The 55,484-nt window shown below is 66.1% G+C and carries 59 protein-coding genes and 1 riboswitch (2 of these 60 running past the window's edge); of the genes, 10 read left to right on the top strand and 49 right to left on the bottom strand.

Annotated features, from left to right (window positions below; translation table 11 throughout):
* Together CXR42_RS17390 and pdeM are read left to right on the top strand one after the other, a co-directional pair.
* Positions 1-1,814, top strand: partial view of a ligase-associated DNA damage response DEXH box helicase gene (locus CXR42_RS17390; protein ID WP_103258856.1) — the 3' portion only. 574 nt of this gene lie to the left of the window's left edge; the window shows 1,814 of its 2,388 coding nt (coding positions 575-2,388); its start codon lies beyond the left edge, outside the window; its stop codon occupies positions 1,812-1,814.
* 180 nt (positions 1,815-1,994) lie between these two features.
* Complete coding sequence (gene pdeM, locus CXR42_RS17385) at positions 1,995-2,642, top strand: ligase-associated DNA damage response endonuclease PdeM (RefSeq protein ID WP_103258855.1); 648 nt, start codon at positions 1,995-1,997, stop codon at positions 2,640-2,642.
* A 30-nt stretch (positions 2,643-2,672) separates the two neighbouring features.
* Here pdeM and folD read toward each other — a convergent pair whose 3' ends face one another.
* The 20 genes from folD to ruvC form a co-directional block, all read right to left on the bottom strand.
* Positions 2,673-3,563 carry a bifunctional methylenetetrahydrofolate dehydrogenase/methenyltetrahydrofolate cyclohydrolase FolD gene (gene folD / locus CXR42_RS17380; RefSeq protein ID WP_103258854.1) on the bottom strand — a complete coding sequence of 297 codons (891 nt, stop codon included), beginning with the start codon at positions 3,561-3,563 and terminating at the stop codon, positions 2,673-2,675.
* A 14-nt stretch (positions 3,564-3,577) separates the two neighbouring features.
* Complete coding sequence (locus tag CXR42_RS17375) at positions 3,578-4,456, bottom strand: bifunctional 5,10-methylenetetrahydrofolate dehydrogenase/5,10-methenyltetrahydrofolate cyclohydrolase (RefSeq protein WP_103258853.1); 879 nt, start codon at positions 4,454-4,456, stop codon at positions 3,578-3,580.
* Between the two features lie 13 nt (positions 4,457-4,469).
* Positions 4,470-4,781: a chorismate mutase gene (locus CXR42_RS17370; RefSeq protein WP_103258925.1), complete on the bottom strand. Its 312-nt coding sequence runs from the start codon at positions 4,779-4,781 to the stop codon at positions 4,470-4,472.
* A gap of 65 nt (positions 4,782-4,846) precedes the next feature.
* Positions 4,847-6,523 (bottom strand): formate--tetrahydrofolate ligase, encoded by a 1,677-nt coding sequence (locus tag CXR42_RS17365; protein ID WP_103258852.1) that lies wholly within the window; start codon positions 6,521-6,523, stop codon positions 4,847-4,849.
* A 171-nt stretch (positions 6,524-6,694) separates the two neighbouring features.
* The gene (locus CXR42_RS17360) at positions 6,695-7,300 is read right to left on the bottom strand and encodes an MOSC domain-containing protein (RefSeq protein ID WP_103258851.1); all 606 of its coding nucleotides are present in this window, start codon (positions 7,298-7,300) and stop codon (positions 6,695-6,697) included.
* Complete coding sequence (locus CXR42_RS17355) at positions 7,300-8,079, bottom strand: methyltransferase domain-containing protein (protein ID WP_103258850.1); 780 nt, start codon at positions 8,077-8,079, stop codon at positions 7,300-7,302. Before CXR42_RS17355 ends, CXR42_RS17360 begins: the two co-directional genes overlap by 1 nt.
* Entirely contained in the window at positions 8,070-9,047 is a 978-nt protein-coding gene (locus CXR42_RS17350; protein WP_103258849.1) for a magnesium transporter CorA family protein, read from the bottom strand. The genes CXR42_RS17355 and CXR42_RS17350 overlap by 10 nt, the downstream gene beginning before the upstream one ends.
* Positions 9,048-9,230: 183 nt before the next feature.
* A complete protein-coding gene (gene ftsH / locus CXR42_RS17345) occupies positions 9,231-11,153 on the bottom strand; it encodes an ATP-dependent zinc metalloprotease FtsH (protein WP_103258848.1) in 1,923 nt (640 codons plus the stop codon).
* Between the two features lie 80 nt (positions 11,154-11,233).
* Positions 11,234-12,412: a tRNA lysidine(34) synthetase TilS gene (gene tilS, locus CXR42_RS19930; RefSeq protein WP_103258847.1), complete on the bottom strand. Its 1,179-nt coding sequence runs from the start codon at positions 12,410-12,412 to the stop codon at positions 11,234-11,236.
* Entirely contained in the window at positions 12,403-13,233 is an 831-nt protein-coding gene (ybgF, locus tag CXR42_RS17335; RefSeq protein ID WP_103258846.1) for a tol-pal system protein YbgF, read from the bottom strand. The genes tilS and ybgF overlap by 10 nt, the downstream gene beginning before the upstream one ends.
* Before the next feature lie 3 nt (positions 13,234-13,236).
* Positions 13,237-13,770 (bottom strand): peptidoglycan-associated lipoprotein Pal, encoded by a 534-nt coding sequence (pal, locus tag CXR42_RS17330; protein WP_103258845.1) that lies wholly within the window; start codon positions 13,768-13,770, stop codon positions 13,237-13,239.
* 84 nt (positions 13,771-13,854) lie between these two features.
* Positions 13,855-15,189, bottom strand: a complete 1,335-nt coding sequence (gene tolB / locus CXR42_RS17325) for a Tol-Pal system beta propeller repeat protein TolB (protein ID WP_425444870.1) — start codon at positions 15,187-15,189, stop codon at positions 13,855-13,857.
* An 85-nt stretch (positions 15,190-15,274) separates the two neighbouring features.
* A complete protein-coding gene (locus CXR42_RS19625) occupies positions 15,275-16,468 on the bottom strand; it encodes a cell envelope biogenesis protein TolA (RefSeq protein ID WP_180996100.1) in 1,194 nt (397 codons plus the stop codon).
* Positions 16,469-16,473: 5 nt separating this feature from the next.
* The gene (gene tolR / locus CXR42_RS17310; protein ID WP_103258843.1) at positions 16,474-16,968 is read right to left on the bottom strand and encodes a protein TolR; all 495 of its coding nucleotides are present in this window, start codon (positions 16,966-16,968) and stop codon (positions 16,474-16,476) included.
* Between the two features lie 2 nt (positions 16,969-16,970).
* Complete coding sequence (gene tolQ, locus CXR42_RS17305; RefSeq protein ID WP_103258842.1) at positions 16,971-17,666, bottom strand: protein TolQ; 696 nt, start codon at positions 17,664-17,666, stop codon at positions 16,971-16,973.
* 243 nt (positions 17,667-17,909) lie between these two features.
* Positions 17,910-18,314 carry a tol-pal system-associated acyl-CoA thioesterase gene (ybgC, locus tag CXR42_RS17300; protein WP_103258841.1) on the bottom strand — a complete coding sequence of 135 codons (405 nt, stop codon included), beginning with the start codon at positions 18,312-18,314 and terminating at the stop codon, positions 17,910-17,912.
* A gap of 134 nt (positions 18,315-18,448) precedes the next feature.
* Positions 18,449-19,069: a hypothetical protein gene (locus tag CXR42_RS17295; RefSeq protein WP_103258924.1), complete on the bottom strand. Its 621-nt coding sequence runs from the start codon at positions 19,067-19,069 to the stop codon at positions 18,449-18,451.
* Between the two features lie 172 nt (positions 19,070-19,241).
* The gene (gene ruvB, locus CXR42_RS17290) at positions 19,242-20,267 is read right to left on the bottom strand and encodes a Holliday junction branch migration DNA helicase RuvB (protein WP_103258840.1); all 1,026 of its coding nucleotides are present in this window, start codon (positions 20,265-20,267) and stop codon (positions 19,242-19,244) included.
* Between the two features lie 10 nt (positions 20,268-20,277).
* On the bottom strand, positions 20,278-20,952 hold the full coding sequence (gene ruvA / locus CXR42_RS17285; RefSeq protein ID WP_103258839.1) for a Holliday junction branch migration protein RuvA: 675 nt from the start codon (positions 20,950-20,952) through the stop codon (positions 20,278-20,280).
* Positions 20,949-21,458, bottom strand: coding sequence for a crossover junction endodeoxyribonuclease RuvC (gene ruvC, locus CXR42_RS17280; protein ID WP_103258838.1), 510 nt, complete (start codon positions 21,456-21,458; stop codon positions 20,949-20,951). Before ruvC ends, ruvA begins: the two co-directional genes overlap by 4 nt.
* Positions 21,459-21,778: 320 nt before the next feature.
* On the opposite strand from ruvC, the gene CXR42_RS17275 reads away from it, so the two are divergent.
* The gene (locus tag CXR42_RS17275; RefSeq protein WP_103258923.1) at positions 21,779-21,982 is read left to right on the top strand and encodes a DUF1127 domain-containing protein; all 204 of its coding nucleotides are present in this window, start codon (positions 21,779-21,781) and stop codon (positions 21,980-21,982) included.
* A gap of 79 nt (positions 21,983-22,061) precedes the next feature.
* Here CXR42_RS17275 and CXR42_RS17270 read toward each other — a convergent pair whose 3' ends face one another.
* The 6 genes from CXR42_RS17270 to CXR42_RS17245 form a co-directional block, all read right to left on the bottom strand.
* A complete protein-coding gene (locus tag CXR42_RS17270; RefSeq protein ID WP_103258837.1) occupies positions 22,062-22,409 on the bottom strand; it encodes a hypothetical protein in 348 nt (115 codons plus the stop codon).
* A 121-nt stretch (positions 22,410-22,530) separates the two neighbouring features.
* Positions 22,531-23,403, bottom strand: coding sequence for a 50S ribosomal protein L11 methyltransferase (locus CXR42_RS17265; RefSeq protein ID WP_103258836.1), 873 nt, complete (start codon positions 23,401-23,403; stop codon positions 22,531-22,533).
* Between the two features lie 101 nt (positions 23,404-23,504).
* Positions 23,505-24,158: a peptide-methionine (S)-S-oxide reductase MsrA gene (msrA, locus tag CXR42_RS17260; RefSeq protein WP_103258835.1), complete on the bottom strand. Its 654-nt coding sequence runs from the start codon at positions 24,156-24,158 to the stop codon at positions 23,505-23,507.
* Between the two features lie 54 nt (positions 24,159-24,212).
* The gene (locus CXR42_RS17255) at positions 24,213-25,445 is read right to left on the bottom strand and encodes an MFS transporter (RefSeq protein WP_103258834.1); all 1,233 of its coding nucleotides are present in this window, start codon (positions 25,443-25,445) and stop codon (positions 24,213-24,215) included.
* Positions 25,446-25,743: 298 nt separating this feature from the next.
* On the bottom strand, positions 25,744-26,481 hold the full coding sequence (locus tag CXR42_RS17250; RefSeq protein WP_103258833.1) for an imm11 family protein: 738 nt from the start codon (positions 26,479-26,481) through the stop codon (positions 25,744-25,746).
* Between the two features lie 97 nt (positions 26,482-26,578).
* A complete protein-coding gene (locus tag CXR42_RS17245) occupies positions 26,579-28,789 on the bottom strand; it encodes a primosomal protein N' (RefSeq protein WP_103258832.1) in 2,211 nt (736 codons plus the stop codon).
* A 79-nt stretch (positions 28,790-28,868) separates the two neighbouring features.
* Here CXR42_RS17245 and fsa point away from each other — a divergent pair, with 79 nt between their 5' ends.
* Together fsa and CXR42_RS19405 are read left to right on the top strand one after the other, a co-directional pair.
* On the top strand, positions 28,869-29,522 hold the full coding sequence (gene fsa / locus CXR42_RS17240; RefSeq protein WP_103258831.1) for a fructose-6-phosphate aldolase: 654 nt from the start codon (positions 28,869-28,871) through the stop codon (positions 29,520-29,522).
* Positions 29,523-29,919: 397 nt separating this feature from the next.
* Entirely contained in the window at positions 29,920-30,993 is a 1,074-nt protein-coding gene (locus CXR42_RS19405; protein WP_146038099.1) for a hypothetical protein, read from the top strand.
* A 6-nt stretch (positions 30,994-30,999) separates the two neighbouring features.
* Here the strand turns inward: CXR42_RS19405 and CXR42_RS17230 are convergent, their stop codons facing one another.
* On the bottom strand, positions 31,000-31,506 hold the full coding sequence (locus CXR42_RS17230) for a BrnA antitoxin family protein (protein WP_103258829.1): 507 nt from the start codon (positions 31,504-31,506) through the stop codon (positions 31,000-31,002).
* Positions 31,507-31,721: 215 nt separating this feature from the next.
* Between CXR42_RS17230 and CXR42_RS17225 the strand changes: the two genes are divergently transcribed.
* The 3 genes from CXR42_RS17225 to CXR42_RS17215 are packed head-to-tail and all read left to right on the top strand — an operon-like array spanning position 31,722 to position 34,114.
* A complete protein-coding gene (locus CXR42_RS17225) occupies positions 31,722-32,420 on the top strand; it encodes a DUF484 family protein (protein WP_103258828.1) in 699 nt (232 codons plus the stop codon).
* Positions 32,421-32,431: 11 nt separating this feature from the next.
* Positions 32,432-33,355 carry a tyrosine recombinase XerC gene (locus CXR42_RS17220; protein WP_425444869.1) on the top strand — a complete coding sequence of 308 codons (924 nt, stop codon included), beginning with the start codon at positions 32,432-32,434 and terminating at the stop codon, positions 33,353-33,355.
* 54 nt (positions 33,356-33,409) lie between these two features.
* Entirely contained in the window at positions 33,410-34,114 is a 705-nt protein-coding gene (locus CXR42_RS17215; RefSeq protein ID WP_103258826.1) for a CDP-alcohol phosphatidyltransferase family protein, read from the top strand.
* Between the two features lie 73 nt (positions 34,115-34,187).
* Here CXR42_RS17215 and CXR42_RS17210 read toward each other — a convergent pair whose 3' ends face one another.
* From CXR42_RS17210 to ileS, 5 genes are all read right to left on the bottom strand, one after another.
* Positions 34,188-35,024, bottom strand: coding sequence for a DMT family transporter (locus CXR42_RS17210; RefSeq protein ID WP_103258825.1), 837 nt, complete (start codon positions 35,022-35,024; stop codon positions 34,188-34,190).
* Between the two features lie 163 nt (positions 35,025-35,187).
* Positions 35,188-35,676: an ABZJ_00895 family protein gene (locus CXR42_RS17205; RefSeq protein WP_103258824.1), complete on the bottom strand. Its 489-nt coding sequence runs from the start codon at positions 35,674-35,676 to the stop codon at positions 35,188-35,190.
* Positions 35,677-35,743: 67 nt separating this feature from the next.
* Positions 35,744-35,971, bottom strand: a complete 228-nt coding sequence (locus tag CXR42_RS17200) for a DUF3253 domain-containing protein (protein ID WP_103258823.1) — start codon at positions 35,969-35,971, stop codon at positions 35,744-35,746.
* Positions 35,968-36,429: a methylated-DNA--[protein]-cysteine S-methyltransferase gene (locus CXR42_RS17195; protein ID WP_245875479.1), complete on the bottom strand. Its 462-nt coding sequence runs from the start codon at positions 36,427-36,429 to the stop codon at positions 35,968-35,970. Before CXR42_RS17195 ends, CXR42_RS17200 begins: the two co-directional genes overlap by 4 nt.
* Positions 36,430-36,497: 68 nt before the next feature.
* A complete protein-coding gene (gene ileS / locus CXR42_RS17190; RefSeq protein ID WP_103258821.1) occupies positions 36,498-39,413 on the bottom strand; it encodes an isoleucine--tRNA ligase in 2,916 nt (971 codons plus the stop codon).
* A 494-nt stretch (positions 39,414-39,907) separates the two neighbouring features.
* Here ileS and CXR42_RS17185 point away from each other — a divergent pair, with 494 nt between their 5' ends.
* Complete coding sequence (locus tag CXR42_RS17185; protein ID WP_103258820.1) at positions 39,908-40,282, top strand: DUF2237 family protein; 375 nt, start codon at positions 39,908-39,910, stop codon at positions 40,280-40,282.
* On the opposite strand, the gene CXR42_RS17180 is transcribed toward CXR42_RS17185, so the two are convergent.
* The 9 genes from CXR42_RS17180 to CXR42_RS17140 all read right to left on the bottom strand — a co-directional run bounded on the left by CXR42_RS17180 (position 40,283) and on the right by CXR42_RS17140 (position 47,660).
* The gene (locus CXR42_RS17180) at positions 40,283-40,807 is read right to left on the bottom strand and encodes a helix-turn-helix transcriptional regulator (RefSeq protein ID WP_103258819.1); all 525 of its coding nucleotides are present in this window, start codon (positions 40,805-40,807) and stop codon (positions 40,283-40,285) included. It abuts the gene before it with no gap.
* Positions 40,808-40,835: 28 nt separating this feature from the next.
* Positions 40,836-41,324, bottom strand: coding sequence for a hypothetical protein (locus CXR42_RS19620; RefSeq protein ID WP_180996099.1), 489 nt, complete (start codon positions 41,322-41,324; stop codon positions 40,836-40,838).
* A 78-nt stretch (positions 41,325-41,402) separates the two neighbouring features.
* On the bottom strand, positions 41,403-41,882 hold the full coding sequence (locus CXR42_RS17170) for a PepSY domain-containing protein (protein WP_146038098.1): 480 nt from the start codon (positions 41,880-41,882) through the stop codon (positions 41,403-41,405).
* 211 nt (positions 41,883-42,093) lie between these two features.
* The gene (gene trpB / locus CXR42_RS17165) at positions 42,094-43,326 is read right to left on the bottom strand and encodes a tryptophan synthase subunit beta (RefSeq protein ID WP_103258816.1); all 1,233 of its coding nucleotides are present in this window, start codon (positions 43,324-43,326) and stop codon (positions 42,094-42,096) included.
* Between the two features lie 121 nt (positions 43,327-43,447).
* Entirely contained in the window at positions 43,448-44,113 is a 666-nt protein-coding gene (locus CXR42_RS17160) for a phosphoribosylanthranilate isomerase (protein WP_103258815.1), read from the bottom strand.
* Positions 44,113-44,466, bottom strand: coding sequence for a lipopolysaccharide assembly protein LapA domain-containing protein (locus CXR42_RS17155; RefSeq protein WP_103258814.1), 354 nt, complete (start codon positions 44,464-44,466; stop codon positions 44,113-44,115). Before CXR42_RS17155 ends, CXR42_RS17160 begins: the two co-directional genes overlap by 1 nt.
* A gap of 63 nt (positions 44,467-44,529) precedes the next feature.
* Positions 44,530-44,811 (bottom strand): integration host factor subunit beta, encoded by a 282-nt coding sequence (gene ihfB / locus CXR42_RS17150; RefSeq protein WP_103258922.1) that lies wholly within the window; start codon positions 44,809-44,811, stop codon positions 44,530-44,532.
* A gap of 177 nt (positions 44,812-44,988) precedes the next feature.
* Positions 44,989-46,668 carry a 30S ribosomal protein S1 gene (rpsA, locus tag CXR42_RS17145; RefSeq protein WP_103258921.1) on the bottom strand — a complete coding sequence of 560 codons (1,680 nt, stop codon included), beginning with the start codon at positions 46,666-46,668 and terminating at the stop codon, positions 44,989-44,991.
* Between the two features lie 158 nt (positions 46,669-46,826).
* Positions 46,827-47,660, bottom strand: coding sequence for a YihY/virulence factor BrkB family protein (locus CXR42_RS17140; RefSeq protein ID WP_103258813.1), 834 nt, complete (start codon positions 47,658-47,660; stop codon positions 46,827-46,829).
* Between the two features lie 120 nt (positions 47,661-47,780).
* Here CXR42_RS17140 and CXR42_RS17135 point away from each other — a divergent pair, with 120 nt between their 5' ends.
* The gene (locus tag CXR42_RS17135; RefSeq protein WP_103258812.1) at positions 47,781-48,116 is read left to right on the top strand and encodes a hypothetical protein; all 336 of its coding nucleotides are present in this window, start codon (positions 47,781-47,783) and stop codon (positions 48,114-48,116) included.
* A gap of 9 nt (positions 48,117-48,125) precedes the next feature.
* Here CXR42_RS17135 and CXR42_RS17130 read toward each other — a convergent pair whose 3' ends face one another.
* From CXR42_RS17130 to CXR42_RS17095, 8 genes are all read right to left on the bottom strand, one after another.
* A complete protein-coding gene (locus tag CXR42_RS17130) occupies positions 48,126-49,091 on the bottom strand; it encodes a hypothetical protein (protein WP_103258811.1) in 966 nt (321 codons plus the stop codon).
* A gap of 2 nt (positions 49,092-49,093) precedes the next feature.
* Positions 49,094-49,693, bottom strand: coding sequence for a (d)CMP kinase (locus CXR42_RS17125; RefSeq protein WP_103258810.1), 600 nt, complete (start codon positions 49,691-49,693; stop codon positions 49,094-49,096).
* Between the two features lie 16 nt (positions 49,694-49,709).
* The gene (locus CXR42_RS17120; protein WP_103258809.1) at positions 49,710-50,327 is read right to left on the bottom strand and encodes a hypothetical protein; all 618 of its coding nucleotides are present in this window, start codon (positions 50,325-50,327) and stop codon (positions 49,710-49,712) included.
* Between the two features lie 34 nt (positions 50,328-50,361).
* On the bottom strand, positions 50,362-51,708 hold the full coding sequence (gene aroA / locus CXR42_RS17115) for a 3-phosphoshikimate 1-carboxyvinyltransferase (protein WP_103258808.1): 1,347 nt from the start codon (positions 51,706-51,708) through the stop codon (positions 50,362-50,364).
* 94 nt (positions 51,709-51,802) lie between these two features.
* Positions 51,803-52,492: a tRNA (guanine(46)-N(7))-methyltransferase TrmB gene (trmB, locus tag CXR42_RS17110; protein WP_180996098.1), complete on the bottom strand. Its 690-nt coding sequence runs from the start codon at positions 52,490-52,492 to the stop codon at positions 51,803-51,805.
* Between the two features lie 133 nt (positions 52,493-52,625).
* Positions 52,626-53,792: a methionine adenosyltransferase gene (gene metK / locus CXR42_RS17105; RefSeq protein WP_103258806.1), complete on the bottom strand. Its 1,167-nt coding sequence runs from the start codon at positions 53,790-53,792 to the stop codon at positions 52,626-52,628.
* A 7-nt stretch (positions 53,793-53,799) separates the two neighbouring features.
* Positions 53,800-53,848: riboswitch (SAM-SAH riboswitch) on the bottom strand.
* Positions 53,849-53,883: 35 nt separating this feature from the next.
* Positions 53,884-55,359, bottom strand: a complete 1,476-nt coding sequence (gene lnt, locus CXR42_RS17100; protein ID WP_103258805.1) for an apolipoprotein N-acyltransferase — start codon at positions 55,357-55,359, stop codon at positions 53,884-53,886.
* 3 nt (positions 55,360-55,362) lie between these two features.
* Positions 55,363-55,484: the final stretch of a transporter associated domain-containing protein gene (locus CXR42_RS17095; RefSeq protein ID WP_103258804.1), read on the bottom strand. It continues 763 nt past the right edge of the window; the window shows 122 of its 885 coding nt (coding positions 764-885); its start codon lies beyond the right edge, outside the window; the stop codon is at positions 55,363-55,365.

Here is a 55,484-nt window from a genome sequence, read left to right as displayed (position 1 = left end):
TCGCCCGCTTCCTCTCCCCGCAAACGACCATCCTCGAAGCCGACCCCGGCCCCGACCCCGACATCCAGATGCTGGAAACCGAGGCCCCGCCACCGTGGAGCGGCGGCGGCGGACGCTACGCCATCCCCGCGATCCTGAACGAAGTGACCCGCCACAAGACCACCCTCATCTTCCACAACACCCGCGCCCAGGCCGAGCTTTTCTTCCACGACCTCTGGCTTGCCAACACCGAAGACCTGCCCATCGGCATCCACCACGGCTCCCTCTCCCGCGAACAGCGCGAGCGTGTCGAACAGGCCATGACCGCAGGCGCCCTTCGGGCCGTCGTCTGCACCGGCTCGCTCGACCTTGGCATCGACTGGGGCGACGTCGACCTCGTGATCCAGGTCGGCGCGCCCAAGAACGTCAAACGCCTCGTCCAGCGCATCGGTCGCGCCAATCACCGCTACAACGCGCCCTCCAAAGCCCTCCTCGTCCCAGCCAACCGCTTCGAGGTGGTCGAATGCCAGGCCGCCCTCGACGCCGTCCACGCCCACACACTCGACGGCGAACCGCGCGGCCCGGGGCCAAGGGACGTCCTCTGCCAGCACATCCTCGCCACCGCCTGCGCCGGGCCCTTCGACGCGGACCAGCTCTACGCCGAGGTCATCACCGCCGGCCCCTACGCCCACCTCACCCGACCCGAATTCGACGCCTGCCTCGATTTCACCGCGACCGGAGGCTACGCGCTGAAAGCCTACGACCGCTGGCAGCGCCTGAAACAGACCTACGGAAAATGGCACCTCCGCGACCCGCGCGCCGCCGCCCTGATCCGTCAGAATCTCGGCACCATCATCGACATCGAAACGTTGAAAGTCCGCCTTCGCGGCCACGGCGCCCCCCTGGGCGAGGTCGAGGAAAGCTTCGCCGCCTCCCTCACCCCCGGCGACACCTTCCTGATCGGCGGCCAGATCGTCCGCTACGAATCCTTGCGCGAAATGACGGTCGAGGTCTCCAAATCCCCCGGTCGCGACCCCAAGGTCGCCGTCTTCAACGGCACAAAATTCGCCACCTCCACCCTCCTCACCGACCGGATTCTGCAGATCTTCCAGCAAGACAGCTGGCCCGACCTGCCCGCCCACACCGCCTGGTGGCTCTCTCTCCAGCGCGAGGTCTCACGCCTCCCCGACCCCCACTCCCTCCTCCTGGAAAGCTTCCCCCACGATGGCCGCGAGCACCTGGTGATCTACGGCTTTGCGGGCCGCAACGCCCAGCAGACGCTCGGCCTCCTCGTCACCAAACAGATGGAATTCCAGGGCCTCGCCCCCCTGGGCTTCGTCGCCACCGACTACGCGACGCTCATCTGGGGCCTCGACCCGGTCACCGACCCCAAACCCCTCTTCGACGCGGGCACCCTGCGCGAGGGCCTTGACCAATGGCTCTCCGGCAACTCGGTCATGAAGCGCACCTTCCGCAACACCGCCATCATCGCGGGCCTGATCGAACGCTCGCATCAAGGCCGCCGCAAGACCGGCCGTCAGGCCACTTTCTCCTCCGACATCCTCTATGACACGCTTCGGAAATACGACCCCGACCACCTCCTCCTGCAGATCACCCGGGAAGAGGCGCTCCGTGGCCTCATCGACTTCTCCCGGATCGAGGCCATGCTGACCCGCGTCGGCCCCAACATCACCCTCATCCGCCGCCCCCGCGTCACCCCCCTTGCAGCACCCCTGTTCTTCGAACCCGGCCGCATCCCCGTCCACGGCGAGGCCCGCGACCGCCTGGCCACCGCCCAGGCCCAAGCCCTGATGGAAGCCGCCGGCCTCGCCTGAAAATCCTTTAACATTTGCCCAAATATCAAGTCCTTTCACATTTGCCCAAATATCCCCGCGCGGCGCGCATCCTGAGGCAAGCGGCGCAGTCCGTGCAGCCGAGGCAAAAACCTTGTGCGAAGCACTCGATTCATCAACCGCCCCTTGCCGCAGACGCACCGCCGGGGCATGCAGCACCCCATGCACCACGCGCTCTTCTTCCATGGCGAAACGCTGCACCTGATGCCCTCCGGCGCGCTTTACTGGCCCGCCCGAAAGACGCTGACCGTCTCCGATCTGCACCTGGGCAAATCCGAACGACTCGCCCGCCGCGGCGGCGCGCTGTTGCCGCCGTATGAAACACAGGCCACGTTGGAAAAACTCGACCGCGACCTTGATCATACCCGGGCCGAGACCGTCATCTGCCTCGGCGACAGCTTCGACGACCTCGCGGCCCCGAACGGGATCGGGGAATCCTCGCGCCTCTGGCTCACCCGCCTCATGGCAGGAAAGTCCTGGACCTGGATCACCGGCAACCACGACCCCGGCCCGATCGACCTCGGCGGCACCCACCGGGCCGAGTTGAGGCTTCTCCCCTTCACCTTCCGCCACATCGCCGAGACGGCAGAAACAGCGGAAATCTCAGGCCACTATCACCCCAAGGCGCGCCTTGCCGGCCAATCGCGGCCCTGCTTTCTGGCCGACGCCCGCCGGCTGATCCTGCCCGCCTATGGCGCCTATACCGGCGGCCTGCGCTGTGAGGATCCCGTCCTGACCGGCCTTATGGCAAAGGACGCGCTGGCCATCCTGACTGGCCCGCGCGTCCTTGCCATTCCGATGCCACGATAGCCAAAGGTAGGGTGCGTGATATCACGCACCCTACGCGGTCAGCCCCTCGGGCTCGGCCAGCCCGTTCGCCCGGCAGCAGGCGGTCATCGTGTTCGCCAGCAGGCAGGCAATCGTCATCGGCCCCACCCCACCCGGAACCGGAGTGATCGCCCCCGCCACCGCCGCAGCACTTTCGTAATGCACGTCGCCGACCAGCTTGGCCTTTCCGTCGCGCTCGATCCGGTTGATGCCGACGTCGATCACCGTCGCCCCCGGCTTCACCATGTCGCCCGTGATCATCTCCGGCCGCCCAACGGCGGCCACCAGGATATCCGCCCGCTTGCAGACCTCGGCCAGGTCCTTGGTCCGGCTGTGCGCGATCGTCACCGTGCAGCTATCCCCCAGCAGCAACTGAGCCATCGGCTTGCCCACGATGTTCGACCGCCCCACCACCACGGCGTTCAGTCCCGCCAGCTTGCCATGATGATCCCGGAGCATCATCAGGCACCCAAGCGGCGTGCAGGGCACCATCGACTTCTGCCCGGTCCCCAGCAGACCAACGTTCGAAATGTGGAATCCGTCCACGTCCTTGGCCGGGGCGATCCGGTTGATCACCAGCTCCGAGTTCAGATGAGACGGCAGCGGCAACTGCACCAGAATTCCATGCACTTTCGGGTCGGCGTTCAGCTGGTCGATCAGGGCCAGCAACTCGGCTTCCCCCGTGTCGGCCGGAAGCCGATGTTCGAAAGAGGACATTCCGACCTCGATGGTCGAGGCATGCTTGTTCTTGACGTAGACCTTCGAGGCCGGGTCCTCGCCCACCAGCACGACCGCCAAACCGGGGGTCAAACCGTTCGCTTCCTTCAGCCGCGCCACATGCTCAGCCACCTCGGCCCGCACCTTCGCCGCGAAAGCCTTGCCGTCGATCACCTTGGCCGTCATCCCGTTCCCTCCGTTCAAACCGCCGCCGCAAAGGCCGTGCGGTAATGTTCCATCTGCAGGCGCGTCGCCAGCACCGCGTTCTTCATCAGGATCGCCACCGTCACCGGCCCGACCCCGCCGGGGACCGGAGTGATCCAGCCCGCCACCTCGGCGCAGCTGGCAAACTCCGCATCGCCCACGGTTTTCCCGTCAACCCGATTGATCCCGATGTCGATCAGCGCAGCGCCCGGCTTCAACATCTCGCCGCGCACCAGCCCCGGCTTGCCCACCGCCACGAACACCGCATCCGCCGCGCGGGAATGCACCGCGACCTGCCGCGTCATGTGGTGACAGACCGTGACCGTCGCCCCCAGACCCATCATCAGGAAGGCGATGGGCTTCCCCACGATCTCGGAATGACCGATCACGCAGACATCCAGCCCCTCCATGGTCAGGGGCAGCGTCTTCAGGATCTCCACCGCCGCGACCGCTGTGCAGGGGCCAAGTGTCAGATCATTATAGACAATATTCCCGATGGACGAAGGGTGCATCCCCTCCACGTCCTTCATCGGATGCACCGCCTTCTGCAGCGCCTTCACCGGGATATGCGCCGGAAGGGGCCGCTGTATGATGATCCCGTTGACCCGCGGGTCCGCATTCAGCCCCGCCAGCACGCCCTGCAACTGCTCCAGGCTGATGCTTTCGGGGTAGTTCCGCGCCTCGAACCCCACGCCCGCGGCTTCCGCGGACTTCTGCTGGTTCCGGACATACAGCTCCGCCGCCGCCACATCCCCGACCGAGATCGACACCAGCCGCGGCGCCCAGCCCAGGGCGGTCAGCCGCTCGGCCTCGGCCCTGGTTTCGTCACGCATCCGGGCCGCGATGGCCTTGCCGTCGATCAAAGTGGCAGTCATCGCGCCCCTGCTTTCATCCTTTTCGCAGACTGTCCGGCCCAAGCCTGCTTTCCTCACGGGCGATGGACCAGTCGATCAGCCGCCGCCACAGCTTTTCCACCAACTCGGGCGGCAGCCCGTAAACCTCGGCATGGCCGCGCACGTTCTGCACCACCTCTTCCACCCGGGAGCCGATCCGCGCCGGCAGGTCCACCGTCGCCTTGATCTCCGCCGCCCGGTCGATATAGCCCGCCCGCTCCGCGAACAGCCGGACGAGGTCTTCGTCCAGCCGGTCGATCTCGGCCCGGATCTCGGCCATCGTGGTGCAGTCGGCAGGCTTCCGCATCGTCATCTCCCTTCGCAAGGCTGCCCCCGAGATAAGGGGACAGCCCGCCAAGGGCAATGCGGCGCTTAGAACAGGCCTTCGACGTTGCCCTGGTCGTTCAGCCGGATCACTTCGGCCGACGGCACCTTGGGCAGGCCCGGCATGGTCATGATCTCACCGCAGATCGCCACGATGAAGCCAGCACCAGCCGACAGCCGCACTTCGCGGACCGGGACGGTGTGGCCCGTCGGGGCACCGCGCACGGTCGGGTCGGTAGTAAAGCTGTACTGGGTCTTGGCCACGCAGATAGGCAAGTGGCCATAGCCCGCCGCTTCCCAGGTTTTCAGCTGGTCGCGGATCGACTTGTCGGCGATCACGTCGTCAGCATGGTAGATGCGCTTGGCGATGGTCTGCAGCTTCTGGAACAGCGGCATTTCGTCGGGATAAAGCGGAGCGAAGTTCGCCGCGCCCGATTCCGCCAGCGACACCACCTTGTTCGCCAGCTCCTCGATCCCCGCGCTGCCGTTGGCCCAGTGCTTGCACAGGATCGCTTCCGCGCCCTGCTCGGCGACATAGGCCTTCACCGCCGCCACTTCGGCATCGGTGTCGCTGTAAAAGTGGTTGATCGCGACGACAACCGGCACGCCGAACGACTTCACGTTGGCAATGTGGCGGCCCAGGTTCGGACAGCCCTTCTGCACGGCCTCGACGTTCTCGGTTCCAAGGTCGGCCTTCGCCACCCCGCCGTTCATCTTCATCGCCCGCACCGTGGCGACGATAACGGCGGCCGAGGGCTTCAGCCCCGCCTTGCGGCACTTGATGTCGAAGAACTTCTCCGCCCCAAGGTCAGCGCCGAACCCGGCTTCCGTGACGACATACTCGCCCAGCTTCAGCGCGGTCTTGGTCGCGATGACGCTGTTGCAGCCGTGAGCGATGTTGGCAAACGGGCCGCCGTGGACGAAGGCCGGGTTGTTTTCCAGCGTCTGCACGATGTTCGGCTGCATCGCGTCCTTCAGAAGAACCGTCATCGCGCCGTCGGCCTTGATGTCGCGGGCGTAGATCGCCTTCTTCTCGCGGGTGTAAGCGACGACAATGTCGCCCAGCCGCTTTTGCAGGTCGTCAAGGTCGTTCGACAGGCAGAGGATCGCCATGACTTCCGAGGCAACCGTGATGTCAAACCCGGTCTGGCGCGGGAAGCCGTTGGCGACGCCGCCCAGGTTCACCACGATGTCGCGCAGCGCACGGTCGTTCATGTCCATGACCCGGCGCCAGACGATGCGACGCTCGTCGATCTGCAACTCGTTGCCCCAGTAGATATGGTTGTCGATCATCGCCGACAGGAGGTTGTGCGCCGAGGTGATCGCGTGGAAGTCGCCGGTGAAGTGAAGGTTCATCTCCTCCATCGGCACGACCTGCGCCATCCCGCCGCCAGCCGCGCCGCCCTTCATCCCGAAGTTCGGGCCAAGGCTCGCTTCGCGGATGCAGACCACGGCCTTCTTGCCGATCCGGTTCAGACCGTCGCCCAGACCCACGGTGGTCGTCGTCTTGCCTTCGCCCGCAGGCGTCGGGTTGATCGCCGTCACCAGGATCAGCTTGCCATCGGGCTTGCCGGCCAGCGACTTGATGAACTCCTGGCTCACCTTGGCCTTGTCATGGCCGTAGGGCAGCAGATGCTCCGACGGGATGCCCAGCTTGGCCCCGATCTCCATGATCGGCTTCTTCTTCGCTTCGCGCGCAATCTCGATGTCGGTCTTGAAGGCCATGTGCGTCTCCCCCGTGGGCTAAAGTGCGGCAAATTGTGCCATTTGCGACGTGATACCGGGCCAGACGCACTTGCCGAAGGCGTTTTGCGACCTAAACCCCGCCAAATTCGCCAGCCTGCGTTTCCGATACGAAACCACGGGGTCCGGACGGGAAATTTTCACCTGAATTAACTATTTTTCCGCAGCGTTGATCCGACCGGCCCAAGGCTTCTGCGCCGGGATGTGCAGCCGCACAACGTCGCCCAGCCGCAACGCCCCCTCGCGCTCGACCCAGGCCGTCACGCCTCGCTTGCCCTCGGCAGCCCGCTTGAAGCCCTTGCCCTGCCCCGGCAGCGCCTTCTCGATCGTCACCGCAGGCTCCTGGCAGGGCAGGTTCTCCATGTCCACGACCAGCGTCACGCCGTCCGGCCCCTGCAACCGGCTGGAGGGGGGCAGATGCGTCAGGTCGGGAATGCCCTCCAAGACCAGAGAGGCCCCGACCCAGGCATAATCCATCCGCTCCAGCCCCATGTCCCGCGCGACCTCGGCCATCTCCTCGGCGCTGACGACGCACAGCTGACGCACGTTGCGGATTTCCGTGTTGCGCGGATACTGCTTCAGCACCCGGCTGCACGAGGGACGCGTCAACCCGGCATGAACCTCTCCCTCGAACCCCGCGAAACGAAGCGGCATCACCTCCAGCGGGGCCGAGGTGATCACCAGCTTTTCGACCGGCACCGGCTGAAAGCCCAACCAGACGACGCGGGCAGAATGGTCGGTGGGGATCAGCGCGGGCATCACGGTCGCTCCAGGGTGAAAAAGATGCGGGTGAAGGGGAACAGCACGCGGCCATCCGGCAGGGCGGGATAGGCTTCGGCCAGGGCCACCTCATAGGCCGCAACATAGGCGCGGGCTTCGTCGGCGCTCATCGCGGCCAGATAGGGCCGCATCGCCGTGCTTTCGGTAAAGGCGCGGACCGGGTGGCCCTGCGGCACGGGGTCCAGCATCTGCACGTAATCCGTGGTCCAGGCCCGCACCTCGCCCAGCGGCAACAGCAGTTCGGCATAGTCTTGGGCTGGCAGGACCGGGCTTGGGCGGGGCGGGAAGCGACCGGGGAACAGCTGCTCGGCCACCTTCTGCAACAGCCGGTGCGAGGGCGCCCCGCCCTGCCGCGGCATCTGCACGGCCAGCATCCCCCCGGGCGCCAGCATCTGCGCCAGGTGCGGCATCAGGGCGGCATGGCCCGGGACCCAGTTCAACGCCGCGTTCGAGAAGATCAGCGCCGGCGGCACCAGGGGCGTCCATCCGGCAATATCGGCCTCGACCAGCCGGTCATAGACCCGCCGCTCGGCGGCCTTGGCCAGCATCGCGGCGGAACTGTCCACCCCAACCAGCCCGCGCCCCGGAAACCGTGCGGCAAGGGCCGCCGCCACCGCCCCATCGCCGCAGCCAAGATCCACAACCTCGCCTGCGGGCAGGCCCGCGACCTGCGCCAGCAGGTCCAGCGCCGGGCGCAGCCGCAGGTCGCGAAAGGCCCCGTAACGGGCCGGGTCCCAATCCCGTGCCGCTAAAGCCATTTCTTCCACCGGAAGATCAGCCAGGGCACCAGCGCGGACAACACCATCATCCCCAGGGCCATCGGATAGCCCCAGGACCATTGCAACTCCGGTATATGCACGAAGTTCATCCCATAGATGCTGGCGATCAGCGTGGGCGGCAGGAACACGAAGGCCACGACCGAGAAGATCTTGATCACATCCGACTGCCGAATGTTGATCACCCCCAAGGTCGCATCCAACAGGAACCGCACCTTCTCCGCCTGCGCCGCCGCCACCTCGCGCAGCGACCGCACGTCCTGCAACTGCGCCAGGGCAATCGGCATCTGTTGCACGTGCAGACAAGGCCCGCCCGCAGTGTCGGGGGTTGTGGTCAGGTAGGACAGGATGCGCTGGATCGTCGCCAGGCTTTCGGTGATCCTGCCGTTCATCGCCTCGGCCCGCCCGATGCGTTGCAGGACCGCGCCCAGCGTCTCGGCCTTGCCCGAGGGTCGGTGCGCCGCGAAGATCGCCTTGGCCAGCGTCTCGTGCTGGCGCATCTCGGCTTCCAGGATATCGGCCAGCCGGTCGACAATCGCCTCCAGAAGCCCCAGCACCGTGTCCAGCCCGTCCGCCATCGGCGTGTCATGCCGGGCGGCCCAGTCGGCAAAATAGCTCAGCGACCGGGGGTGGTGGTAATGCACCGTCACCAACCGGTCGGGCAGCACGGCAAAGGTCACCGGGCCGATCTCGGCCTCGCGCGCCTCGGGGCTGGCGATCACCTGGGCGGTCAGGAACAGCACGCCCCCCTCGCGGTAGATCCGGGACGAGACCTCGATCTCCTGCATGTCCTCGCGCGTCGGGATGTCGATCCCCAGCGCCGCCTCGACCGCGTCCTCCTCGGCCTCGGTCGGGGCCTCAAGGTCGATCCACAGCGCCTCGGACAGACGCCGTTCGGACAGGTCCAGCCGCTCCAGCCGGTTGTGATGCGCCAAGAAGGCCGAGATCATGCCAGTCTCCAGGAACCCAAGCCGCCCCAGACTAAAGCGCGTGCGGCAAGGAAGGAAGGGTGCCCGCACCGGACCCGCTCGTCGATCCCTTCGTGCCGTCCGCGCAGCGCGTCCGATGCGAGGAATGCTCGAAGAGCCGCCGCTTAAAGCAAAAGGCCCCGACGATGCGGGGCCTTTCCTTGGTCACAACGGGGCCGGCTCGGGGTCGGCGCCGGGGGACTTCGGCCGTCCCCGCGTCTTGGGGATCGCCGCGATGGACGCGGTTCCCCCGCCCGACGACGGTGTGTCCGCATCGCCACCACCCAGCGGCTCGCCGGCGATGACCTTGCGGATCTCGTCCCCGGTCAGCGTCTCGTATTCCAGCAGGCCCTTGGCCAGACGGTCCCAGTCGTCCTGACGTTCCAGGATGATGCGGCGGGCGGTCTCATAGCCTTCATCGATGAACCGCTTCACTTCCTGCTCGATCATCCGCTTGGTCTCGGCACTGACCGAGAAGCCGGCGGTGTTGCCCTGATAGCCTTCGGCCGCTTCGGCATAGTCGATATTGCCGACCACATCCGACATGCCCCAGCGCAGCACCATCGCCCGTGCCAGCGCAGACGCCTGCTGGATGTCGCCCGAGGGGCCATTCGACACCGAGTCCTCGCCATACTTGATGATCTCGGCCGCCTTGCCCGCCATGGTCATCGCGATGCGCTGTTCGCACTGGTCGCGGTGCCAGTTCAGCCGGTCCATCTCGGGCAGGCTCATCACCATGCCAAGCGCACCGCCGCGCGGGATGATCGTGGCCTTGTAGACCGGGTCGCATTTCGGCAGCGACATGCCGACGATGGCGTGCCCGGCCTCGTGGTAGGCGGTCATTTCCTTCTGCTCGGGCGTCAGGACCATGCTGCGGCGCTCCGCGCCCATCATGACTTTGTCCTTGGCATTCTCGAAATCGATCATCGTGACGAACCGACGGCCCGCACGGGCGGCCATCAGCGCGGCCTCGTTCACCAGGTTCATCAGGTCGGCGCCCGAGAACCCCGGCGAACCGCGGGCAATCGTCCGCAGGTCGACGTCCGGCCCCAGCGGCACCTTGCGGGCATGGACCGACAGGATCTTCTCGCGGCCCTTGATGTCCGGGTTCGGCACATGGATCTGGCGGTCAAAGCGGCCGGGACGCAGCAGCGCAGGGTCCAGCACATCCTTGCGGTTGGTGGCGGCGATGATGATGACACCCTCGTTAGCCTCGAACCCGTCCATCTCGACCAGAAGCTGGTTCAGCGTCTGCTCGCGTTCGTCGTTGCCGCCGCCGATGCCCACACCGCGCGCCCGGCCCACGGCGTCGATTTCGTCGATGAAGACGATGCAGGGGGCATTCTTCTTCGCCTGTTCGAACATGTCGCGGACACGGGACGCACCCACACCGACGAACATTTCCACGAAGTCGGACCCCGAGATGGTGAAGAACGGTACCCCCGCCTCACCCGCAATGGCGCGCGCGAGAAGCGTCTTACCGGTACCGGGAGGACCGACCAGAAGCGCCCCCTTCGGGATCTTGCCGCCCAGACGGCTGAACTTCTGCGGGTTGCGCAGGAATTCGACGATCTCTTCCAGTTCTTCCTTGGCCTCGTCGATGCCGGCGACGTCGTCAAACGTCACCCGGCCGTGCTTTTCCGTCAGCAGCTTCGCGCGGGACTTGCCAAAGCCCATCGCGCCGCCCCGGCCCCCGCCCTGCATCCGGTTCATGAAGAAGAACCAGATGCCGATCAGGATGATGAAGGGCAGCCACAAGGACAGAAGCGACATGAAACCGGACTGCGCCTGCGGCTCGGCCTCGACCTCGACGCCCTTGGCGATCAGGTCTCGGGTCAGCCCGCCGGTCACATCCTCGCCCTGCGGCTTGATCGCGACATAGGTGTTGCCGTCCTTGGCCCGGACGATGATCCGCTCGCCGTCCAGGGTGACACTGTTGACCTGGCCGCTGTCGACCCGATCGATGAATTCCGAATAGCTGAGCGAGCGGGACGACATCGTCGTCTGATTGCCCGAGAACAACTGGAACAGCGCCATCACAAGGATCAGCAGCACGACCCAGAAGGCGATATTGCGTGCGTTGCCCAAAAGGATCTCCTGATTGATCCGCGCCTGCCAACCATAGGGCGCGCGGTCTTGCGTCTAAGATAAGCGTTTGCGGTCGGGGTTCAATCGGATAGTCCGAAAAGGTGAAAAGGACGCAGGATTGTCGCCCGGCTGTTGCCGAAACCCGCCGATGGTGCGGCAACCAGCCGGTCCCCGTCCCAGAAGGCCGGGGTCACCGCCAGCACCTCGCGCGGCAGGCCCGTGGCGCGCCAGTCGCATTGCCGCAGCCCCTCGGCCCCCAGCGCCCGCACCTCGCCCGGTCCCGCGACCTGCCAGCGTCCGTCCCACAGACCCGCCTCCAGCCCCCGCAGCGCCCGCGCCTCACGCAGAAGCCAGCCGTTGCGGTGCCGGCAGCCGGCCAGCGTGGCGTCGCGCCCGGCCTGCATCGCCGCCATGAACCGCAAGACCTCGGCGGCGCGCGGCGCATACTCCGCCCCGGAAAGCCAGCGCAGCGCCGCGACGATCACCTGTCGCCGCACCTCCTCGGGCGCGTCCCACAGCGCCGGGTCCACCTGCAACGCCCCCGCCGCCTCACGCAGATGCCGGGCAAAGGCCGCGACTTGCACCGCCAAGGCCGCCTGCACCTGCGCCAGGTTCGACGCGACCGTGGCCAGCCCATCGACCGTGATCCCCAAAGGCGCCAGCGCCGCCAGCGCCTGCCGGGCCTTCACCCGCTGATAGCGGTCGTCCCGGTTCGTCGGGTCCTCGACCCAGGCCACGCCCCTTTGCCGCAACCAGTCGCGCAACTCCTCGCGGCCGGCGCCCAGCAGCGGGCGGTGAAACGTCACCCCCCCCTCATCCCACTGCGGCCGCATCCCCGACAGCCCCGCGATCCCGGCGGCACGCGCCAGACCCATCAGCAGCGTCTCGGCCTGGTCGTCCTGCGTGTGGCCCAAGGCGACATGCGCGATCCCACGCTCCTGCGCCCAGGCCAAGATCAACCCGACCCGCGCCCGCCGCGCCGCGTCCATCAGGTTGCCGGCGATGGCGCCGTGGTCCCAGACCTGCACCTGGTGCGGCACCCCCAGGCGCCGGCACAGGGCGGCAACCCCCACCGCCTCGGCCGCACTCTCCGCCCGCAGGCGGTGATCCACCGTCACCGCCTCGACCCGCAGCCCCGCGGCCAGGCACAGATGCAGAAGGGCGGTGGAATCCCCACCGCCCGACACCGCCACACCAATCGTTTCGCCTGCGGGCAGCGCCGTGCGGACCAGCCCGACCAGCCGCCCGTCTACTGGCACCCCAGCCCCTGCATCGCCACCACGGACTGCGTTGCCGCCATGCTGCCGGGATAGCGCGTGCCCACTTCAGCCAGCGTGACGCAAGCCTCGGGCACCTGCCCCAGCGCGCCTAAGCCTTCGCCCAGCTTCAGCAAGGCATCCGGGGCAAACGGCCCGTCCGGCGCGGCCGAGAAGGCGTCCAGATAGGCCCGCGCCGCGCCCGAGGTATCGCCAAGCTTCGTCAGCGCATCGCCGCGCAGGAAATGCGCCTCGGGGATCAGCGGTCCGCCCGGATAGGATTGGGCATAGGCCGCAAAGAGGTCTGCGGCGGCGCGAAAGTCACCTGAACCGAGCACCCCCTTGGCCCGGTCAAAGTCTTCCTGCTCGGCCACGGCCAATTCAGCCCCGGCTGCGGGGGCGGTTCCGGTTGCGACGGGTTCCGACACCAGCGGCGCAGCGGCCGCCGTCTCGCCACCCAGGGACGGCGTTGCACCAAGGCTGGTCGGATCGCAGCCCTCGGTCACTTCGCACAGGCGATACTCGATGTCGCCGATCCGGTTGGTCCCGTCCGCGACCACCCGGTTCAGCTTCAACTCGACCTCTTCCGTCCGCGCGGTAAGCCGCGCAAGCGTCGCCTCGATCGTGTCCATCCGGGTCAGCGCATCGCCGCCCGCCGCCCCGCTGGTCGCCGCGCCGGTCGAGACCAGCTCGGCCTTCAAGGCATTGAACTCGGCCGCCAAAGCCGACAGTTCGGCGCGGATATCGGCCAGCGTCTGCGCCCGGTCCTGGGCATGGGCCAGGACCGGAAACAGCGACAGGATCAGGACAAGGCCAAGCCGCATCGCTTAGACGCCCGCGCCAGCCGACAGCACCGTGACCGAACGGCGGTTCTGCGAATAGCAGGCCTCGGTCGAGCAGACCTCGATCGGGCGTTCCTTGCCATAGCTGATGGTCCGCAGCCGGTTCGCCGGGATGCCCTGGCTGATCAGGAAGTTCTGCACCGCCGCCGCACGACGCGCGCCAAGGGCCAGGTTGTACTCCCGCGTGCCCTGCTCGTCGGCGTGGCCTTCGATGATCGCGGCATAGCCGGGGTTCTGCAGCAGCCACTGCGCCTGCGCCGTCAGCACCGTCCGCGCCTCGGGCGACAGGGTGGACTGGTCCACCGCGAACAGCACCCGGTCACCGACGCGCTGGTTGAAATAGGCAATCGACGTCGGGTTGTTCGGGTCGCCCAGACCCGTCGTGTCGATGCCGCCCGCACCCGCGCCGCCGGGGCCACCCGCGCCGCCGGGGCCGCCCGCGCCATAACGGTCGGGATTGTTACAGGCCGCCAGGCCCAGGACAGCGATCAACAGCAGGGATTTCGCAGCAAGGCTCATTGGGGGGTATCCTTCTTCTTGGCTCGATTTGCGGGCAGAGTATCAGCTTTGCGCCGCCAGGGGAATCCGGCGGCGCGTCACGTTTTAGGGCAAAAGCGGCGACCAGGCCGGGTCGCTGGCCGGGCCATCGGTCGGGATCTGCTTCAGGTTCCGCCCGGTGATGTCCACCGACCACAGCGTCGCCTGGCCGCCCGCCCCGCTGGTTTCACGGGTGAACATCAACACGCGCCCGTTCGGCGCCCAGGTCGGACCCTCGTCCAGGAAGCTGGCGGTCAACAGGCGCTCTTCGCTGCCGTCGGTGCGCATGACGCCGATGTGGAAGCGGCCCTCGTTCTGCTTGGTGAAGGCGATATAGTCGCCGCGCGGGCTCCAGACCGGGGTGCCATAGCGCCCCGCCCCGCCCGAGATCCGAGTCCCCTCGCCACCGCTGGCCGGCATGACATAGATCTGCGGCACGCCGGTCCGGTCGCTTTCGAACACGATCTGGCTGCCATCCGGGCTGAAACTTGGCGCGGTCTCGATTGAGGGCGCGTTGGTCAGCTGCGTCAGCTGACCCGAGGACAGCGACAGCGCATAGATGTCGCTGTTCCCGCCCCGCTCCAGACTGAAGACCACCGTATTGCCATCGGGCGAAAAGCGCGGGGCAAAGGTCATCGTGCCGGGCTGTTCGTCCAGCGACTGTCGGCTCAGAGTGCCCACATCCATCAGCGTGATGCGGGGGAACCCGCTTTCATAGCTGGTGTAAAGGATGCGGTCCCCGGTCGGCGAAAAGCGCGGTGCCAGCACGATAGAGGAGCTGTCGGTCAGATAGGCCACATTGGCACCGTCGTAATCCATCACCGCCAGCCGCTTCAGCCGCGCGTTCTTCGGCCCGCTTTCGCTGACAAAAACCACCCGGCTGTCGAAGTAGCCGCCCTCGCCGGTGATCTTGGAATAGACCACGTCCGCGACCTTGTGCGCCATCCGCCGCCAGCCCTGGGTCGTGCCGGCAAACTGCAGCGCCGCGCCCTCCAGCACCTGGCCGTTGAACACGTCATAGGCGCGGAACTTGACCGAGATCCGGTCGCCGCTGACGCTGACCGCGCCCGTGACCAGCACCTGCGCGTTGATCGCCTTCCAGTCCTCGAACGCGACGGGCGCGTCAAAGCCCGTCACCCGGCTGATATGCGCCTCTTCCCCGATGGTGCGGAAAAAGCCCGTCCCTTCCAGGTCCGAGATCACCACCCGGCTGATCTCGCGCGCATAGTCGCCCGCCCCGCCCTCGTCGATGAAGGTCGGCACCGCGATCGGCATCGGCTCGATCACGCCGGGTTCGATCACGATGCGCGGCGGCCCGTTCTGCGCCATCACCGCCGCGGCCCCGCCAAGGCCCAGTGCCAGGGCCAGCAGGGCGGCGAAAGCTGTTCTCATGGGTCTGATCATCGGCCTCATGCTCCGTTCTTGTTTCTGTCCTTGCCCGCCTGCCCAGCGGGAGAGAAGGGGAAGTTGTCGCTTTTGTTCCCGCTCATCGTGCCCGCATCCCATTGGCATCGAAGACCAGGTCCAGCACGCGCCAGGTATCATACTTGTCCGCCGGCAGCGGAAGTCCGCCGTCGGCATAGGCCCGGTTCACCGCCCGGCGCGCGGATTCGTACAGCTTGTCGATCCCGGTCTGGCTTGGCCCTTCCGACTCGATCAACTCGAACCCGGTGGGCTTGCCATCGGGCGCAAAGCTGACCCGGATCACGATCATCGTCGACAGCGTGTCGGTCGAGGCCGCGCCCAGGTTCCACTTCCGTGCAATCGCGGACGAGATGTTGCCCATCTCGCCCCCGGTCAGAGGCGGCCCTTGTGGCAGGTCCTGCCCGCCGGTCTCGGCCGTCTCCACCGGCTCTTCCACCGCCTCGCCCAGCAGGGCGTCGATGGCGGCATCCGTTGCGGCATCGTCCACCGGCTGCTCTGCCGGCAGGTCCTCTGGCGGCTCTTCGGCCGGGGTCTCGGCCGGCACCTCGGCCGCCGCAACCTCCACCTCCGGCTCAGGCTCTGCCGCGCGTTCGGGACGCGACCGTGGCCGGACCGAGGTGGTCATGCCAGTCTCGGCCTCCTGATCCTCATTCGCTTCGGTCCGGGTGATGTCGCCGGTATCCTCGGCCACCGTTTCCTCGACCGGCTCCTGCTCGATCACCTCTTCCGCCGCCGGGTCCTCGGATACCGCAGGCGTGGGCGTGTCCGAGGTCTCGGCCTCGCTCTCCGGCTGTTCGGGATCGGGGGCGATGATCTCTTCGGCTTCGGCCTCGGGCTGGATCTCGGTCGACTCCGACTCCAGCGCCTGCTCGGTCTCGGCTTGAACAAAATCGCTGGGCGGCGGCTCGACCACCGGCTCGGGCTCGGGTTCAGGCTCCGGCTCAGGCGGCGGCGGTTCAGGCTCCGGTTCCGGCACAGGTTCCGGTTCCGGCTCCGGTTCAGGCTCCGGCTCCGGCTCCACCACCTCCTCAGGCCGCGCCTGCGGCCGCACCGGCGCCGGCTCCTCGGCCGGTGTCTCGGTCGCGGCGGCCTGCATCGCGTCGAACTCCGCACTCGACACGAAATCGACCGAGGTCAGCACGATCTCGCTGGGCGGCGCGGGCGCGAACAGCCAGTCGCCGACCAAGACCCACAGGATAACCCCTGCGTGCCCGATCGCCGAGACCACCGTCCCCGTCTGGAACCGCCTCTCCATCCGCCTCAGCCGTCCGTTTCGGGTTGAGACGCTTCTCCCGCCCCAAAGCTTGGGCCTTCGGCATCGGTCACCAGACCGATCTCGTTGAACCCGCCCGCGTTCAAGGCACCCATCACCTGCGCCACCCGCTCATAGGGGACCGACCCATCGGCCCGCAGGAACACCTTCTTCGAGGTCCGCTCGGCCGCAATCGCCGTCAGCCGCGGGATCAACTCGTTGTCGGCGACCTCGGTCGTCTGGATCGCAATGACGCCTTCCGCGGTAATGGTGATGGTCAGCGGTTCTTCCTGTTCCGTCGGCAACGCCGCGGCCGCCGTATTCGGCAGTTCCACCGGCACACCCACCGTCAGCATCGGTGCGGCGACCATGAAGATGATCAGCAGAACCAGCATCACGTCCACAAAGGGCGTGACGTTGATCTCGCTCATCGCGGCCGACCGGCCCCGGCGACGGCCGCGCCCTCCGCCGCCGCCCGAGGATTTCACCACACCGCCGCCCATGGTCAGGAGTCCAGCTGGCGCGACAGGATCGTCGCGAATTCGTCGGCAAAGCTTTCATAGCCGCCGACGATCCGCTCGCTGTCCGCGTTCAGCTTGTTGTAGAACACCACCGCCGGAATGGCCGCGATCAGCCCGATCCCGGTGGCCAAGAGCGCCTCGGCGATACCGGGGGCGACGACGGCCAGGTTGGTGTTGTTGCTGATCGCGATCTGCTCGAAGCTGTGCTTGATTCCCCAGACCGTGCCGAACAGCCCGATGAACGGCGCCGTCGATCCGGTGGTCGCCAGGAAGCTCAGGCCCTGGTTCAGGCTTTCGCTTTCCCGCGCAATCGCCACGTTCATCGCCCGGTCGATCCGGGCCTGAGCGCCCGCGATCAGCCCGCCGTCCTGCTTGTGGCTGCGCCGCCATTCCAGCATCCCGGCGGCAAAGATCTTTTCCGACTGCCCCTGCGGGTCCGAGCCGATCTTCTCGAACAACTCGTCCAGGGGTTCGCCCGACCAGAAGGCCCGGTCAAAGATCGTCGCCTCGCCGCGCGCCTTGCGGTACTGGATGTGCTTCTGGACGATGATCGCCCAGCTCCAGAACGACATGATCATCAGCATGATCATCACGATCTTCACGGTCAGGGTGGCTTTGATAAAGAGGGTGAGCATGGAGAAATCAATCTCCCGCGCCGCCGCAAGGGTTTCCGTTTCCATACGCCTGCTCTTGTTGGTCGGGCCGTTATTCGGCTCCGTTACCCCCGATTCTATCAAGATTGCAGGGGGAATGCCAACACAACTCTGTGGGCGGCGGGGATTCGCGCGTGGATGACGACCGATGTCATCGCCCCGGCCCCCTCCTCGTTCGACTGCGTCTCCTCGTCGGAACTGGCACGCATCGGCCTCGTCATCCCGCGAAGAGTGACGAAGTCATCGACGAGCATCCGGCCAGGGCAGAAGTCAGTGCACCGGCCCCGCCAGCCGCGCCCGCACGTCCGCCGGCAGCCGCGCCGCGTGGCCGTCCTCACCCAGGCAGACCAGCGTTACGACCGAGGTAAACAACCGCTCGCCCCCGCGCAGGACCACCTGTTCCAGGACGATCCGCGCCCCGCCCAGGGTTTGCAGCACCGTCTCCACCACCAGGTCATCGCCGAACTTCGCCGGGCGGAGGAAATCCGCCTCGACCCGGCGCACCGCAAAGACGATCCCCAGCGCCACCCGCAGCGCCATCTGGTCCACCCCCAGGCTTGCGACCCATTCGGTCCGCGCCCGTTCGATGAATTTCAGATAATTGGCGTAATAGACGATCCCCGCCAGATCGGTGTCCTCGTAATAGACGCGGGTGCGGAACTGGTGCGGGGTCATGCGGTCTCACTTCTGGCCTCGGGTGCAGGCTAGGCCCTCGCACCCCGGCTCGCAAGGCGTTAAGGAACCCCTAACGGCCATCAGCAAGCCATTGTAAACCCTCGACTATCCGCTTCTGTCCACCGTGGACAGCCTCAGCCCACCCGCGCCCGCGCCGCCAGCCGCAGCGCATGGGACGGGTCGCGCGCCATCACCGGCAGGACCGGATCATAGCCCGCCCGGATCACCGCCCCGATCTCGGGCCGCAGGATCACCCGCCCCCCCACCCGCGCCAAAGGCGAGGTCCCGTCGAACGCCCGATCCGACCACAGGACGACCGTCTGCACCGCCTGGGCCAAGGCCAGCGTCTCCGCCTCCATCGCCGCCAGGGCCGCATCCATCCTCAGAAAGACGAAGGCCGCCTTGATCGCCCCCTCCCGGTCGAAACGGAAGATCCGGTACTGGTTCGCCCCCGCCGCCTCCAGCCGCGCCACCAGCGCAGCCAACTCCGGCACCAGCCGCCCCAGGTCGCGCACCTCCAGAAGTTCCCCCCACTCCCGGAAGGCAAAGACCATCAGGTTCGCCCCCAGCTCCGGATCGGTCTCGGCCATCCGGTGGCCGGCAAGCGCCACGACCGCCTCGAACGCTCCCTTGAAGGCGGGAAGGCTCGCGTCCTCCACCCCAAAGACCACCGGCACGATCGGCCGCCCCCAGCGCGCGAACAGATACTGCCCGTCGCTGCGGGTGAACAACGCCTCGATCTCGCCCGGTCCCATGCCGCCCTCCATTCGATGCGCGCCCGCTATCACCAGGTCCGGCACCCGGCAAGATCGGCATTTTCTGTCTGCAAATATCCTCTGGGGGTTTGGGGGGCGAAGCGCCCCCAACATCCGAGGAGGAGGCGAAGCCCGACGACGAGACAAAAGCCTCGCGCGGAATGCGCTCCGCTCAGCTGCCGAAAAGATCCGCCTGGCCCGGCACCTTCGGCGCCTCCAGACCCAGATGTCGCCAGGCCTTTGCCCCCAGCATCCGCCCGCGCGGGGTGCGCAGGATCAGGCCCTGCTGCAAGAGGTAGGGTTCGATCACCTCCTCGATGGCATCCCTCGGCTCGGACAGGGCCGCCGCGATGGTCTCCACCCCCACCGGCCCGCCGCCGTAGTTTTCGGCCAACAGCGTCAGATAGCGCCGGTCCGCCCCGTCAAGCCCCAGGTTGTCCACCCCCAGCCGGGTCAGCGCCCGGTCGGCCAGCGCCCGGCTGATCCGCCCGCCCTCCTCGACCAGCGCGAAATCCACCACACGCCGCAAGAGCCGCCCCGCAATCCGTGGCGTCCCCCGCGCCCGCCGGGCAATCTCGCGGCAGCCTTCCGCCTCGGCCTGGACGCCCATCAACCTCGCCCCCCGCGTGACGATCTCGTAAAGCTCCGCCTCCGAATAGAACTCCAGCCGCGTCGGAATCCCGAACCGGTCCCTTAAAGGAGTCGTCAAAAGCCCCAGCCGCGTCGTCGCCCCGACCAGGGTGAACGGCTGCAAGTCGATCCGCACCGTCCGCGCCGCCGGCCCCTCGCCGATCACCAGGTCCAGCGCAAAATCCTCCAGCGCCGGATACAGCACCTCCTCGACCACCGGGGACAGCCGGTGGATCTCGTCGATGAACAGCACATCGCGCGGCTCCAGATTGGTCAGGATCGCCGCAAGATCGCCCGGCTTGGCCAGCACCGGCCCCGAGGTCATGCGGAACCCCACCCCCAACTCCCGCGCCATGATCTGCGCCAGTGTCGTTTTCCCCAAGCCCGGAGGCCCGTGGAACAGCGTATGGTCCATCGCCTCGCCCCGCATCCGGGCCGATTCAATGAACACCGCAAGGTTCGCCCGCGCATCCGCCTGCCCGATGAACTCGGCCAGCATCTGCGGGCGCAGGGCCTTGTCGGTATCCTCGGGCAACCGCTCGGGCCGCAGGGTCGGATCGGAACTCATGTCGCTTCAATCATTTGGGGGCCAGCAGCTTCAGCGCCGCCCGGATCACGGCCGAGGTCTCAGCCTCGGGCGCATCGCCCATCACCGTTGCCACCGCCTGCGCCGCATCCCCCTGGCCATAGCCCAGGTTCACCAGCGCCGACAGCGCATCAGCCGAGGCCAGGGCCCGCCGCGCCGCACCCTCGTCCACCTTCGCAGATTTGCGCGGCGCGGGGGCAGCCTCCTCGATCACCACATCCTCCGACCCGGCTTTTGCCGACAACCCGACCCCCGCCGCCATCACGCCGGGGGCCTTGGCCTTCAGCTCCAGGATCACCCGCTGCGCCAGTTTCGGCCCCACGCCCGGCGCGGCCTGCACCGCCCGCGCGTCGCCCAGGGTGATCGCCCGACCCACCCCCTCGGCCCCCAAAGTGCCCAGGATCGCCATCGCGGCCTTGGCCCCCACGCCCTGCACCGTCACCAGCAGCTTGTGCCACTCCTTCTCCAGCATGGTCGGAAAGCCGAACAGTTGCAGCAGGTCCTCGCGCACCAGAAGCTCGGTATACAGACTGACCGCCTCGCCGACCGAGGGCATTGCGGCCAGCGTCCGCTCGCTGACATGGACGATATAGCCCACCCCGCGCACGTCGATCAGCACATGGTCCGACCCGCGCCAGTCCAGCCGTCCCGAAATCCGCCCGATCATCCCGCCGCCCTCACCGCCGCCGCCAGCCGGCCCGACGACTGCACATGATGCGCATGGCAGATCGCAATCGCCAGCGCATCCGCAGCGTCCGGCCCCGCGATCTTCACCCCAGGAAACTGCAGCTTGACCATGTGGTCCACCTGCACCTTGGCCGCATGGCCCACGCCCACCACCGTTTTCTTCACCGCATTCGGCGCATATTCCCCGACCGCAAGCCCGAACTGCGCCGGCACCAAAAGCGCAATCCCCCGCGCCTGGCCCAGCTTCAGCGTCGCCACCGCGTCCTTGTTGACGAACGTATGCTCCACCGCCGCGCTTTCGGGCTGCCAGGTGCGCAAGACCTCCGTCAGCTGCGCATGCAGCGACAGAAGCCGCACCGCCAGGTCGCCGTCCGCCCCGTCCGAGTGGCAGATGCCGTTCGCCACATGACTAAGGCGAGAGCCCGCCACGTCGATCACACCCCAGCCCAGGTTCCTTAACCCCGGATCGATGCCGATGACCCGCATCTTGCCCCCGCTCTTCTTCTTGCCACAAGGGCTAGCACGAAAAGGGAACATCCGCCAATGGCTTTCCATCGCGCCGGGCGCCTGCGATTAATCATTTTGCACTTGCAGAATACGACGTTATGCCGCAAAAACACGACGCGCCGCGCCAATCCTTGCGGGAAGGCGCTGAAAAAGATGAAGAAATTGTGTCCATAGTCATGCAGTGGCTGCAAGGCGGCCTTGCTTGGACATCGCTTGCTTTGCACCTGCAGCACGACTATCTGGCAAAGGGCAAGGGAATAGGCCCGTGCAATGAGCAGTTTATGAACAGGATGCTAGCCATGGCCGCTGTCGAGACGACCCGCCCGGCGCCCTTTGGCGCCATCACCACCTACCGCACGATCAATGCGGTGACGAATGCTTTTGCGACCCTCGCCGCATGGAACGATGCGCGCGTGACCCGCAAGGCGCTGAACAAGCTTTCCGACCGCGAGCTGGACGATATCGGTCTGTGCCGCGGCGACATCGAGTTCATCGGTCGCTAAGCGACGGGTGAGGGCACCACGCCGGAACGTAAAAGGCCGCACCGATGGGTGCGGCCTTATGCATTTCCAAGGGTTTGGCTCAGCGCGGCAAGAGGGCTTGCAGTTGGCCGGACACCCAAAGCGTCGCGGGGTCGGCGTGCATCATCCAGGCCCCGACCGGATCAAATCCAGAACCGGCGGCCAGCGCACTGACCCGGCTTTCATAGGTTTGCGGCCCGACATAATAGTGGATCACGCCTTTCAAGCCGATCCCCACCACCAGCGCCAGCGCCACCGGCTTGACCAGCTTTGCCAACCACGAGCCGCGGCGGGTCGAGGCCTTGCGCCCCAAGGTGCCTGCGGCCTCGAAGCCATAGCCCTTGGCATGGGATTTTTCGATCCGCGAGACGCGGGTGTAAAAATCGTTCAGGTTCGGATCAACCCACATCTTCTTCACCCCAGCTTGGCAGCCCAGACAAGGCATTGATGCCGCCGTTTTATGGCGAAAATGCGGCATGTCGCCTTTACTGCGACTGGTCTCCGAAACCTGTCAAGGATTGTCCACGATTTCAGGCCTTTTGTAGAACAAGCGTCGACCATTCCCCAAGATCGTCGCGGTTTTGCAGACAAAGACCTGCCGCAACGTAAGCCTCGGTCACCGCTTCGGCCTGCACAACCAGAAGGCCAGAGAGAATCGCCCTCCCCCCCGGCGCTAGATGCGCGCTGATCGACGGGGCCAGCTCGATCAGCGGGCCTTTCAGGATATTGGCAAAGATCAGGTCATAGGGCGCGGCGGCGTGCAGGCGGCGGTGCTGCAACCCGGCAGCCTCCAGACATTCGATCCGCCCCTCCAGCCCGTTGATCGCCACATTGGCTTCGGCCACGTCCACCGCGACCCGGTCAATGTCGCTGGCGATGACTAGCGCGTCGGGCAAAGTCGCCGCAGCCGCCATCGCCAGAACCGCCGTGCCGCAGCCGATGTCGGCCACCTTTGCCGGACGCTCGCCCGCCGTCAGCAGCCGGTCAAAGGCCAGAAGGCAGCCCAGCGTCGTCCCGTGGTGGCCCGTGCCGAAAGCCACCGTCGCCTCGATCTGCAAGGGCACCCGGCCCGCCGGCACCTTGTCCGCATCATGGCTGCCGTAAACGAAGAACCGCCCGGCATCCACCGGCGACAACTCGCGCCGCACATGCGCGACCCAGTCCACCTCGGGCAGTTCCGACAGCGCGAAGGGCTTCGCGCCGAAGGCCGTCGCCAGCACTTCCAGCATCACCTCGTCCGGCGGCTCCAGGAAATAGCCGCCGACCTCCCACAGGCCCGAGCCGTCCTCGATCTCGAACACCCCCACGCCTGTGGGTTCGGGGTCCATCCGCTCCATGGCCAGGGCCAGGGACTGTGCGGCATCCTCACCGGGAAGCGTGGTCAGGGCGGAATAGGTCGGCATGGCGGCACTCCTTTGTGCAGGCCCTTACGCGCCCCGCTCCGGCCGATCAAGCCGATCTGCGGCGCGCAGCCAGCGAATTTTCGCAGAAAATTCGTCCGCTCTCAGGCGCGCACGCCGGTCCCGATCGGGCAGGTCACGCCGGTCCCACCGATCCCGCAATAGCCGTCCGGGTTCTTGGCCAGATACTGCTGGTGGTAATCCTCGGCGAAGTAGAACACCGGCACCGGCAGGATCTCGGTCGTGATCGGCCCCATCCCCGCCGCCTTCAGCGCATGTTCATAGACCACCTTCGAGGCCCTTGCGGCCGCCATCTGCGCGTCCGTGTAGGCATAGATCCCCGACCGGTAAGTCGAGCCGACATCATTCCCCTGCCGCATCCCCTGCGTCGGGTCATGCCCTTCCCAGAACAGCTTCAACAGCCCCTCATAGCTGATGACCGCCGGGTCATAGATCACCCGCACCACCTCGTTGTGCCCGGTCAACTGGGTGCAGGTCTCCTTGTAGGTCGGATTGGGAGTATACCCGCCCGCATAGCCGACCATGGTCAGCCAGACGCCCGGGGTCTGCCAGAACTTCCGCTCCACACCCCAGAAGCAGCCCATCCCGAACATCGCCTCTTCCATGCCCTCGGGCACCGGCGATTTCAGCGGAATACCGGACAGAAAATGCGTCTCGGCCGTGGGCAAGGGCTCCGCCCGCCCCGGCAGGGCCTTGTCGGCCGTGACCATTTCCATCGATTTGCGGGTGAAGAACATGCGCGACCCTCCGTTTGCCTGCCGAATATAGGGCGGAACCCCCGCCGCGCCAGCCTACTCCGCCGCCACCGGCAGACCACGCGAGAACACCGTCTCGTTCCCCGGTTCGGGGTGCCGCGGGATCAGGCAGATCAGCCCAAACGCCACCAGCGCCATCCCGGCCCCCAGAAGGAATACGTAATCCGGCGAGGTCGCCCAAAGATAGCCCAGCGCCGCCGGCAGGAACACCGCCGCGATATGGTTGATCGTGAACGCCACCGCCGCCGTGGGCGCAATATCGCGCGGATCGGCGATCTTCTGGAAATAGGTCTTCAGGCTGAAACTGAGTGCAAAGAACAGCTGGTCCAGGATATAAAGCCCGCCCGCAATCACGATCCCCCAGCCGAACCAGTAAAGGCCACCATAGGCCAGGAACACCAGCGTCAGCCCGATATACTCGAACCCCATGACGTTCCGCTCGCCATACTTGCCCAGCGCCCGCCCCATCATCGGCGCCACCGCCATGTTGATCAGGTAATTGCACAGCAAGAGAAGCGTCATCTCCGAGACCTTCATCCCGAACCGCTCCACCATCATGAAGCCCGCAAAGACCACGAAAATCTGCCGCCGCGCGCCCGCCATGAATTGCAGCGCGTAATACAGCCAGTATCGCCGCCGCAGGACCATATGCTTGTGCTGCACATGCGGAGACTGAAACTGCGGATATGCCAGCGCCGCAAACAGCACGATGGCAATCGTCAACCCGCCCGAGGCCATGTAGACGGTATTATACTCCAGCCCCAGACTGTCCCACAGCGCGACAATCGCCCCATAGGCCGCGAGTGATGCCCCCGCCCCCACCGCCACGATCCGCCCCAGCACAATCGGCGCGCGGGCCTTGTCGATCCACTGCAGTTGCAGCGACTGGTTCACCGTCTCGAAGTAGTGAAACCCGATCGACGACAGCAGCGTCATTACCAGAAGGCCACTGAACGAGGTGAACCACCCCGTGAACATCGTCGCCGCCCCCAAAAGCGCCAGCATCCCCAGCGCCAACACCTGCTCCCGCACCGCCAGCAGGATCGCGATGACCATGACCGCGAGAAGCCCCGGAATCTCCCGCACCGTATGCAGCCAGCCGATCTCCTTGCCCGTGAACGCCGCCACCTCGATGACGAAGTTGTTCAAAAGCGCCGACCAGGTCGCGAAACTCAACGGCATCGCCGCCGCCATGAGGTACAGGAGCGCCTCGGGCCGCCGCCAGCGGGGCAGACGGTAGGTCTCGGACAGGGGCATCAAGCTGGACATATGCAGGAACTAGCCAAAACGGGGGCCAAGGCAAACCCAAACCTTGTGCCCGGCACAATCCGCCCAGGTTCCCCTTAGCCCGGAATCAAGGACGAAGCCCGCCGGGCAGCGCCCGACCGCGCCCTCGGGCGGGCGCTCTTGCACCGTCAGCCTGCAGAACTACGGTGGGAGGGGTTGAACGATAGAACGCCTGGAAATGCCGGTGCTCGCCCACCCGGCGGTCGGGCGTTGCCCTGTGACCGACGGTTCGCCAAACTTCGTAAGGTGAGCTAAAGCGCATCGACCTTACACCCAAACACTAGCGTTCGGGAAAGCCGTTTGCCCTAGGGACGGCCCAAGCGCTGTTCAAGACTTCCTTCATCCGGTACATGTCTGGCATGAGCAGACCCGCTTTCCTAATCTCGTCTTGAAGGGTGTCCGAAACGAAAAATTCGGGGGTTTTCAGCTCTCGTTCGCGCCACAGGTGGCAGTTGAGAAACTGGAGCCTCTTCATGGCCAACTTTGAAGCGTTGATTTGATTGAAGTAATTTGACCGATAGCATCCGCCAATATTCTTGAATTCTTCGCTTTGCTGGGGGTCAAAACTTGTAAGGAATGCCCCGATCATCATGGTAAAGAACTCACCGGGATGCAGCTCTTCTGGCTTGTAGCTCATCCGGATTGGCCGAAACTGGTGAATCCCAGGTTCCAGCTTCTCGATCAACTCCTTCAGGGCAACGTCCACGACAAGAAGCATGCCCGTAATTTGCATGAACGAACCCAGTCTTGGGTACCGCCTGTTAATCCGATACTCCCGCGGCCATTCGTTCTCTTCCACGGCGCGGAAAAGGCGCTTCTCACCATGCATAGTGCCATGCTCGTATAGCAGGCATTGGCAGACGTGAAGTCGATAGGCTGGCTTGGAGTTCCCGTAAAACTCTTGCTCATCAGGCGTCATGGAGTCGAAGTTCGCATCGAGTTGTTCGTAATAACCGACAAAATCACCGTCAGGGCGAAACGGCCCAAATCTGGATGCAGGTTCAAACCCCCAAACCATTTCGCCTCTCCTGTTCAGTCACCGGCGATTTGCAGCGCATCTCGCAAAAGGTCCAAACTAGTCTAGCCGAGCTTCGCCAGTTAGCCAACCGCCCCCCTCACAAAAAACTCTGCGGATCAATATCCACTGCCAGCCTTAAATCCCTCGGCAGCTTGAACTGCGCCAGCCACTCCGCCAAGGCCGCCTGCAACGGGGCCCCCTTCTCCGCCTTCACCAAAAGCCGCACCCGATGCCGCCCCCGCACCCGCGCGATCGGAGCAGGCGCGGGCCCCCAGACCTCCGCCCCGATCCGTTGCAACGGATCACAACGCCGCGCTAATTCGCCACCGAAATCAAACACCTGCGCCACGTCGGGTGACGACAGGATGATCCCCGCCATCCGCCCGTAAGGCGGCACCCCTGCGGCCCGCCGCTCGGCCGCCTCAGCCGCCCAGAACGCCTCCTCGTCGCCTCCAAGGATCGCCCGGATCACCGGATGCTCCGGCTGGTGGGTCTGCAGCCAGGCCTCGCCCTTCCGCTCGGCCGTCCGGCCCGCCCGGCCAGCGACCTGCCGCATCAGCTGGAACGTCCGCTCCGCCGCGCGCAGGTCCGACCCCTGCAGCCCAAGGTCGGCGTCGATCACCCCCACCAGTGTGAGGAGGGGAAAGTTGTGCCCCTTGGCCACGATCTGCGTGCCGATGATGATGTCGGCCTCGCCCGCCGCGATCCCTGCAATCGCCTCTTTCAAGGCCCGCGCGCTGCCGAACAGGTCCGACGACAGCACCGCCACGCGCGCCTCTGGAAACCGCGCCGCCACTTCCTCCGCCAGCCGCTCCACCCCCGGGCCAACGGCTGCCATCCGGCCCTCGACACCACACGAAGGGCAGGCCAAAGGCACCGGCTTCGTCGCCCCGCACTGGTGGCAGACCAGCCGCTTCTGGAACCGATGCTCCACCATCCGCGCATCGCAGTGGTCGCAGCCGACCTGATGCCCGCAGGCCCGGCACAGCGTCACCGGCGCGAACCCCCGCCGGTTCAGGAACAAGAGCGCCTGCTCCCCGCGCTTGACGACGGCATCCACCTTCGCAGCCAAAGTCGGTGAAATCCACCGATCCCCCGGCAGCTTCTCGGCCCGCATGTCGATGGCCCGCATCTCCGGCATCTCGGCCGCGCCAAAGCGGGAGCCCAAATCCAGCCGCTGATATTTCCCCGCCTCGACATTCGCCCAGGTCTCCAGGCTGGGGGTGGCGCTGGCCAAGACCACCGCGCAGCCCGCAATCGCCGCGCGCAGAACCGCCATGTCCCGCGCGTTGTACAGAACCCCCTCCTCCTGCTTGTAGGAGGTGTCGTGCTCCTCATCGACGACGATCAGCCCAAGGTCCTGGAACGGCAGGAACAAAGCCGAGCGCGCGCCGACGACCAGCCCCGCCTCCCCCTCCGCCGCCATCTTCCACAGCCGCCGCCGTTCCGTCATCGTGACGCCCGAGTGCCACTCCGCCGGCTTCGCCCCGAACCGCGCCTCGACCCTGGTCAAAAACTCCGCCGTCAACGCGATCTCGGGCAGCAGCACCAAGGCCTGCCGCCCGGCCCTAAGACACTCCGCCACCGCCTCCAGATAAACCTCTGTCTTCCCAGACCCTGTCACTCCCTTCAACAGCGTCGCCGAATACCCCCCCAGCGCCACCGCCGCGACCAGCGCATCCCCCGCTGCCACCTGCTCCCCCTCCAGCCGCACGCCCTTCCCGGCCTGCAAACGCGGATAAGGCGTATCCCGCGGCGCATCCTCCTCGGCCACCACGCCCAGCTTCACCAGCCCCTTCACCACCGACGCGCCACACGAAGCCGCCTCCGTCAGTTCCCCCAGCGTGACCGGAGCCCCCCCGAACGCCCGCAACGCCTCGATCACCCGGTGCCGCGCCTCGGTCAGACTGTTGGGCACCGCACCCGCCAACCGATACACCCGCCGCACCGACGCAGGCTCCCCCAACCCCGGAGTCCTGGTCGCCAACCGCAGCATCGCCGGCAGCGGCGTCAGCGTATACTCCGCCGCCCGAGCCAAGAAACCCCGCAGTTCCCCCCGCATCGGCCGCGCGTCCAGCACCCGGCCCACCGACCGCAGCCGCGCGGGATCAAACCCACCGACCCCCGGCCCCCAGACCACCCCCAGCACCTTCCGCGGCCCCAGCGGCACCTCGACGAAATCCCCGTCGCCGCAGCCCCCCTCCGGCGCGCGATAGTCCAGGACCCGCCCCAAAGGCTCCGTCGTCAGCACGCCCACCAGATCGCCCGCCCGATAGACCCGCTCCACCACCTGAAACCTTTCGCTCATCCGCCGTTTGGGCTAAACCGCGACCCGAGAGCATTCAACCCCCGCGTTGCACCCCCCGCAACCACCCAGGAGGCCCCCCATGAAATTCTTCATCGACACCGCCGACGTCGACGCCATCCGCGAGCTGCACGACCTTGGCATGGTCGACGGCGTCACCACCAACCCGTCCCTCATCCTGAAATCCGGCCGCAACATCCTGGAAGTCACCAAGGAAATCTGCAGCTTCGTCCAGGGCCCCGTCTCGGCCGAGGTTGTGGCGCTGAAAGCCGACGACATGATCGCCGAGGGCCGCAAGCTGGCCGAGATCGCCCCGAACATCGCCGTCAAGGTCCCGCTGACCTGGGACGGCCTCAAGACCTGCAAGGTCCTGTCGGGTGAGGGCTTCATGGTCAACGTCACCCTCTGCTTTTCCGCCAACCAGGCCCTGATCGCCGCCAAGGCCGGGGCCACCTTCATCTCGCCCTTCATCGGGCGTCTGGATGATATCAACCTCGACGGCCTCGACCTGATCGGCGACATCCGCACGATCTATGACAACTACGGGTTCGAGACCCAGATCCTCGCCGCCTCGATCCGCAACGCCAACCACGTCAAGGACTGCGCCCTGATCGGAGCCGACGTCGTCACCGCCCCCCCGGCCGTGATCAAGGCGCTGGCCAGCCATGTGCTGACCGACAAGGGGCTGGAGCAGTTCACCGCGGATTGGGCCAAGACCGGCCAGAAGATCCTGTAAGGGAAGCCGCCTGCAAAGCGCCGGTCTGAAGCCCGGCCTACGTAGGTCGGGGCCAGCCCCGACGCCAATCCCACCCCGTAGGTCGGGCTTCAGCCCGACTCCCCCGCCCGAACACGAGGGCCGCGCCCTCCCTCCGGCGGGCGCGAACCGCGCTGGTTCTCGCTCACTTTATCCCTCAACCGCTTCCACCGCAGTTCTGCGCGAGACACGTCAAAGCGCCCTACCGGGGGGAGGGAGGGCGCGGCCCGGCGGCGCAAGCGCCTTGCTTCCGGGCCAAGAGGCGCTTCCCTCCAAGCTTTAGCGCCTCGTCTAGCACCATTGAGGGTGCGCTGCGCGCCAACTTGACCAAGAGGTGACCACGCCACTATCGTTCACGCAAACGAAGTGAGTTAGCGACATGCCATTTGCCAATCTAGTAATTCATACGTCGTGCTTTGCCTTAGCAGTGCTTCTCTTTCTCCTTGTGAATTGGATTGGTCGACATGCCGTTTCCTTTGGATATTCCAGCACAACGCTCTTTGAAGACCCAGAAGAATCATTTGCACTAAATTTTCTCCTGAGGACACTTCCTCCAGCCGTGTTTATTATCATCCTGTCGGCCGGCGCAGTTGCGTCGGGCAATGACGAACTCCGGCTGCAAAGTTACTGGATCGCGGTTTACTATTACATTATTCGCGCTGGGTACTTCCCAATCTTCGGCCTACAAAGACTTATTAGCTGGCGAAGGTTTGTACTTCATAGCACAATTGGGATCTTGGCGGCTGCAGCCGCATTCAAATACTTAGTCCTACCCAAGAAATCGCTTTTGCCGGATCTCGAGACTGCCGGAAACGAACTTTGGCTCGCGATGCTAGTCTTCCTATATGCGGTGGGAAACAATGTCGTAATAAGTGACAGTCGCAGCGCGACCCGCCGTAATTCCTATGTGCGCCAAAGCTACAATACTGCTCACGCCCGCTTCGGAGCCATCATTGATGAGAAAATTAAGGATGATCTGCTCAAGCTCATAGTCTATGCCGTGATAGTCTTTGAAAACTATTGCCGCCCTCCCGTTGTGCGGGCGCTGGAGCGCGCTTGGCCTATGAATTCTGGCAGGACGACTGGCATAATGCAAGTGGCGTCACCCAACCCTTTATCTGACGAAGATAGTATAAGAAAAGGTTTGGAGATACTCTCTGAATCCTGGAATAATCACATGCATGAGGAAACCTGGGAAAGAATCCGAAGTGTAGTTGCCGATTATAATAAAGATGACGAATACGTCTATAAAGTAGATCAGATAATGGAAATTATCGCAAATCGCGTAGAACTGGACTTCCTTCCGACTTTTGAAGATCGGTGGCGTCAAGTGTCCGAGCGCAGCGAAAAGCCCGCGACAAATCGCAATCTGCGCGTGAAACTCGCAAGATTCTCGAACGGTCCGTCACCGAGGCGCTTGTCCATGCGTACTCGCAGGAAAAGACAGCTCTAACCCCCCTCACCTCACCAACGGCCCGCCAAACACCCGCTCCTCCCCCTCCGCCACCGCCTTCTGCGCCCGTTCCTGCACCGCTACCCTTGCGGCCTCCACCACCCCCGGCCCCGCGTCCTCCCACGCCTCGCCCATCGCCTGCGCCACCTCTCCGAACTGCGGCTTCTCGCCCGACCAGGCCTCCTCGCGCTCGCGGTAATGCGCCAGCGTCTCGGCCCCCCGGATCACCCCAGCCAGCCGCGCGTGCATGTAGCTTTTCAGGACATCGTTGATCCGCGGCCCGTACCCCTCGCCCATCGAGCGGAAGAATTTCAGCACATCCGCCTCCAGCGCGATGCAGACCCGTTTCTTCGGCTGCCGGGGCGTGGCCGTGGCGATCTGGTGCCACTCCTCCGGGATGCGGCCGGTCAGTTCGATGGTGTTGTGCAGGTCCCATTCCAGACGCCGCATGACGTCCATCATATAGGTCATCTGGGCACGCTGGCGGGGGGTCTGTTTCTTCAGGTCGGGCATGGCGGCATCCTTTGCGGCCCCCAGCCTCGCGCCAAAAGGTTAACGCCGGCCAAGGCATCCGCGCGTATGCATGGGCGGAATACGGCCGGAATACGCCCTGTAGCCCCACTGTTGCATCCCTGCCCCATTCCCCGCCGGGGCCTGCGAAAACCTGTCGCCATCCGCGTTAGCTTCGGCCTATAGTCTGCGGGAATTCCACGGAAACTGGCCCTGACATGATCGAACCCGACCTGCGCGACCTGATCCTGGCAAAGCCCGAGCGGCTGCTTGAGGACCGCGACGTGATGAACGCCCTGGTTTCGGCCAACGAACGGGCGATGGGCGCGAATATCGTCGATTTGCGCGGCATCGCCATGCAGCGTCTGGAGACCCGTCTGGACCGGCTGGAGGATACACATCGTTCAGTGATTGCAGCGGCTTACGAGAACCTGGCCGGCACCAACCAGGTTCACCGGGCCGTCCTGCAACTTCTGGACCCGACCAGTTTCGAGGGCTTCATCACCACCCTGCAAGGCGAGGTGGCGCAGACCCTGCGCATCGACATCGTGCGTCTGGTGCTGGAAACCGCACAAGATGAAGCAGAGGCCGATCCCGCGTTGCGCAAACTGGGCGAGGTGCTGCAGATCGGCCCGCGCGGCCATGTCGCGCAGTATCTGACCAACGGCCGCAACATGGCGGTGCGCCCGGTCGTGCTGCGGCCCGTCACCGGCCTGGCCGCCACCGTCTACGGCCCCCGCGCGCCCGACATCCGGTCCGAGGCGCTGATGAAGCTCGACCTCGGCCGCGGAAGGTTGCCCGCGCTGCTCGCCTTCGGCTCGGAGGACCCGCACATGTTCAAGACCAGTCACGGCACCGACCTTCTGGCCTTCTTCGCTGGCGTCTTCGAACGGCTGATGCGGCAATGGCTTAAATGACCGGGGCGGGGCTGACCCCGTTCCTGGCCCCCGCCCTGTCGGCGGCGCTGGCGGACTGGCTGGACCAGATCCGCGCGCTGCAAGGTGCGGCCCCCAATACGGTCGAAGCCTACCGCCGCGATGTCTCGCGCTATCTCGCTTTCCTGGCCGACCACCAGGGCGGGGCCGAGGGGCTGGCCCGCCTTGCCGCCACCAGCCAATCCGACCTGCGCGCCTGGTCGGCGTGGGAGCGGGCGCGCGGCCTCTCGCCCCGGTCGCTGGCGCGGGCGCTGTCGGCCGTCAAGGGCTTCACCGCTTGGGCCGCCGACCGCACCGGCAGCGATGCCACCACCGTCCTGTCCGCCCGCGCCCCGAAATACCGCCGCAAGCTACCCCGCCCCCTGTCCGAGGACGGTGCCGCAGCCATGCTGGCCGAGATCGGCAGCGATGCGCTGCAGGACTGGATCGCCACCCGCGACACCGCCATCGCCACCCTGCTTTACGGCCTTGGCCTGCGGATTTCCGAGGCCTTGTCCCTGACCGGCGCCGACCACCCCCTGCCAGAGGTGCTGCGCATCACTGGCAAGGGCGGCAAGACCCGCATTGTCCCGGTGATCCCCGCGGCGGCCCAGGCGGTGGCCGCCTATGCCCGGCTTTGCCCCTTCGATCTGACCGCCGACCAGCCCCTGTTCCGGGGCGCGCGGGGCGGGCCGGTGAACCCCCGGCTGATCCAGTCGGCAATGGAACGTGCCCGCCTGCGCCTTGGCTTGCCTGCGTCAGCCACGCCGCACGCGCTGCGCCACAGCTTTGCCACGCATCTGCTTTCAGCGGGCGGCGACCTGCGCGCGATCCAGGAACTTCTCGGTCACGCCTCGCTCTCGACGACGCAAGGCTACACCGCCGTCGACGCCGCCCGGCTGATGGAAGTCTACGAAAAAGCCCACCCGAGGGCCTGACTTGACGGCCAAGCCCTGTTGCGCCTGCCCGCGTAATCCGCCATCAAGAACGCGATGAGCCCGCGTCTGAAAGCCCTCTCTGTCCACATGCTCACCGCCACCGGCGCGGTGCTGGCGATGTTCGCCATGCTCGCCGCCGTCAAGGGAGAGTGGAGCCTGATGTTCCTCTGGCTGGTGGTGGCGCTGATCGTCGACGGGATCGACGGCCCGCTGGCCCGCCGGTTCGAGGTGCACAAGAACTGGCCGACCTATGACGGGGTCCTGATGGACCTGATCGTCGACTATCTGACCTATGTGTTCATCCCGGCCTTTGCCCTGTTCCAGTCCGGCCTTCTGCCCGGCTGGACCGGCTGGCTGGCGATCATCGTGATCTGCTACGGCAGCGTGATCTACTTCGCCGACACCCGGATGAAGACCAAGGACAAAAGCTTTGCCGGCTTTCCGGCCTGCTGGAACATGGTCGTCCTGGTCCTCTTCGCGACCAAGCCGGGCGAAGCGATCATCCTGCTGGTGGTGATCCTTCTGACCGTGACGATGTTCACCAACCTGAAGTTCATCCATCCCGTGCGCACCAGCCGCTGGTACGAGATCTCGATTGCCGTCTGCATCGCCTGGATCGTCCTGGCCGGCTGGGCCGCCTGGTGGGACTTTCAGGAAGGCCCGGTGGCCAAGTGGCTGCTGGTGTTGACCTCGCTCTACCTGCTTCTGGCGGGGATCGCGCAGCAGATAATCCCGGAAGGCATCCGCCGGGTGCGCTGACGCCCCGCTCGTCGATGTCTGCGACACTCCTCGCGCGCGAGGAGAAGACGAAGTCGCACGACGAGCCCGGCCGTCAAAGCCGCATCAACATCACGCCCGCGACGATCACGATCGAGGCCACGGCCTTCTCGCCGTTCATCTTCTCGCCAAAGACCAGCCAGCCGATCAGCACCGCAAACAGGATTGAGGTCTCGCGCAGCGCCGCCACCACGGCAATCGGCGCGAAGGTCATCGCCCAGATCGACACCGCATAGGCGCCATAACTCGCCGCCGAGGCGAAGGCCCCCATCCGCCAGGCATGCCAGTTGCGCGGGATCACGTCCCAGCCGCGCAAGGCCAGCATGCCCAGCGTGAAGAAGCACCCGTCCGCCACAAAGACCCAGGCCACATAGGCGACCGGCGCGCCTGAAACCCGCGCGCCCATCCCGTCGATCAGCGTATAGGTCGCCGTTGCCAGCGCCGAGCCCAGGGCGAAGGGCAACAGCCGCCGATCCTCGCCGCTGGTCAGCACCCCGCGGGCCATCAGCAAGATGCCCCCCGCCAGAACCGCAATCGCAAGGTATTCCTGGGTGCTGACCGCATCGGCCAGGAAGGCCGCCCCGACCAGCGCCACGACCATCGGCGCAGCGCCCCGTGCAATCGGATAGACCCGGCTCAGGTCGCCGCGGTCATAGGCATAGGTCAGGAAGAACTTGTAGGCGAAATGTGTGCAACCCGCCGCGATCACCCAGGGCACCGCCGCCGGGTCGATCGGCGCGGCGAAAGTCACCACTGCCAGGCCGATCGGAACCTCGACGATGGACAGGATCACCATCCCGCCGACCTTCGAGGTCCCAAGTTTGATCAGCGCATTCCACAGCGCATGCAGGAAAGCCGCGCCAAGGACGGCCAGGAAGACACCAAGGGTCAAGGGCGCACCTGTCGCAAAACTGTTACCGACTGGCTAAGCCCTTGCGCAACGCCCGGCAAGCCAGGCGATAGGTCCAGACACGCGCGGTCGATAGGGTCAGCCGCTGCGACCCCCCGGAATGCCCGCAGGCCGCAGCCACCGGCGACAGGGCCGGAGTCCCGGCCTACCGACCCTTGGCCGCCAGCTTCTCTTGCAGCTTCAACTGGTTGCGCGAACCGATGCCCACGCCGAAGTAGATCACCAGCAGATAGACCAACAGAACGACGGGCAGGACCCAGGACAGGATCTGCCGGATCTCGTAAGCCGGGACCACATCTCCGGTCATCAGCAGAACGACGTTTTCCAGCGTGAAGGGCACGCCCTCATAGGCGAAGATCACCCAATAGGCCGCGATGCTCAACGCCAGCGAAAGGGCGGTCGCCAGCACGGCAAAGACCGCCTTTTCCTTGAAGACCAGCCGCCGCTCTACTGCCTTGGTGCCCGTCTGACCCGCTGAAAGCGCCGCAACCATGGCCAGGATGGCCCCCATCGAGGCCGGGATGGGCAGGTCGGGATAGGCAAGGGTCAGACCGGCCAAAGCCGCATTCGCCGCAAGCATGAGGGCCAGAAAGACGGCCAACATGCGGGCCAGGGGGACAGAGGTCGACGGCATCGGATGCTCCTTGCAAGTTCACTGCGCATAGCCATGCCGCATGGGCCAAGGGTTGCCAAGCCCTGGATCAGCGCAACCGCAGGCGGATCGGCCCGCGCGGGGTCCGCGGGTACACCTCGACCCCGGCTTGCGTCGCGATGATCTCGGGCATCCCGGCCGCCGCCGCGCGCACTTCGACCATCAAAGGCCGCCAATCCGGCGCCAGGGCCCTTGCGACCTCGGACGGGCACAAGGACCGCTTTCGCCCCCGGGCCAGCGCCAGGTCTAGGATCGCGTGCCGGATGCGGTCGCTCACAGCAGAAGGGCCCCTTCGTGGCGCAGAAGCGCGGCCTTGGTCTCGACCCCGCCGGGGGCAGAGAACCCGCCGAACCAGTCGGTTCCGGTGACGCGGTGGCAGGGGATCAGGATCGGCAAGGGGTTCGCGCCGCAGGCCTGCCCCACCGCCTGCGCCGGGGCGCCCACCGCCTTGGCAATCTGGCCATAGGTCCGCGTCTCGCCCATCGGGATCGCCGCCATCGCACGACGCACGGCGGCATTCAGCCCCTCGCCCCAGTCCAAAGGCAGGTCGAACCGCGCCAGCCTCCGGTCGAAATAGGCGCGGACCTGCGCCACCGCTTCGTCCAGCAAGGTTGAGCTTTCGCCGGGGTCGTCCCGCCACGTCACCGCGACCAGAAGCCCCTGTCGTTCGATCAGGGTCAGCGGCCCGAACGGCGTCAGGACCACCGCCCGCGCGGGGTGGGCGCTATCGCCCACCCTACGCCCGTTCCCGGGCCGGACACCCCGCGACAGCGGCGTAGGGTGGGCATTCCTGCCCACCGCCCCTAGCCCAACGCGTCGTTGCAGCGCGCGCAGGTGCCGGGATGCTTGTGCGTCCCGACATCCGGCAGGACCTTCCAGCAGCGTTCGCATTTCTGGCCCTTGGCCGGATGGAACAGCACCGCCACCTCCGGCACATCCGCCAACCGGAACGCCTCCTCAGGGGCCTCGCCCTGCCGCAGGGCAAGGTCCGACGTGATGCAAAGCTCGGCGAAATCGACGCTGCCCAACACCGCCGCCAGGGTCGGGCTGACAAACACCTCCGGCGCGGCTTCCAGGCTGGAGCCGATCACCTTCGCCGTCCGCTGCACCTCCAGCGCCCCGGTCACCACCCGCCGCGCATCGCGCAGGGCGTCCCATTTCGCCGCCAGCGCCTGATCAAGCCAGGCCTTCGGCGTTTCGGGGAAATCGACCAGATGGACCGAGCTTTCCTCGCCCGGGAACCGCTCCAGCCAGACCTCCTCCATCGTGAAGACCAGCACCGGGGCCAGCCAGGTGGTCAGGCGGTGGAACAGGATATCCATCACCGTCCGGCAGGACCGCCGCGTGATGCTGTCCGCCGGGTCGCAGTACAGGCTGTCCTTGCGGATGTCGAAATAGACCGCCGAAAGGTCGGTGGTGCAGAAGGTGAACAGCTTCTGGAACACGCCCTGGAAGTCGTACTTGGCATAGCCCTCGCGCACTTCGGCATCGAGTTCCGCCAGCCGGTGCAGGATGAACCGCTCGCCTTCCGGCATGTCGGCAAAGTCCACCCGCTCCGCCTCGGTAAAGCCCTTCAGCGCGCCCAGCATATAGCGCATCGTATTGCGCAGGCGGCGATAGCTGTCGGCCACGCCTTTCAGGATTTCCTTCCCGATGCGCAGGTCCACGGTGTAGTCCGACTGCGCCACCCAAAGCCGCAGGATATCCGCGCCGTATTCCTTGATGACCTCTTCCGGGGCCACGGTGTTGCCCAGCGATTTGGACATCTTCATGCCCTTCTCGTCCAGCGTGAAGCCATGGGTCAACACGCCCCGATAGGGCGCCCGCCCCTTGGTCCCGCAGGACTGCAGCATGCTGGAATGGAACCACCCGCGATGCTGGTCGGTGCCTTCCAGATACAGGTCCGCAATCCCATCCGCCGCGCCATCCTCGCGGTCGCGCAGGACGAAGGCGTGGGTCGAACCAGAGTCGAACCAGACGTCCAGCACGTCGAAGACCTGTTCATAATCCGACGGATTCACGATGCCATCGAGCATCTTCTCCTTGAATCCTTGCACATACCAAACATCCGCGCCCTCAGCCTCGAAGGCCGCCTTGATCCGCGCGTTCACCTCTGCGTTGCGCAAAAGGAAGTCCGCCGCATCCGGGCGCGCCCCCTTCTTGACGAAGGCCGTCAGCGGAACCCCCCAGGCCCGCTGGCGGGACAGCACCCAGTCGGGGCGCGCCTCGATCATCGAAAACAGCCGGTTCCGCCCCGTCGAAGGGGTCCAGTCCACCAGTTGATTGATCGAGGTCAGCGCCCGCGCCCGGATCGTCTCGCCATAGGTCGACAGCCCGTCGTCCAGCTTGCGGTCGATCGCCACGAACCATTGCGGCGTGTTGCGATAGATGACCGGGGCCTTCGACCGCCAGGAGTGCGGGTAGGAATGCTTCAGCTTCGCCTTGGCAAACAGTGCGCCGGTATAGGCCAGCTGCTTGATGACCGACACGTTCGCCGGCCCTTCCTTGCCATCGGAAGTGATGATGTGCTGCCCGCCGAACAAGGGCAGGTCGGTGCGATACGACCCGTCCGCCTCGACGTTGTAGGTCATCGGCAGCCCGAACTTCACGCCCAGCTGATAGTCGTCATCGCCGTGGCTGGGGGCCGTATGCACGAACCCCGTCCCCGCATCGTCGGTGACATGCTCGCCCGGCAGCATGGGGACATCATAATCCCACTCGCCGTTGCCGCCTTCAACGCCACGGAAGGGGTGTGCCAGGACCATGCCCTTCAGGTCAGCGGCAGACACGTCTGCCAGCCGCCGCACCATCTCTGGCCCCACCAGCTTGGCCTGCGCCAGAACCGCCTCGGCCAACTTGTCTGCCAGAACAACACGGTGCCCGATGGTGGCCGAACTGTCCTCTGGCCGTCCGACGATTTCGTACAGACCGTAGGCAATCTCCGGCCCGAAGGCGACCGCCCGGTTCTGCGGAATCGTCCAGGGCGTCGTCGTCCAGATCACCACGTCGGTCGGCGTCTTGGTGAACAGCGCATCGCTAGCAATCACCCGGAACCGCACCCAGACCTGATGGCTGGTATGGTCGTGATACTCCACCTCAGCCTCGGCCAGCGCAGTCTTCTCTACCGGCGACCACATCACCGGCTTCGACCCCTGATAGAGCGACCCGTTCATGACGAACTTCATGAACTCGTCCGCGATCACCGCTTCGGCGTGATAGTCCATCGTGAGGTAGGGTTTGTCCCACTTCCCTGTGACGCCAAGCCGCTTGAACTCCTCGCGCTGCACCCCGATCCAGCCCTCGGCAAAGCGGCGGCATTCCTGGCGGAAGTCGACGATGTCCACGTCGTCCTTGTTCAGCCCCTTGGCGCGGTACTGCTCCTCGATCTTCCACTCGATCGGCAAGCCGTGGCAGTCCCAGCCCGGCACATAACGGGCATCCTTGCCCATCATCTGCTGCGACCGCACCACCATGTCCTTCAAGACCTTGTTCAGCGCATGCCCGATATGGAGGTGCCCGTTGGCATAGGGAGGGCCATCATGCAGCACGAACGGCGCCCGGCCGGCAGCCGTGGACCGCAACCGGTCATAGACCCCGATCCGCTCCCACCGCGCCAGCCAGTCCGGCTCGCGTTGCGGCAGGCCCGCCCGCATCGGGAAGGCGGTCTCGGGCAGGAAAACGGTATCGCGATAGTCAACAGCGGCGGTATCGGCGCACATGGGATCAGGACCTCAGGTCAGGGGCAGAACGGTCCGGACAGGACCAGCGGCAAGACGACGAACCCGGCCGGGCCTCAGCCCGCCGGGCCGGTAATTCGCGAAGGAATGACCCAGCCTGTCTGCATGACGGGCTTATAGACAAAGGCCGGCGCACGGTCCAGTGCGGCAAACTGCGTTTCACATTGGCCCAAATATCCTCTGGGGGTTTGGGGGGCGAAGCGCCCCCAACGCCGAGGAGGAGGCGCAGCCCGACGACGAGACAAAAGCCTTGCGGCGCATGCCGCTCCTTCCGAAAACCGCCCCGCGCCCGCGACACAGCGGCCTTTGCAGCAGAAAGCCTTGCGCCAAGGCGCATTCGCCCATTCCGATGATACCCACCCGAACAATAGCCCCCCGCGAAGGCCCCCGCGCAACCCCTTGATTTCATTTGGCCGAAACCAGCCGGCCCTTGCACGGCTCTGGACAGGCCGGCTGTGTCCTGCCATGCTGAGGCAATGAAACTTCCATCCCTCAACGTCCTTGGCCAGGATCTGCAACCCTGCTCTACCGCGCCGGTCACCGGATTCTTCCGTGACGGCTGCTGCAACACCGGCCCGATGGACCGGGGCCTGCACACGGTCTGCGCCACCATGACGGACGAATTCCTGGCGCTGTCGAAATATCTTGGCAACGACCTGTCCACCCCCCGGCCGGAATACGGCTTCCAGGGGTTGAAAGCCGGGGACCAGTGGTGCCTCTGCGCCGCGCGCTTCCTGCAGGCGCACCAGGAAGGTGCCGCGCCCAAGGTTCGCCTGGCGGCCACCCATCAGGCTACGCTGGCCGTCGTGCCGCTGGACATTCTGCGCGAACACGCCACCGACGGTGACTGATCAGGCCGCCGATCCGGTGTGGTTCGCCGCCGCCCGCACGGTGCCGTCGTCCCGCATCAGGTCATCGATGAACAGGCTCAGCAACTGCGGCCGCCCGCTGACGCCCGCCTTGCGATAGATCGCGTTCGTCTGCGCCTTGACCGTCCCCTCGCTGGTCGAGCGCAGGGCGGCAATCTCGGCCGTGGACATGCCCTTGATGGCGAACAGCGCGACATCCCGCTCTGATGCGGTCAGGCCCCATTCGGTGAACCGCTCCTGCAAGAGGTCCATGAACGCGCCCGATGCGCGGCGCAGCCGCTCTTCCGCGTGGTTCCGTTCGCGCAACGCCCGCCGCAGCATCAGCCCGCCGACCACCACGCCCAGGACCAGCCCGAGGGAGGCGCCGATCTCCATCAGCTCGCGCATTTCCCAGCTGATGGGAGACGTGCGCAGCCCCAGCACCGAGGACAGGATGTCGGATACGAAAAAGAAGGCGCACAGCGCCTGAATGACGAAGATCGCCAGAAAGGGGGCAGCGCGTTTCAATCAATGACCCGATGCGCCGACGGCCGGCTTAATCGTCATCATCATCGTCGTCGTCGTCATCGCTATCGCCGCCGCCCGATCCACCGCCGCCACCGCCCGACCCATTGCCGCCCGACCCCGAATTGCCGGAACCGCTGTTGTCGTCGTCATCGTCGTCATCGTCATCATCATCATCGTCGTCGTCATCGTCATCGTCATCGTCGTCATCGTCGTCCTTCGGATCACGACCTGACTTGCGATCATCGATGATCTTCGCCTCGCCCTTCTTGCCCGAAACGGGCTGCCAAAGGTCGCGCAGGATTTCCCCGGTCCGGGGGTTCAGGATGATTTCGCGCCGCCCGTCGCGGCTGGTCGCGACAATCCGCACGCGGCCCAGAAGCGTCCGCTCCTCGACGATCGAGCGAAAGCCCTGCGACTTCAACTGGCGCTTGATGCCGGCAACATAGTCCTGGGCCAGGGCGGGCCCGCCCAAGGCCGCAGCCGCTGCAAAAACCGTCAGGAATTCTCGGCGTTTCATCGTCATACCCCTATGGGCAATATGGAACATGCCGAAGGCCCCGGCAATACCGGGGCCCCCAGACCTCAGGCCAGGACCTCAGGATTTGCCGCTGTCGTCATCATCATCGTCATCATCGTCATCATCGTCGTCGTCATCATCGTCGTCGTCATCATCATCGCCGTCGCTGTCGCCGCTGCCACGCCCGCTGTTGTCGTCGTCGCCATCATCATCGTCGTCGTTGTCGTCATCGCTGTCGTCATCGTCGTCGCCGTCTTCAAAGTCGCTCTTGACGGTGCGGACGTCCTTACCCGTGCGACCAAGGTCGTCGCCATCGGCGGCTTCCTGCTCTTGCTTGATGACTTTCTGGGTCTCGTTGTCATAGACGACCTCGACCTTCACGCCGCCCTTGATCGCCTCGACCTTGGTCTGGGTCGGGCCAACCTTGACCTCGACGAAGTCATAGCCCTTTTCCAGATAGGCGTCGGCCAGCGCCGAGCCGTTGATCGCGGCATGGGCCATGTTCACCGACAGCGCGGCGGCTGCCGTGAACATCAAAAGCTTGGTCCTCAGTTTCATGGTCATCTCCGTTACGAGTTACTGGCCCGGGGGCCGGATCCGCACCACACCCTGTGGCACGACCCGACCTGACCTCGCCAAGCTCGTACTGACCATTTGCCCCCGGTTTAGGCCGGCGTCCATAAACCGGGGTGCTGTCGGCCTAAACTTACGTTTATGGCCGGGTTACGGGCTTTTCGCCTGCAACCATGGGGTGAAAGGGCCAGCGGCCCTAGACCTTCATCTGGACGCCAAGGTGCTTGGCCACCGTGAAGATGTCCTTGTCGCCGCGGCCGCACATGTTCATCACGATGATCTGGTCCTTGGGCAGGGTCGGCGCCAGCTTCATCACCTGGGCCAGGGCATGGGACGGCTCCAGCGCGGGGATGATTCCCTCCAGCCGGCAGCACAGCTGGAACGCCTCCAGCGCCTCGGCATCGGTGATGCTGACATATTCGGCGCGGCCCACGTCATGCAGCCAGGCATGTTCCGGCCCGATTCCCGGATAGTCGAGGCCGGCGCTGATGCTGAACCCCTCAAGGATCTGCCCGTCATTGTCCTGCAGCAGGTAGGTCCGGTTGCCATGCAGCACGCCCGGACGCCCGCCGGTCAGGCTGGCGCAATGCTCCATCCGGTCGTCCACGCCCTTGCCGCCGGCTTCGACACCGACGATTCGCACCGACTTGTCGTCCAGGAAGGGGTAGAACAGCCCCATCGCGTTCGACCCGCCGCCAATGGCCGCGACCAAGACGTCGGGCAGGCGACCCGCGCCTTCCTGTTCTTCCAGCTGCCAGCGCACTTCCTTGCCGATGATCGACTGGAAATCACGTACCATCGCCGGATAGGGATGCGGCCCGGCCACCGTGCCGATGCAATAGAACGTGTCGCGGACGTTCGTGACCCAATCCCGCAGCGCGTCGTTCATCGCATCTTTCAGCGTGCCGCGACCCGAGGTGACCGGAATCACCTCCGCGCCCAGAAGCTTCATGCGGAACACGTTCGGCGCCTGGCGTTCGACGTCATGCGCGCCCATGTAGACGACGCATTGCAGCCCGAACTTGGCGCAGACCGTCGCCGTCGCCACGCCGTGCTGACCCGCGCCGGTTTCAGCGATGATCCGCGTCTTGCCCATCCGCCGCGCCAGGATGATCTGGCCCAGCACGTTGTTGATCTTGTGCGCGCCGGTGTGGTTCAACTCGTCGCGCTTCATATAGACCTTGGCGCCGCCCAGATGCTCGGTCAGCCGCGGCGCGAAATACAGCGGAGACGGCCGCCCGACATAGTGCTTCCACAGATCATCCATCTCGGCCCAGAAGCTGGGGTCGGTCTTGGCGTGATTGTATCGCTCTTCCAACTCCAGGATCAGCGGCATCAGCGTTTCGGAAACGAAGCGCCCGCCGAACAGGCCGAACCGGCCCGCCTCATCCGGTCCCGTCATGAAGCTGTTCAATCCGTCCTCGGCCATGGCACACCCCCGTTGTTCCCTGCGGGATGTAGCGCCATTGCGGCGTCTGGAAAAGCCGGAGTTTTCGAAAACACTGGACGGTCGCCCAAGCCGCCCGCCCGAATTTTCGCAGAAAATTCGTCTAGCGCAGGATGGGCACCCCGCCCTTCACCCCTTGCGCCGCCTCGACGAAAGCCGCGATCCGGCCTGCGTCCTTCACCCCCGGAGCAGACTCCACGCCCGAGGACACGTCCACCTGCCGCGCGCCCGTCAGCCGCACCGCCTGTGCCACGTTGTCCGGCGTCAGCCCGCCCGCCAGCATCCAGGGTCGCAACCACTTGCGCCCGACCAGCAGTCGCCAGTCGAAGGCCAGCCCGTTGCCGCCCGGCAGGTCGGCCCCCTTCGGCGGCTTGGCGTCGATCAGCAGCTGATCGGCCGCCAGGCTCATCTCCATCAGGCCGGCCAGGTCGTCCTCTCCGGCGACGCCCATCGCCTTCATCACCGGCAGGCCATAGCGCGCCTTGACCGCCGCCACGCGCTCGGGCGTCTCAAGGCCGTGCAGTTGCAGCATGTCCAGGGGCACCGCGTCCACAAGGGCATCCAGCGCGGCGTCGTCGGCATCCACTGTCAGCGCGACCTTGCACAGCCCGTCCGGCGCCCCCAGTGCCAACTCGCGCGCGGCCTCCAGCGTCAGGTGGCGCGGGCTTTTCGGGAAAAAGACGAACCCTGCATAGCCCGCCCCGGCCCGTGCCACCGCCGCCACGTCGGCCGCCGTCCGCAGCCCGCAGATCTTGACCCGGACCTGCACTAGCGTTTGTCCAAAAGCGCCAACACCTCATCCTTCGGCGGGACCGAGGCGGAATCCTTCAGCACCGCCAACTCCCGCTCCAGCCGCGCGACCTCGCGCGACTTCTGACTGGCGGTGGCGCGGTGGCCATGCTCGCGGAACCATTCCCAGACAAAGCCGATCAATACGCCCGCCACGATCCCGGCGAAGATCACCAGGAACAGCGGCAGCTGCATCGCCCAGGTCAGCCCGGTCAGCGCCGCCAGGTCGCCCGGCAACAGCCGCACCTCGACGGGGGCGCGGTTGGCCAGGGCCACGGTCAGCAGGAACAGGCCCAAAAGGCCCAGAAGGATCAGGCGTAGATAGCGGATCATGCGGTCAACCCCGGCGTGTCAGACCAATATCGGCCCGATCCGGCCCGGGCGCAAGCGATGCGGCTATTTTCCGTTCAGCCGATCGCGCAGAAGCTTGCCGGTCTTGAAGAACGGCACCTTCTTGTCGTCGACTTTCACCGCCTCGCCCGTGCGGGGGTTTCGGCCCACGCGGCCATCGCGCGCCTTGACCGAAAAGGCCCCGAAGCCGCGCAGTTCGACGCGGTCGCCCTTGGCCAATGCGTCGATGATTTCCTCGAACACCGTATTTACGATCCGCTCGACATGCCGCTGCGTCAGATGCGGGTTCTCGTCAGCGATCTTCTGAATCAGTTCGGATCGGATCATCCGTTGTCCCCCCCAGTGGTCGGCCAGGTTGGCAGCGGCCGCCACGCGTTGTTCTGGGGCGACTATAGCGGCAGGTTTTGTGTCGGAGCAAACAAAAACCGGGACTTGGGGGTGGGGCCCCAAAAGGAAAGGCCCCGCACGGGGGCGGGGCCTTTCGGATTTCAACCAGAGGACAGCTTAGCTGCGGTCCTTCAGGGCCGCGCCCAGGATGTCGCCCAGCGAGGCGCCCGAATCGGACGAACCATACTGTTCGACGGCTTCCTTCTCTTCGGCGATCTCGCGCGCCTTGATCGACAGGCCCAGCTTGCGGGTCTTGGGGTCGATGTTGGTCACGCGCACGTCGACCTTGTCACCGACCTGGAAGCGCTCGGGGCGCTGGTCGGCACGGTCGCGGGCCAGGTCCGAGCGGCGGATGAACGACTTGGCGCCGTTGTATTCCACTTCGATCCCGCCGTCCTCGATCGCGGTCACGGCCACGGTGATCACCGCGCCACGCTTCACGCCATCAACCGCATCGGTGAAGGTGTCGTCGCCCAGAGCCTTGATCGAAAGCGAGATCCGCTCTTTCTCGACGTCCACTTCGGTGACGGCGGCCTGAACCGTGTCGCCCTTGCGGTAGTTCTGGATGGCTTCTTCGCCGCGCTGGTCCCAGGACAGGTCCGACAGGTGGACCATGCCGTCGATGTCGTTGTCGAGGCCGACGAACAGACCGAATTCGGTGATGTTCTTGACTTCGCCTTCGATCGACGAACCAACCGGGTGGGTCTCGGCAAAGACTTCCCACGGGTTGCGCTGAGTCTGCTTCAGGCCCAGCGAAACGCGACGCTTGGCGCTGTCGATTTCCAGAACCATGACGTCAACCTCTTGCGAGGTGGAGACGATCTTGCCGGGGTGCACGTTCTTCTTCGTCCAGGACATTTCCGAGACGTGAACCAGGCCCTCGACCCCCGCTTCCAGCTCCACGAAGGCGCCGTAGTCGGTGATGTTGGTGACGCGGCCCTTGTGGACCGAACCGATGGGATACATCTTCTCGACGGCATCCCACGGATCGGACTGAAGCTGCTTCATGCCCAGGCTGATGCGGTGGGTTTCCTTGTTGATCTTGATGACCTGGACCTTGACGGTCTCGCCGATCGACAGGATTTCCGACGGGTGGTTGACGCGGCGCCAAGCCATGTCGGTGACGTGCAGCAGGCCGTCAACGCCGCCCAGGTCAACGAAGGCACCGTATTCGGTGATGTTCTTGACCACGCCATCCACGACCTGACCTTCGGACAGGTTGCCGATGACTTCCGCACGCTGCTCGGCACGCGATTCTTCCAGGATCGCACGGCGCGAGACAACGATGTTGCCGCGGCGACGGTCCATCTTCAGGATCTGGAACGGCTGCTTCATGCCCATCAGCGGGCCAGCGTCGCGCACCGGGCGGACGTCAACCTGCGAACCGGGAAGGAACGCAACAGCGCCACCCAGGTCGACAGTGAAGCCGCCCTTGACCCGACCGAAGATCGCGCCATCGACGCGCTGCTCGGCGGCATAGGCTTTTTCCAGACGGTCCCAGGCTTCCTCGCGGCGGGCCTTCTCACGGCTGATCTGGGCTTCGCCACGAGCGTTCTCGACGCGGTCCAGATAGACTTCCACAGTGTCGCCAACGTTGATGTTGGGCTGCTCACCGGGGTTCGCGAATTCTTTAAGGTCGATGCGGCCTTCCATCTTGTAGCCGACATCGATGATGGCCTGGCCCGCTTCGATCGCGATGACCCGGCCTTTGACGACAGTGCCCTCTTCGGGAGTGTCGATCTCGAAGCTTTCCTTCAACAGGGCTTCGAAGTCTTCCATGGTTGCTTTAGCGCACATATAGATCAGTTTCCTTTTCACGTCTTTTCACAGGCCATGCGGTTGGCTCCGCCGGTCTTGCCCGAATGAAAGGACCCGCCCCTCCGGACGGGCCGGCGGTCGGGATCACTTCGGGATGGGCGGCCTATAGACCCAATGCCGCCGCGCTGCAAGAAAACTCAGCGTCGCGCGGCGGTGCGCCGGTCAAGTTCCGCGTTGATCTCGGCACCCAGCAGCACCATCACCGTCGACAGCCAGACCCACAGCATCAGCACCACCACCGCCGCAAGCGAGCCATAGGTCTCGTCATAGCTGCCGAAGTTGGCGACATACCACCCCATCCCGCCCGAGATCGCCACCAGCCCGACCGAGGCGATGACCGCCCCCGGCGTGATCCAGCGCCATTCCGCATCCGGCCGGTTCGGCCCCCAGCAGTAGACCACGGCCAGGACGACGATCATCACCGCCAGGATCACCGGCCAGCGCAGGATCAGCACCAGCGCCTCGGCCCCCGGGCCCAGTTGGTCGACCAGGAAGGGCAGCGCCGCCACGGCCGCGCCGATCAGGACCACCAGCGCGAAGCCACCCAGCGTGAAGCCCACCGCCACCAGCGTCAGCCGCACAAAGCCGCGCATCTCGCGCACGTCATAGGCGATCCCCAGCGCCTCGATCAGCGCCTTGGTCCCGCCGTTGGCCGACCACAGCGCCACCGCCAGCGCCACCAGCGCGGTCAAGGACAGCGTGTCGTCGGCCTTGGCGGCGATCCGTTCCGCCTGGCCCGTCACCAGCACCCGCGCCTCCTCGGGCATCAGCCCGGCCAGCGGCGCCATCAGGCCCGGCACCTCTTCCGGCGCCAGGATCAGCCCGAAAATCGAGATCAGCGCCGTGATCGCCGGCACCACCGCCAGCAACGCATAGAACGTCACCCCCGCCGCCACTGCCAGCACGCGGTCGCGCTGAACCTCGTCGCGCAAGGCGCGCAGAAACCCGCCCAGATCGGAAAGCCGGATCATTCGCTGTCTCCCTTCGTCCCGAAAGCCAACGGCCGGAAGCCCCCGGAAGTTCCGGCGCTGCGACGATCATTGCCATTCCAGGCCCATATTCCGGCCATCTTTCCCCGGAAAACTGTGCCCATGCCCTGGTTGCCCCCCTTTCTCATCGGCCTTGCCCTGTGGTCCTGCGCCGCCTGGGCCGCCCACCCGCGCGAGCTTTGGGATGTCCCCGCCTTCTGGACGGTCTGGGGCGCGGCCGTCCTGACGACCGCAGTTCTGGCGGCGCTGCGCCCTGATCAGGCGCTGCGCCAGACCGCGCTTGTCTTTCTGCCCTTGCTGCTTGTGCTTGCAGTCACCGGTCTGGCCAGCGGCGGTGGGGCGGGCTTGCTGCCCCTGGGTCTGGTTGCGGTCCTTGTCCTGGCCCTACCCGCCTGGGCGCTGGCGGCGGTGACGGCCTTGCTGCGGCGGTCGGGCTGAAGCCCCAGCCTAAAGTCCCAGCCTGTCTTTCGGAAACCCGACCCGCGCGAAGGCGGCAAAGGCCCGTTCCTCGAAATCCGGGGCGTCCAGTTCCAGCGTGTGCTGGCCGTAGTACCAGTGCAGCATCCGGGCAAAGGGCCAGTCCCGGCCCAGCGCCCCAGCCAGTGCCTGCGGAAAATCCGCCTCACCCTTTGCGTGCACCACCAGGCTGGGAAAGTCCGACCGGCCGAACAGTATCGCCGGCTTGCCATGCAGGAACCCTTCCATCGCCACCGCCGAGTTGACCGAGACCGTGACCGCGCAGGCGGCCAGCACGTCATGCACATTGGCATCGGTCACTTGCACCTTGGCGCCGCGCGCCATCGCGGCGGCAATCGCGGCGGCCCCTTCCTCCAGCGCCTTCGGATGCGGCTTGACCAGGACCGGCCGCCCCCCTGCCCCGGCCGCAACGCCCTGGATCATCCGCTCCATCGGCAGGGGGCAGCGCCCCTTGTGATAGGCCGAGCGGCCTTGCAGGAACAGCGCAACCGCCCCCTGCGGCAAGCCTTGCGCCGCCGCGCGCGGCTGGTTGAACCGCGACTTGCGGGGGGTGACGAGGCGGTGTTGCAACTGGTCCAGGAACTGGCGGGCCGCAGGCTCGTCCACCGCGCCGGGATCAAAGACTGCCCGGCCGGCGCTGCTTTCGGCCTGGATGCCCTCGGGGTCCAGGTGCCAGAACCCCTCGATATAGGCCAGCGCGGTGTTCAGCCAGCCTTCGCCCTGCATCTGGCCATTCTCGACGACATGCAGGTTGCCATCCGCAGCGCCTTGCCCCGCGTTCATCTCGTGCCCCGGTCGGGCCAGGGCACGAACGGTAAGACCGTGTTTTTCGCAAAGTTCGGCCAGCCGGGTAAAGATCGCCAGCCGTTCCTTGCCGCGCCAGGCATGGGCCTGCTTGGGGTTGATGTGGAAATGGACCTCGGGCCGGGGGACCATCGTCAGCCCGGCCCAGCCCGGCGCAAGGCAGCCTCGACCGCTGCGGCGGCCAGTTCCACCGCCTCGCCGATGGTCATTTCGCTGGTGTCGATCAGCACGGCATCGGCAGCGGGTCGCAGCGGCGCATCGACCCGGCCCATGTCGCGGGCGTCACGCTCGCGGACTTCGGCCAGGACCTGCGCCTCGTCGCCGCCCAGTTCCAGCCAACGCCGGTGCGCGCGCACCTCGGGGCTGGCGGTGACGTACAGCTTTACCTCGGCCTCGGGGCAGATCACCGTGCCGATGTCGCGCCCATCCAGGACCGCGCCACCCTCGCGCCGCGCGAACCTGCGCTGGAACTCCAGCAAGGCCGCCCGCACCTCGGGGATCACCGCAACCCGGCTGGCCGCTTGCCCCACAGCAAGAGACCGCAGGTCGTCCCGCTCCAGGTCATCGGGCGTCAGGCCCCGCGCCGCCGCGACCGGATCGCCGTTCTTCACCCCGACCGCGCGGTACAGCGACCCGGTGTCGAGATGCGCAAAGCCGAACCGCTCGGCCATCGCGCGGCTGATCGTGCCCTTGCCCGCCGCCGCCGGCCCGTCGATGGCCACCGTGAAGATCACCGCACTCTCCCTCTGCTCACGCCGGACAGCGCCACTCTTTGCCCGTCTGCAGCACCATGACGACAAACCAGACAGGTTTCAGCGTCTCCGCCGCCTCTGCCGAGATCATATTCGACGCTGTGACCTGCAGGAGCGCGAGCTTGCCATCCGCGGCCTGAAACTGGACGACGTCCTGCAACAGGACGTTTTCAGATGCTCCCGGCACCGGCCAGTCCGGGCAGCGTTCCACTGGCTCGACACCGTCCGTCGAATTTTGCCAATGCCTCACAGCCGTGACAAAGGCATCAAGCTCGGCCCTGGTCATGCGGATGTTTGTCTGGTCACCCTGCGGAACAGGGGCAAGATTCTCGTCCGCAGTGGCGATGGACATGATTTCCAAATCGCCGCCCTTTTCCCCAATTGTGGCACCAAAGCTGCCATCGCTGGCATCGTAGCTTGTCGCTTCGAAAATCGTGCCCGCCTGGCTGAGCCCTGTCAGGTCAATTGGTTCGCCCCGCCGGATCGGATCGACGAAGCGGTATAGGAATTCGGCAAGGAACGGGCTTTCGACCGTTTCAGACTGGCCATGCGCCGTCTGCACCAACCCGGTGAGTCCTACGCTGAACGCGATAGCCACTGCCACCTTGCCTGCCATCGTCCCGCCCCTTTTTCGCCTGCGGCCCCCTGGTTCACTCCCGCCGGATATTGGCCCCAAGCCCGTTCATCAGGCTTTCGAAGATCGGGAAAGACGTCACAATCGGCGAGGCATCGTCCACCGCGACCGGCTTCTGCGCTGCCATGCCGGCCACAAGGAACGACATGGCAATCCGGTGGTCGATATGAGTGGCACAGGTCGCCCCGCCCGGCACGCCCCCCGGCCCCATCCCGTGGACGATCAGGGTATCCTCGTCCTCCTCGACGCGGACCCCGCAGGCCTCCAGCCCCCGGGCCATCGCGTCGATCCGGTCGCTTTCCTTGACCCGCAATTCCTTCACCCCCCGCATCACCGTCTTGCCGGTCGCGAAGGAGGCCACCACCGACAGGACCGGATATTCGTCGATCATCGACGGCGCGCGTTCGGGCGGAACCTCGATCCCCTTCATGGCGCCGCTGAACCGGACGCGGAGGTCCGCCACCGGCTCGCCGCCTTCTTCCCGCGGGTTCTGGAACTCGATCTCCGCGCCCATCTCGACCAGCGTCAGATAGAGGCCGTTCCGGGTCAGGTTCTGGGAAACGCCCGGCACCAGGATATCCGACCCCTCGACGATCAGCGCCGCACAGACCGGGAAAGCCGCGCTGGAGGGATCGCGCGGCACCGCAACGGTCTGCGGGCGCAGCTCGGGCTGGCCGGTCAGGGTGATGACATGCCCCTCGGCCGATTTCTCGACGTGCAGCTTGGCCCCGAAGCCGACCAGCATCCGCTCGGAATGGTCGCGCGTCGGTTCCTTCTCGATCACCACCGTCTCGCCGGGCGCATTCAGCCCCGCCAGCAGCACCGCCGACTTCACTTGGGCCGAAGCCACCGGCAGCGTGTACCGCACCGGCACCGGGTTCGCCGCGCCGACGATCGTCATCGGCAACCGCCCGCCCTGCCGTCCGTAGGCCCGCGCGCCGAACAGCGACAGCGGGTCCGTCACCCGCCCCATCGGGCGCTTGCGAAGCGAGGCGTCCCCGGTGAAGGTCGCGGTGATCGGCGTCGTCGCCATCGTCCCCATGATCAGCCGGGCGCCTGTGCCGGAATTGCCGACGTCCAGCACATCCGCCGGCTCCTGGAAGCCACCGACACCGACACCATTCACGGTCCAGGCCCCCTCGCCATGCCGAGTGACCGTCGCGCCAAACGCCCGCATTGCCTTGGCGGTGTCCAGCACGTCCTGGCCTTCCAGCAGGCCCGAGATCCGCGTCTCCCCCACCGCCATCGCGCCGAAGATCAGGCTGCGGTGCGAGATCGACTTGTCGCCCGGCACCGAAGCCACGCCCTTCAGCGGCCCGGACTTGCGGGATTTCATCGGTTGCGCGTCGCCATGGCCGGACATCTTGGTCTCCCTCACACTTCGGGAAGCCTGATAGCGCAAGCGAAAGCCCCGCGCGACCCCGATTTCTGCAAGGCAGTGGGACCGGAGGCTTCGGCTATCCCCGCCGGAAGGTCAGGTAATGCGGCGCCCGCCCCTCGCGCAGGGCCTTCTGCTCATAGCGGGTAGAGAGCCAATCCTCCCAGGCCGCGCCCTCGCCGGTCTGCGAGACCAGGGTGAACCCGGCCTGCGGCACCTCTTCCAGCGTCTGGCGGACGTAATCGGGGATGTCGGTCGCAACGCGGAACTCGGCCCCCGGCGCGCAGGCGCGGGCCAGCGCGGTCAGGTAGCCCGGCGTCACAAAGCGGCGGCGGTGGTGGCGGGCCTTGGGCCAGGGGTCAGGATAGTTGAGAAAGACCTTGGACAGGCAGCCATCCGGCAGCACGTCGAAAAGGTCGCGGACGTCGCCGGGATGGATCGCGACATTCTCGACCTTCCCGTCGCGCAGCTTGCCCAGCAGCATCGCGACCCCGTTCACGAAGGGCTCACAGCCGATCAGGTAGATGCCGGGGTTCCGCGCGGCCATATGCACCAGATGTTCGCCCCCGCCAAAGCCGACCTCCAGCCACAGGGGCCGCCCACCGGTAAAGCCCAGGTCCAGCTTCGCCCGCGACGGGTTCTCCTCACGCGTCACGCCAGGCAGCGACAGGGCAGCTAGCCCCGTCTCAAGGTCCGCCTTCTGCTGCGCGCGCAGGGTCTTGCCGTGAATGCGGCCATAGAAGTTGCGCTGTTCGCCCGCGTCGGACATGAAAAGACCCCGGAGATGATCCGGGGCCTTCAAGCAGAGCCGGGGGCAAGGGTCAAGGCGATGCCTCCTCGTTCGACTTCGTCTCCTCGTCGGTGCGCGCACGACGCGTGACGAAGTCATCGAGGAGGTGGACTCAGACCGCCTTTTTCAGCGCCTCGACCAGATCGGTGCGCTCCCACGAGAAACCGCCATCCGCTTCCGGCGCGCGGCCGAAATGGCCATAGGCGCTGGTGCGGGCGTAGATCGGGCGGTTCAGGTCCAGGTGCGTGCGGATGCCGCGCGGGGTCAGGTCCATGACCTCGGCCACGGCCTTTTCGATGCGGCTGGCTTCGACCTGGCCGGTGCCGTGGGTGTCGACATAGATCGACAGGGGCTTGGCCACGCCGATGGCGTAGGAGACCTGCAGCGTGCAGCGTTCGGCCAGACCCGCCGCGACCACGTTCTTCGCCAGATAGCGCGCGGCGTAAGCGGCCGACCGATCAACCTTGGTCGGGTCCTTGCCGCTGAAAGCGCCACCACCATGCGGAGCGGCACCGCCATAGGTGTCGACGATGATCTTGCGCCCGGTCAGGCCCGCGTCACCATCCGGCCCGCCGATGACGAAAGTCCCCGTCGGGTTGACGTGCCATTCGGTCTTGCGGGTGATCCAGCCCTCGGGCAGGACCTCGCGGATATAGGGCTCCACGATCTTGCGGATGACCTTCGAGGTCTGGCGCTTGGACGTGTGCTGGGTGGACAGCACGATCGAGGTCACCTCGACCGGCTTGCCATCGGCGTAGCGCAGCGTCAGCTGGCTTTTCGCGTCCGGCCCCAGCGTGGGTTCCGCGCCGGATTTCCGCACCTCGGCCAGACGGCGCAGGATCGCATGGGCGTACTGGATCGGCGCGGGCATGTATTCCGGCGTCTCCAGCGTGGCATAGCCGAACATGATGCCCTGATCGCCGGCCCCATCCTTGTCCACGCCCTGCGCGATATGGGCGGACTGTTCGTGGATGTAGTTGTGGACCTTGATCTTTTCCCAGTGGAACTTCTTCTGCTCATAGCCGATGTCGCGGACGCAGTCGCGGACGATGCCGTCGACGCGCTGCATCATCGCCGCCGTCGCCTCTTTCGAGGACAGGCCGACCTCGCCCCCCACCACGACCCGGTTGGTCGTCGCAAAGGTTTCGCAGGCCACACGGGCGTTCGGCTCTTCCTTCAGGAAGGCGTCCAGGACGGCATCCGAGATGCGGTCGCAGACCTTGTCGGGGTGGCCCTCCGAGACGGACTCGGAAGTAAAGACGTAATCTTTGCGGCTCATGGGGAAGTGCTCCGTTGGTGAATCCCCGCCACGCCAGGAAGCCGTTGTGGCGGTTCAATGCAGCAGCACCTAGACCGCAGGGGGCGGGTCGTCAATGGGCGCTGCGGCGCGGCCGCCCAAAGGCCAGCCCGGCGAGGCCCGCCAGCAACAGACCCAGCGGCAGATCGCCCCAACGCGCATAGGGTGTGGGCGGCAGGGCACCGGGGATGCGCGTATCCAGGACCGCCCTGGTGCCGAAGGGCAGCGCCTCGACCACCCGTCCGCGCGCGTCGATCACCGCCGTGACCCCGGTGTTGGCGACCCGGACCAACGGCAGCCCCTGCTCGACCGCCCTCAACCGGGCCTGGTCGAAATGCTGAAATGGCCCGGTCCAGACCCCGAACCAGGCATCATTGGTGATCTGCAGCATCCAGTTCGCCCGCTCTGGCGCGGCATTGACCAGCCGGGGAAAGACCGCCTCATAGCAGATCAGCGGCAGGACCTTGCCAAAGCGGCCAAGGTCCAGGATCGCCGGCCCCGCGCCCGCCGAATAGGTGCTGCCGGCCTGGGCCGCAAAGGCCGTGATCCCGAACCAGTCATAGGCCAGGTCGCCGAAGGGGATATACTCGCCGAACGGCACCAGATGGTGCTTGTCATAGCGCGCGACCTCGGTCCCCTCGCCTTCCAGCACGCGCAGGCTGTTGTAGAACAACCCCTCCGATTCGCGCTGGATTCCCAGCGCCACCGGCCGCCCGCCCGAGGCCGCCATCACCAGCCCCGCGACCGAGGGCGCATATTCCAGCATGAAGGGCACTGCCGTCTCGGGCCACAGCGTCAGCTCGGCCGGGGTTCCCTGCGCGGTGAGGTCCAGCAGCCGGTCCAGATGGGTGTCCGCCAGCGCCTGGTCCCATTTCAGCGCCTGTTCGGCATTCGGCTGGACCAGACGGACCAGCCCCTCACGCGCATCGGGCAGGGGCTGGTCCAGCCGCCACAGGCCGAAGCCCAGCCCTGCCGCCAGCACCACCGCCGACCCCAGCGCCCCCCGCCAGCGCCAGGCCACCGGCAGCGCGGCGGCAAGCAGCAGCAGCAGACTTAACCCCGAAGGGCCAAGAACGGCCGCCAGTTGATCGATCGGCGTGCCGATGAACACATGGCCCAGCATCGCCCAGGGAAAGCCGGTCAGCACCACCCCGCGCAACCATTCCAGTCCCACGAAGGCCGCGACAAACCCCAGCGCCGGATGCCGCGTCCGGGCGGCCAACGCCGCCGCAGCCCCCCAGAACAGCGCCAGCCCTGCCGACAGCAGCACCACCGCGAAGGGCGCCATCCAGCCATGGCGGGGCAGGTCGATCAGAAAAGGCTCCACGATCCAGGACAGCGCAACGGCGAACTGCCCCGTCCCGGCCGCCAGACCGATCCAGAAGGCGGCCCGCCAGCTTTCCGCCTCGGCGACCAGCCAGATCACCCCGGCCAGCGCCGCCAGCGCCACAGGCCACAACCCGAAGGGCGCCTGCCCCAGCGCCACCGCCATGCCCAGCATAAAAGCCAGCGCCGCCCGGCGCCTGGGCGTCAACCGGGTCAGCGCCATCCGTCAGGTCGTCGCCTGGGCCGAGGGCAGCCGCACCCGCAACCGCTTGATCCGGCGCGGATCGGCATCGACGATCTCGAACTGGACGCCGGTTTCATGCTCGATCACCTCGCCCCGCGCCGGAA

The sequence above is a fragment of the Tabrizicola aquatica genome, from assembly GCF_002900975.1.
In the GTDB taxonomy this organism is placed as follows: domain Bacteria; phylum Pseudomonadota; class Alphaproteobacteria; order Rhodobacterales; family Rhodobacteraceae; genus Tabrizicola; species Tabrizicola aquatica.
Note: the sequence above shows the minus strand (reverse complement) of the source record. Positions and strands in the feature narration are given on the sequence as shown.

What these genes read in the sequence shown, in the direction of transcription:
- CXR42_RS17155 (WP_103258814.1), bottom strand. Translation starts at nt 44,466, where the DNA reads ATGATCCGCTATCTACGCCTGATCCTTCTGGGCCTTTTGGGCCTGTTC.
- CXR42_RS17375 (WP_103258853.1), bottom strand. Translation starts at nt 4,456, where the DNA reads ATGACTGCCACTTTGATCGACGGCAAGGCCATCGCGGCCCGGATGCGT.
- CXR42_RS17365 (WP_103258852.1), bottom strand. Translation starts at nt 6,523, where the DNA reads ATGGCCTTCAAGACCGACATCGAGATTGCGCGCGAAGCGAAGAAGAAG.
- CXR42_RS17370 (WP_103258925.1), bottom strand. Translation starts at nt 4,781, where the DNA reads ATGCGGAAGCCTGCCGACTGCACCACGATGGCCGAGATCCGGGCCGAG.
- pal (WP_103258845.1), bottom strand. Translation starts at nt 13,770, where the DNA reads ATGAGCCTTGCTGCGAAATCCCTGCTGTTGATCGCTGTCCTGGGCCTG.
- CXR42_RS17215 (WP_103258826.1), top strand. Translation starts at nt 33,410, where the DNA reads ATGAGCCCGCGTCTGAAAGCCCTCTCTGTCCACATGCTCACCGCCACC.
- CXR42_RS17295 (WP_103258924.1), bottom strand. Translation starts at nt 19,069, where the DNA reads ATGGGACCGGGCGAGATCGAGGCGTTGTTCACCCGCAGCGACGGGCAG.
- ileS (WP_103258821.1), bottom strand. Translation starts at nt 39,413, where the DNA reads ATGTGCGCCGATACCGCCGCTGTTGACTATCGCGATACCGTTTTCCTG.
- ruvB (WP_103258840.1), bottom strand. Translation starts at nt 20,267, where the DNA reads ATGAGTTCCGATCCGACCCTGCGGCCCGAGCGGTTGCCCGAGGATACC.
- CXR42_RS17205 (WP_103258824.1), bottom strand. Translation starts at nt 35,676, where the DNA reads ATGCCGTCGACCTCTGTCCCCCTGGCCCGCATGTTGGCCGTCTTTCTG.
- msrA (WP_103258835.1), bottom strand. Translation starts at nt 24,158, where the DNA reads ATGTTCTTCACCCGCAAATCGATGGAAATGGTCACGGCCGACAAGGCC.
- ruvC (WP_103258838.1), bottom strand. Translation starts at nt 21,458, where the DNA reads ATGCGGGTCATCGGCATCGATCCGGGGTTAAGGAACCTGGGCTGGGGT.
- tolQ (WP_103258842.1), bottom strand. Translation starts at nt 17,666, where the DNA reads ATGGAAACGGAAACCCTTGCGGCGGCGCGGGAGATTGATTTCTCCATG.
- CXR42_RS17355 (WP_103258850.1), bottom strand. Translation starts at nt 8,079, where the DNA reads ATGGCTTTAGCGGCACGGGATTGGGACCCGGCCCGTTACGGGGCCTTT.
- folD (WP_103258854.1), bottom strand. Translation starts at nt 3,563, where the DNA reads ATGACGGCCAAGGTGATCGACGGCAAGGCTTTCGCGGCGAAGGTGCGG.
- rpsA (WP_103258921.1), bottom strand. Translation starts at nt 46,668, where the DNA reads ATGTGCGCTAAAGCAACCATGGAAGACTTCGAAGCCCTGTTGAAGGAA.
- CXR42_RS19620 (WP_180996099.1), bottom strand. Translation starts at nt 41,324, where the DNA reads ATGAAACGCCGAGAATTCCTGACGGTTTTTGCAGCGGCTGCGGCCTTG.
- fsa (WP_103258831.1), top strand. Translation starts at nt 28,869, where the DNA reads ATGAAATTCTTCATCGACACCGCCGACGTCGACGCCATCCGCGAGCTG.
- CXR42_RS17265 (WP_103258836.1), bottom strand. Translation starts at nt 23,403, where the DNA reads ATGCCGACCTATTCCGCCCTGACCACGCTTCCCGGTGAGGATGCCGCA.
- CXR42_RS17130 (WP_103258811.1), bottom strand. Translation starts at nt 49,091, where the DNA reads ATGGTCCCCCGGCCCGAGGTCCATTTCCACATCAACCCCAAGCAGGCC.
- CXR42_RS19405 (WP_146038099.1), top strand. Translation starts at nt 29,920, where the DNA reads ATGCCATTTGCCAATCTAGTAATTCATACGTCGTGCTTTGCCTTAGCA.
- ybgF (WP_103258846.1), bottom strand. Translation starts at nt 13,233, where the DNA reads ATGCGGCTTGGCCTTGTCCTGATCCTGTCGCTGTTTCCGGTCCTGGCC.
- CXR42_RS17225 (WP_103258828.1), top strand. Translation starts at nt 31,722, where the DNA reads ATGATCGAACCCGACCTGCGCGACCTGATCCTGGCAAAGCCCGAGCGG.
- aroA (WP_103258808.1), bottom strand. Translation starts at nt 51,708, where the DNA reads ATGTCCGGCCATGGCGACGCGCAACCGATGAAATCCCGCAAGTCCGGG.
- CXR42_RS17250 (WP_103258833.1), bottom strand. Translation starts at nt 26,481, where the DNA reads ATGGTTTGGGGGTTTGAACCTGCATCCAGATTTGGGCCGTTTCGCCCT.
- CXR42_RS17135 (WP_103258812.1), top strand. Translation starts at nt 47,781, where the DNA reads ATGCCCTGGTTGCCCCCCTTTCTCATCGGCCTTGCCCTGTGGTCCTGC.
- CXR42_RS17120 (WP_103258809.1), bottom strand. Translation starts at nt 50,327, where the DNA reads ATGGCAGGCAAGGTGGCAGTGGCTATCGCGTTCAGCGTAGGACTCACC.
- lnt (WP_103258805.1), bottom strand. Translation starts at nt 55,359, where the DNA reads ATGGCGCTGACCCGGTTGACGCCCAGGCGCCGGGCGGCGCTGGCTTTT.
- tolR (WP_103258843.1), bottom strand. Translation starts at nt 16,968, where the DNA reads ATGGGCGGCGGTGTGGTGAAATCCTCGGGCGGCGGCGGAGGGCGCGGC.
- CXR42_RS17170 (WP_146038098.1), bottom strand. Translation starts at nt 41,882, where the DNA reads ATGAAACTGAGGACCAAGCTTTTGATGTTCACGGCAGCCGCCGCGCTG.
- CXR42_RS17230 (WP_103258829.1), bottom strand. Translation starts at nt 31,506, where the DNA reads ATGCCCGACCTGAAGAAACAGACCCCCCGCCAGCGTGCCCAGATGACC.
- ihfB (WP_103258922.1), bottom strand. Translation starts at nt 44,811, where the DNA reads ATGATCCGATCCGAACTGATTCAGAAGATCGCTGACGAGAACCCGCAT.
- trmB (WP_180996098.1), bottom strand. Translation starts at nt 52,492, where the DNA reads ATGTCCGACGCGGGCGAACAGCGCAACTTCTATGGCCGCATTCACGGC.
- CXR42_RS17350 (WP_103258849.1), bottom strand. Translation starts at nt 9,047, where the DNA reads ATGATCTCGGCCTTCTTGGCGCATCACAACCGGCTGGAGCGGCTGGAC.
- CXR42_RS17360 (WP_103258851.1), bottom strand. Translation starts at nt 7,300, where the DNA reads ATGCCCGCGCTGATCCCCACCGACCATTCTGCCCGCGTCGTCTGGTTG.
- ruvA (WP_103258839.1), bottom strand. Translation starts at nt 20,952, where the DNA reads ATGATCGGGCGGATTTCGGGACGGCTGGACTGGCGCGGGTCGGACCAT.
- CXR42_RS17255 (WP_103258834.1), bottom strand. Translation starts at nt 25,445, where the DNA reads ATGTCCAGCTTGATGCCCCTGTCCGAGACCTACCGTCTGCCCCGCTGG.
- CXR42_RS17140 (WP_103258813.1), bottom strand. Translation starts at nt 47,660, where the DNA reads ATGATCCGGCTTTCCGATCTGGGCGGGTTTCTGCGCGCCTTGCGCGAC.
- ybgC (WP_103258841.1), bottom strand. Translation starts at nt 18,314, where the DNA reads ATGACCCCGCACCAGTTCCGCACCCGCGTCTATTACGAGGACACCGAT.
- metK (WP_103258806.1), bottom strand. Translation starts at nt 53,792, where the DNA reads ATGAGCCGCAAAGATTACGTCTTTACTTCCGAGTCCGTCTCGGAGGGC.
- CXR42_RS17185 (WP_103258820.1), top strand. Translation starts at nt 39,908, where the DNA reads ATGAAACTTCCATCCCTCAACGTCCTTGGCCAGGATCTGCAACCCTGC.
- CXR42_RS17270 (WP_103258837.1), bottom strand. Translation starts at nt 22,409, where the DNA reads ATGTGGGTTGATCCGAACCTGAACGATTTTTACACCCGCGTCTCGCGG.
- CXR42_RS17275 (WP_103258923.1), top strand. Translation starts at nt 21,779, where the DNA reads ATGGCCGCTGTCGAGACGACCCGCCCGGCGCCCTTTGGCGCCATCACC.
- CXR42_RS19625 (WP_180996100.1), bottom strand. Translation starts at nt 16,468, where the DNA reads ATGGAGAGGCGGTTCCAGACGGGGACGGTGGTCTCGGCGATCGGGCAC.
- trpB (WP_103258816.1), bottom strand. Translation starts at nt 43,326, where the DNA reads ATGGCCGAGGACGGATTGAACAGCTTCATGACGGGACCGGATGAGGCG.
- CXR42_RS17245 (WP_103258832.1), bottom strand. Translation starts at nt 28,789, where the DNA reads ATGAGCGAAAGGTTTCAGGTGGTGGAGCGGGTCTATCGGGCGGGCGAT.
- pdeM (WP_103258855.1), top strand. Translation starts at nt 1,995, where the DNA reads ATGCACCACGCGCTCTTCTTCCATGGCGAAACGCTGCACCTGATGCCC.